This window comes from Pseudoalteromonas sp. T1lg21, from assembly GCF_002964625.1.
GTDB classification, from domain to species: domain Bacteria; phylum Pseudomonadota; class Gammaproteobacteria; order Enterobacterales; family Alteromonadaceae; genus Pseudoalteromonas; species Pseudoalteromonas gelatinilytica.
In genome coordinates, this window is sequence record NZ_PQBX01000061.1 from 1 (window position 1) to 57,671 (window position 57,671).

Here is a 57,671-nt window from a genome sequence, read left to right on the forward strand (position 1 = left end):
TTACAGTTTCCGTTTTAGGTAAAAAGGTTTCACCATGTATCAATGTTAACAGAAAAAAACACTAGAAAATCAGGCAAGTAATAAACTTAATCAGCATTTGAACTGCACATTTTTAGGGTAGGTTGGGTCGAGCGGAGCGATACCCAACATAATCCATGTAAACCTTTTAATTTAAAAGATAAACCAATCAATCAAACGCGATGTAAAATCACTGCTACAGACTCACACCTCGAATCTCGTACCTCGTACCTCATACCTCGCACCTCGAATCTCGTAACTTTACTCTTTCCCCATGAAGCTTGCTAACTTAAAACATTTCCCGGCTAAAGCCAATCCTACGGGGGAAAACATAGGCGCTGGGATCTAGGTTCTAGGACGCGATGTAAAATCGCTGCTACATGCTTGTAACTCGCCAACAATTAGACTGTTTTCTTTGGCTCTACAGCGAACCACATGATGAAGCCGCACTTTTTGCACGATAACAAAGATGCGCTGTCATTCGCCCAATCTAAATTCAAAAACGTCATGCCTGCGGTATTTAATTGCGCCTGACCTAGCTCGAAGTGATGATGCCCACAATGAATGCATTTTGCTTTTACGTTGTTTACTTGGTATTCGTCTGATTTTACTGCATTCACAGCACCTTTAAGGCCTTTGCCTAGCTTTGAAATAAATGACATCTGTAACCTATTTATTAATTGAGAAATTTAAGACAACCCATAAAAGAAAAAGAGAATGGTCCTTTTTGGGTGTACCTTTTTATCATACAATTGTGTTTGTAGCTAATCGAAACAAGTAGCCATACCGCGATGTAAAATAGCTGGCTTTTAATTGTTAGACGTCAGATGTTAGATTTCTGTCGAGCTGTGGGGTTGGTTAGGTCGAGTGTTCTTCTCAGCGATTTAAGCCTTGTAGGAGGTACTTTTGTGCCGAATCAAACATAAATGAGAGCGGTCAGCTTTCAGACGCGCGAAACAAGTTTCACGCCTACGGGGGAAAACATAGGCGCTAGGTTTTGGGTTCTAGGACGCGATGTAAAATCGCTGCTACCTCGTATCTCTTAACTTTACTCTTTCCCCTTGAGGCTCGCTAACTTAAAACATTTCCCGGCTAAAGCCAGTCCTACGGGAGAAACATTAGGCGCTAGGTTTTGGGTTCTAGGGCGCGATGTAAAATCGCTGCTACCTCGTATCTCGCACCTCGAATCTCGTATCTCTTAACTTTACTCTTTCCCCTTGAAACTCGCTAACTTAAAACATTTCCCGGCTAAAGCCAGTCCTACGGGAGAAACATTAGGCGCTAGGTTTTGGGTTCTAGGACGCGATGTAAAATCGCTGCTACCTCGAATCTCGTACCTCGTATCTCGTATCTCGTAGCTTTACTCTTTCCCCTTGAAACTCGCTAACTTATGGTTTCCCACTTCACACATTGGTCTTTCAGATATTATCAACCATACTTGAATAATATGATCTGTAAGTATTTAAACTAAGGTGGGTTAATGGGGTTAAAAGCGCTGTTTTTACTTGTTGTTGCTGTATTGAGTAACTCGGCTTTTAGCTGCGATAAAACCCTAAAAGTGGGGGTTAGTCAGCAGTGGGCACCTTATACATTTACGCAAAATGGTAAGCTCACCGGCATTGATATTGATGTGGTTAATTTAGTGCTAAAAGAGGCAGGGTTTTGCGCTAAATACGTTGTTATGCCTTCATCTAAACGGGGCTTTGCAGAGCTTAAGCACGGTAAAGTCGATTTACTACCCGCGGCAAGCTATAGCACCGAGCGTGACTCTTTTAGTTTCTTTTCAGAGCCATACCGTAATGAAGTAATGCGCTTGTTTTGGTACCCGCATGGCCGCTTAGAATCTTTAGACTTACAAGGATTGCTCGAACACCAGCAAGTTATTTTAACTAACAGCGGTAGTTACTTTGGCTCTGATTTTACCCATTTGAAAGAAGACGCTAAATATAAAGATCAGCTTGTTACTGTGTCATCTTTGCGTCAGCGCCTCGCTATGCTAGTTGCAAGGCGGGTCGATTTTTTTGTTGATGATGAACTAGCTGGTTTATATTTAATTCAAAAAAATAATCAGCAGGGTATCGAGCTGCATCCGTATATTGTCAATAATGACAGCGTTTATTTTATGCTCAGTGAAACAACCCTGTTAGCAGAAGACAGGGCTGCTATTAACTCAGCAATTTTAAACAACCAGCAAGCGATAACAGAGATCATCGCTCGCTATGTGAAGCACTAAACTATTCTAAACATTAAATCATCCTAAACGAGTCACGCGCAGTTTAATGCGCCCCGCATTCGCCCCATAAAAGCGGTTTAGGTCGTTGGCAAACGGGCAAAACTCACCTGATTTAGCAATACGAATATCAGCACCCTCAGCAATTTCAAACAAATGCTCGTCGTTGTTATCGATAGCGCCAATCAACGCAAACCATTGTGCGTGAGGTAAACGTCTAAACGGTTCAAGCACGGCCATTGGGATTTCTTTTACCCCAAGTTGGATATTGTCACGGTGCCATCCGGCAGGGCCGCAACTAATGCCGTCGTCATACCAAGTTTGCTCAGGATAAGGCGTAAATCGGTAAGTACCACCTTGCTCTAACATTAAGCCGGTGTGGTTGTACTTTTCGGCGCCATACACAAACACATCTTTACTTTCGTCTATGCTCAGCACCGTCATATTTTGCTTATCAAGCGCAATATGCGGGCTTAAGCCCTTAAAGCTTAAGCGAGTTTCGTCATTATACAGTACGTCGTAATGAAGGCTCTTCAACGACTCAGGGCGATAGCTTGTTAAGCGATTAATGCGCTCTGCGACTGTGTAATGAATGGTTGGCGCGAGCGTGCTTTGTTCGTTATCAACCAGTACACAGCATTCGCGATCTACCAGTTTAAACAACGGGTTAAACCAAAAATAGTTTTGCTGATGACTCAGTGCCAGCGGATCTGGGGTAACGGTTACATCATCTTGGGCAATGAGGTTACGATGCTCTGCTGGGAGCAGGGTGTTGTAATTGATATCCGCGCTGGTAAGTAAGTTTAATGCAACGGTTTGTTCTATCAGCCACTCAATCGCATAGCGCAGGCAAATGTCGGCTAAACCATCACGATAATAGCCACCACCCACATCTGAATGAGCGCCCGCAAACCAGATCTCTTGTACATGCGGTGCACTATTAATAAGTGTGGGTTCAAATGCACGGCGCTTTTCATCAAGTGCTACGCAATGAAGGGCTGCTTTTATATTGCTTGCAAGTGTGTAGTTTTCAAAAATAACGTGCTCAGCACCGCGGGTTGCTTTTGTTACTTTTGAAAAACCAATTGATGCAACGGTATCAAATACACATAAGTAAACATCATCACTAATAAGTGGCTCTAAACATTTGGCAAAGCGCCTAGCAAGAGCAGCACCTCGGCTAAAACCAGTCAGAAGTATTTTATCACCTACAGTGTAGTAGCTTTTAAAGTCGCTCATAGCACGATTTAAAATGCTGGCAACATCATCGCCTCTTGGTGCAAGGGCTTGATTGAATAAACGTCGAAAGCGGCTACCTTGGGTGCCTATACCCTGATAATAAAAGCTAAGTTGGGTTGGAAATGGTGTTTCGGGTTCGCTATTGAGTGCGCCACCAAAAAGTAAATGAAGTTTAAGAATATTAGAAATACTGGCGTCTTCTTTGAAGTGTGCAGCGCTGAATTGTTCAGCATCACGAGGTTCGCTGCCTGTGCCATCAAAGTTGAAAATCAGCGTTTTAGCGGTCATAGCGTCATTCCTTTAGTGGTTTGTATAAACATACTCCCACTTTATGAAAATTAGAAGACAAATATGCGGCGCTTTAATGAAAAATGGGCTTTGATTTTCAAAGCCCATTTATTTGCTCTTAATAAAATTAGCCGACCCTGGCTACGGTATGCTTTTGTAAAATTTCTAACAAAATCTCGTAGTCTTTTTCGATTTCGAGCAGCTTAAGTTGAATATCTTTTAGCGTATTACCTTTGCTTGCGGCCAGCACCTCTAGCTCAGTAAAGTGCTGGTGCAATTTGGCTGCGCCCACATCGCCACAGGTCCCTTTGAGTGCATGGCTGGTGGTTGCAATCGCATGGTAGTCTTTGTCTTTGATTGCTTGTGTTAGTAGCGTTATTTTTTTATGTGAGCTTTCTAAAAACATCTTACTTACTTTATTTAATAGCACTTCGTTATTCATTAAGCGGCCAAGGGCTGCTTCGCGATTCCAATGCTGTTTTTCTTCATCGATTAATTCTTCTTGATTTATAGTCGGCGACTGATTTACCTCAGGCACAGCAATCGTTTTTGGTACGGTATGATGTTTAGGGTACGTTGATGCAACCCATTTCGCTGTAGTGGTGATGAGCTTATCGGCACTGATTGGTTTTGTGATGTAGTCGTTCATACCTGCATTTAAGCACTTTTTACGCTCGCCAAGCATAGCATTGGCAGTCATGGCGATAATAGGAATGTCGCTATGGTGCTCTCCACCAGCCCCTTGACGTATTTGTGCCGCAGCATCATAGCCATTTAAAATTGGCATTTGGCAATCCATCAAAACACAATTGAATGGGTCGTCATCTGCTGCATTTGCTAATATTTCAATGGCTTGCTTACCATTAGATGCCATTTCAAAGCGCAGTGCCAAGCTCATTAACGTGCCTTTGGCGACTGCGGCATTAATATCATTATCATCAACAATGAGCACTTTTGCTCCAGCAATATCAACATCTATGTGAATTTGTGTATCAGTCTCGCGACGAAGTGGTGTTGTGTCTTGAGCTTGCAGCTCTTGGATGAGTCGTTCATCAGCCAGTTTGAGTAAAAACTCAGAGATAAGCACAGGTTTAGATAACCGCGTAAAGGCACAGTATTTAGCCTGTGGTGGTGGCTCAGTTGGGTTTATAAGCACTACTAATTTAAAGGGCAGATTATGGTCGTAAGTGTTTTCACTATAGCTATCAAGTTTTGCGAGTAACGGGTTGCCTGGCTCTAAAATCAGCGTATCAAAGGGCATGTTATCGTTAATTTCAAAGCTTTCTAGGTCAACATTCGTGAGCTGTCCACCGCAGTGAGAGATGAGTTTTGTTAGGCTTCGTTCAAGCTCTGGTTGTTTGACTGACACTGCAAACACGCTGTCTTTTAAGCGACTGCTTGGTTGGCGTTTTTCTACATGTTGGCTGTCTAATTGAATGGTAAATGTGAAGGTACTGCCTTTACCTTCGGTTGATTCAAAGGATATGTGTCCATTCAGTAAACTAGCTAGTTGCTTACATATCGATAAACCAAGCCCAGTGCCCCCATATTGTGCGGCCACACTGTTATCGGCTTGGGTAAAAGCACTAAACAATTTATTTTGGTTTTCAGGCGCAATACCAATGCCGGTATCTTGAATTGTGCAGCATAGCTCAACGTTATCATCGCTAAGTCGCTTACTCGCGGCGGTAAATTTTATAAAGCCCGTTTTAGTAAATTTGATCGCGTTATTTATTAAATTGGTAAGCACTTGTGAGTAGCGATGAGGGTCAGTAACAATCGAGCTGTACTCAACATCGGCAATATCTAAAATAAATTCAAGGTTTTTCTCTTGGGCTTTAACAGCCATACTGCCACTTAAGCTCTCAAAAAACTTGATGGGGTTAAAGGCTTTTTGGTCTAAGTCGAGTTTGCCAGCCTCAATTTTTGATAAATCAAGAATGTCATTAATGAGTACATTTAAGCTATTAACGCTTACCTCGGTCATTTCTAAATAATGTTGCTGTTGGTTACTTAATGACTCTCGTTTAATTAAATTGAGTGTGCCGATAATGCCGTTTAAGGGAGTACGCATTTCATGGCTGATATTGGATATAAAAGCGCTCTTAACTTGGCTGGCTTTTTCTAGCTGGGCAGTTCTTTGTGCAACTTTAATTTCGAGCTCGTTATTAATTTGCTTAATTTTGTCATTAGCAATTTTTTCTACGGTCGTGTCGCGAATGAGGATGGCTGTGCCGTTGTGCTGATGATGATCATTAAAAATAGCTGAAAAAGCGAGTGCTAAATGGGTCGTTTGTTGATTGGTTAACTGATAGTCGACTTCAATTTCATGTTGTTTTCTATTGGTTTTAAGGGAGCTGCAGATTTCTTTGATATTAATATTTGAAAATAGATTCAACTTGTTTATATCTGCCCCTAATACTTGCTCCCTCTGAAAACCAAACAATTCAGTGGCCGCTTTATTCCAACTAGACACAAGACCAATATCACTGACCGCAATAATGGCATCTTTTGAACCGCTAATAATGGCTGAAGACACCGCTCTTGCCTCGGCAAGCTCGCGGTTACGCTTTAAATTTCGATGCAAAAATCCAAGCACAAACACTAAAAAAGCAGAAACACCCAGCAAAAAAACATAGGTGCTGATCCTTTGCTCGCGCTCCATCGCATTAATTTCAGAGTGAGGTAGCATAATGTGGGCATCTATAAACCCGGTTTCTAAATCTCCAGTAAATGGAATGCGTTTACTTAATGCTTCGTATTGTTGCCCGCTTGCAAGGTTAGAGCTAATGCTGAGTATATTTTCTAGATAGGCGGGTTCAGATTTATACACTGAGTCCCAACGTTTGTTTGGCGCTAAGTCGCGACTAAAGCGAAAGTCTTCATTTGGGTGTACTAAAAAGTAGCCTTCGCTGTCTGTTAGGATCAATGAGTTTGGTGCTTGTACCATCGCATTAAGAGATGCAAATAGGTGAGAGGTGTTAATGTTTGCAATAATCAGCCCATAGCGCTGCATATTTTCATCAAAAATGGGTAAGGCAATACGTAGCATAGGTTTATAAGGATAGTCGAGCTTTCCATATTCTCGGTTGAGTGTTATTGCAGATAAATACATATCACCCTGTGGTAATTGCGAACTTTGCTGATAATAGTCACGGCCACTTTTATCCTGTAACTGACTATCGGCTTTTACAACTATGCCACCGGCAGCTCTGTCTACTCTGATCAGTTCTTGTCCTGCTTGTTGCGTACTGATGATACGTAATTGCTCGAACTCAGCGTTGGATTGTAAAAACGCGACAAATATCGTTTCTAAACGTTTTTTCCATTGCTTTGAGGTGGTGCTATCTAGCGGATCATTGCCATCGTTCGCAGCGGCTCTTGCAAGCCCTGCTATGGGTGGGGTGGAGTATAAAAACTGTAAATCGTTTTTGTATTTGTTAATACTCTCATGTATCTGCACATTTACGGTAGCGCTTGATTCTCTCAGTCGTTCAGCAACATTGTTATTAATATTTTTATGAAGTTGTAGCTCGAAAAAGAAGATTGCTGAGCACATAATGGCGCCGATAAAAGCAATCGCTAATGGCACTAAAAAGCGTCCTTCAGAGGTTGTCGCTTTTTTCTGGTGTAATACTTCGTAATCCATGGTTTAGCCCTCCATACCGAAAACGTGAGTCGGTAGTAAGGTTTGACTAAGCTTAAAAACTAAAACTGGGTTCAGCAAGTATGCAAACACAGCGGTTTCTCCCTTGATGCTTGGCTTGATAGAGCGCTTTGTCGGCACAGCGAATTAGCTCGTCAGTGTCGATGGCTTCATGCCCAGAAAATGTTGCGCTACCAATACTAATAGAGAGTACTCCAGAGGTTGCATGTGGGTGTTCAATGTTTAGTTCACGAATGTTTGCCAAAAGCTTATGGGCAATAAATTGTGCCCCTTGAATATCGGTGTCTGGCAATACACATAAAAATTCTTCACCGCCATAACGAATAGTAGTATCGGTTGGGCGGTTAACACTTTTTTTGATTTCATCAGCAACACGTTTTAGGCATTCGTCACCTTGTTGATGACCAAGAGAGTCGTTGTACTGTTTAAAGTAATCAATATCGAGCATTAATACCGAAAGGGCTTTATCGTTTCTGACGGCTAAACGAATGTTTTGATCAAGGGTGTTTTGTAAAAATCGTCGGTTGTTTAAACCTGTTAGGCTGTCGTGCTCACAAAGACTTTTGAGTAAATCGGCTTGTTTTTTTAAGGTCAAATGTGCTTTTACGCGATTAAGTAATGTGACGCCATAAACCGGTTTTGAGACAAAATCGACGGCGCCTGCTTGCCAGCACCTATTTTGGTCATCTTGATCCATAATAGCGGTAATAAAAATCACCGGTATATCGTTGTACTGGGTGTGTTTTTTTAATAGCTTGCAAACATCTAGGCCGCTCATAGAGCCAAGCATCACATCAAGCAGTATTAAATCTGGCTTAAGGGTTTCGCACAGGTGCAGCACGTTTTCACCGCAATCTGTGGTGTGAGTTTTATAGAAGGGCGCGAGCAAACTTTCTATTACGGTTGTATTAATTGGTTCATCATCAACAATCAAAATAACAGAATCATTAAGCTTTAAATCTGTGCTACTAGCTACCGGCTGCAAACTATTCCCTCCACGCGATGAATAAAGCATAGACCGGATTTTGGGATTTTCTACAACTTAAGAATTAAAAAATTATTTTTTATGTTGGCGTGTCTGCTGAGATAGGACTAGAGTTTTTTTAAGTACTATTTACAGAGGCGATGGGTATGCTTTTTTCTCATCATGATCATTCACACAGCAAAGTGCTTGTTGTTGATGATGAGCCGACTAGTTTGATGATAATGGCCGAGTCATTAAGTGACCTTGGTGAGATTGTTTGTTGCGATAATGGCACACAAGCAATTGAGAAAGCTGCTTTCTTTCAGCCCGATGTGATTTTGCTCGACATTGAAATGCCTGGTATGAATGGCTTTGAAGTATGTCAAAAGCTTAAAAACAACCCAAGAACCGCACAAAGTCATGTGATTTTTGTCACCTCGCATAATGAGCAAATTTTTGAATATCAGAGTTTTGCAAGCGGCGGAATTGATCTTATTCATAAACCCGTTGATTTGAACATTTGTCGCCTAAGAGTACAAAACCAGTTAAAGCTTAAACACCAAGAGGCGCAAATACTGGCTGCAAAAAATGATATTTCGACACTCGTTGCGCAAGTACCTGTGTATATATCTTACTGGTCAAATACTGAGGAAAACCTCTTTAGTAATGATGAAACCTGCCATTGGTTTTCAAAAACCAGCGAGCAAATGCTTGGTTGTTCCGCTAAAGATGTATTACCAGATGAATTGTATGAGGCTTTTCACCGCTGCTTAACTGAGGGCATAGAGCAAGAAGTTTTAAATATTCAGCTGCCTAGCCCTCGCAATAGAATTGAATATGTTCGAGCGCAAATAAATTTAAGAATAAAAGAGCAAGAGGTTGTTGGTGTCATTCTTACTCTTTCGGACATCACCTCAATTACCCATACAAAAAAACTGTTATCGAATGAGTCAGAACGTTTACGGGTTATGCTTAATTCTATTGGTGATGCCGTAATAGCTACAGATAATAATGCAATTATTAACTTTATGAACCCTATTGCTGAGCGATTAACGGGTTGGCACGCTGAAGAAGCAAAAGGACGCCATATTGAAGAGGTAATGCAACTCACTGATGCCACATCAAACAAAAAAATTATCAATCCAATTTCTGTTGCTTTAAAAGAGCAGCGCATTGTGGCGATGGCGTTAAATAGTCAATTAACCGGGCTTGATGGACGAGTTTATAGAGTCGAAGATTCAGCTGCGCCAATACGGGATATTGAAGGAAACATCATCGGCGGTATTATCGTGTTTCATGATGTCAGTGAATCAATCGCGATGGCCGTGAAAATGAGTCATTTAGCAAATCATGATTTACTAACGGATTTGCCTAATCGGGTGTTATTGCATGACAGGGTCACCCATGCATGTAAAGTTGCTCGCAGTATGAAGAAAAAAGTGGCCTTAATGCTGATTGATATCGACCACTTTAAATATTTAAACGACACCCTAGGTCATCATCAAGGCGATTTAATTATTAAGCATGTGGCTAAACGGCTTGAATCACTCATCGATTTGAATACCACGTTAGCTCGAATTGGCGGTGATGAATTTGTGATTTTATTACCTGACGTGCAGAGTACTACTGTGGTCGATGCCATTGCCAGCGATATTATTAACACCATGAATGAGCCGTTTCGTATTGATAGCCAAGAGTATATTTTATCAGTCAGTGTGGGGGTGAGTGTTAACCCTGCGGACTCTACTCAAGCAGAAGAGATGATGACTCATGCCGATGCAGCCATGTACCGTGCGAAAGAGCAGGGACGTAACCGTTTTTGCTATTACTCCGATGACTTAGAGTATCAATTTAAGCAGCGTCAAAGCGTTGAAAAGCTCTTAAGACATGCTATTGAGCAAGATAAGATTGAGGTGTTTTATCAGCCGAAACTAGCGCTCGCAACCCGGAAAATCATTGGTGTAGAAGCCTTAGTGCGACTAAGAGATAACGACAATAAACTTATTTCACCACTGGATTTTATACCCCTTGCTGAAGAAACAGGCTTGATTCATGCGCTAGGTAAGTCAGTGCTTAAGCAAAGCTGTATCGCTGCTAAAGAGTGGGCTGATAAAGGCCATAATATAAAAGTTGCCGTAAATATTGCTGCAAAACAGTTTACCGATGGTAATTTTTGTAATCTCGTTGCTGATACCATTGAACAAGCGGGGCTTGCCAGTGAACTGTTAGAGCTGGAAGTAACTGAAAGTGCGTTGATGCATGATTTTGAAGAAATAAAAATCATGCTTAATAAGCTCTCTGACTTGGGGTTAACCATTGCCATAGACGACTTTGGTACGGGCTATTCAAGTTTGTCGTATTTAAAACTCTTCCCCGTCGATGTACTCAAAATAGATCAATCTTTTGTGAGAGATATGCTCACTGATACCCAAAGTATGGACATTGTTAGAACCATCACTAGTTTAGCGCATACCTTGAATTTACAAATAGTGGCTGAAGGTATTGAAGAAAAGCAGCACTTAAATAGTTTAATCGATTTAGGCTGCGAGCTTGGGCAAGGGTACTATTTTCATAAGCCCATGCCCAAAGAAGAGTTTGATAAGCTATTAGGTTAAGCCATGGTGTGGCTGTATAGGATGCCACAGCCGATAAAGATAAGTGCAACACCGCCGATTGCTTCGGCCTTTTTGCCAACCCAGCCACTCATTACGTTACCAAGTAGTGCGCCGATGGTAACCATAATTGTGGTTGCTAGGCCTATCATAGCGGCTGCTAAGTAAATGTTTACTTTCATGAAAGCAAGGCTAATACCGACTGTCATGGCATCGATACTGGTGCCAACAGCGGTTAGTAATGTGGCAATGAAAGAGCGCTTGGTATTCGGTGCAAGTTCCTCTTCATCGTCGTCATCTTCTTTACGACTCTCAAGCAGCATATGAACACCCAAACCCACTAACAACACAAAGGCAATCCAGTGATCAAAGGCTTCAACGTAATCTGCACCGGCACTGCCAATTAGCCAGCCAACAATCGGTGCGATAGCTTCGATACAGCCAAACAATAAACCAAGCTTGATTGCACTCAGAACGCGAGGATTTTTAAGCGTACTGCCTTTGGTGATTGAAGCTGCAAAAGCATCAGTCGACATTGCAAGCGATAAAACGCTTAGAGTAATAATATTCAATTTTTGCGCCCCACAAAAAGTGGGCATTATACGCGGATGAGCTGTAAACAGGTAGGTTAATTTACGGCTCAAATAGCTAAGGAGCTTAATAAGCGCTGTACTGATAGTTATTCATTACAGTGCCATCTTTGGGTGCAAGTTTTGGCTCAAGTTTAATAAGCTCTTCATAAACATCAGGGACAAAAACTTTTATACGCTGGGCACGACGAAAGTGGTTAGGCTCATATTGGTCAACAAGTTTTAATGCGCTTGGCATATAGTCTGCAAGAGTTTGTGTGTTATAGCTTTGCTCCAGTGCTTGGTCGAGAATATCAAGCCCAGGTTTAGAAAAATCATGTGCAACTGCAAGGCTCATTAAAAACTTAACTGCTTCTTTTGAATGCATGCTTGCATAAAAATACATATCGTTGTTTTGCATGTCTTTTAATGAAAAATCAAAGCCACTATCGGCTAATGTTTGCCATTGTGCTAATGGTAACTTAGTAAATACAAAAAGATTTTCAGGTGCAGTTGGAGCGACTCTGTTTTGCCAAATAGACGTCAATTGTTGAGCGTTTTCTATTGTTGCTGCAAGCAACATATTTGTCTGGTGGGTACTGAGCTTTGCTGTTTGGGTAATCGTTGCAACAGTATTAAAGTCTTTTTCGACAAGTACTTCTTTGTAGGTTTGATACTGCGTTGAGGCTTGATATTTATAATCATTTAAATGCAAGAATTGCCAATTATGAACCTGCACAGGGTCGATTGCTTGAAGCGTATCGGGAGTTAGTAAGCCTTGTTGCGCTTCGAGCGCTTCTAATTCTTCGAGTGCTTGAGAGCGTGTTTTTATCGCTTCTAGTGAATTGATCCGCTGATCTATCGTTTCACACTCAGGAGTTATTTTTTTGGCTTGCTGTTTTTGTCTCTCATAGGCACTGAGTGCTTTTGATATTGCAGAGTTATCTTTTTCTTTACGTTTAAATGCTTGGTTATTTGGGATTAGCTTTAAATCTTTGAACTGAGAAAAAGCATCATTAGCAACTTGGTCGCCAACAAATAAAAGGCTACTCGGTAAAAATGAAGATTTAAGCATCAGTAGCCTATCGTTCTGTGTGTCGCGCACAAGCTCGCCGTGAGCTCGATAACCTTTATTTTTTAGATAACTTAGTGTTTCTAAGTGTTTGCTCTCTAGTGGCTGTACTTCGCTATTTGAGCTGCCCTTTAGGTTTACAATGGCTATATCCATCGCTGTAAATACATTTGGCTGATTAGTGGGCTCAATACCTCGTTCACTTAACAACTTTAAAATTGGTACGTTAAATTCACTCACAGCCACATCAGCAAGGTTTAAATACAGTTGTTCATCTATAAAGTCATCACTCATTGCTGTAGGCGAGCCGCCTAGCTGTGCTGTTTGAGAGATCAGTGCTGTTAAATAATCATTAGGTAAGTTGCTTTTTAAAGCCACAGCGATATCGTTAACAGTAAACTCTTTGCTGGATATTGCGTTTTCAAACTCAGTCAAACTAAGCGTATGAGCATTAGCAAGAAACAAAATAGATGGTGAAATGAGCCGTGATGGACCGATTTTAAATGGTGTTTTTAAATAGGTATTAAAATCATCGTTGTTATCTAATAGTTTGTACAATGCTGTTTTGTTTACTTGCTCAGGTAATGGAACATTAAACATCATTGAACCTGTATTTTGGCTAAGGGGTCCATTAATTGCCGTTAGTTGATTGATTGTATCTGCATCAAAATAATCAATGACCTCAAGCCCTTGCCAGCTTTTTAGTTTGCTAAAAGATGAGGCATATTGAAATTGCTGTTCTGCATTCTCTTTGATTGCGTTAATAACTAAGGTATTAAATGAACGGTAAGATATTTTCACAAGCTCTGAATAACTTAAAATATCTTCAAGAGAGTCGCCGTCTTTTAATGCTTGTTTAATCGCTGCCTCTATTTGACTGTGATCAGCTGCAGCTTGAGTGGCTTTTAAACTTTGTTGCTTACACTGGTGTTTGGCTAGCTTGAGCTTAGCCAGCTCTGATGCTTTACTATTTGGCTGGCTTGATGGTTCAAAGAAACTCGTAGCTTTCTTTTGTTCAGCGATATTAGCAGAAGATGTCGAGACTTTGTTGCTTATCGCTTCGATGGGAGTGGGTTTATCTAATATCAGGTAGGTCCCACAGGCACAAAGCCCTGCAAAAACGGTTAGTGAAATACCTTTTTTCATATTCAATCCATGGATTTATTTTGCCTGAAGTGTATGGCTTTATATTTTGATGTCAATGACATGGGGACGAAGTGCACAAATAGCCGACAAACAACTAATTTGCCGGCATTATGCTGTAGCTTAATGCAGTTTCATTTTTGGCCTAACAACGCGTAGTACTTTTTCGCTGATCCACAGTGCAAAGGTTTTTGCGCTGCCATGGATGGCACGTTGATGCATACGATAGAGCGAAATATACATAAATCGCGCTATTTTCCCCTCAATAAAAAAGCTATTACTGGTTAGGTTGCCCATTAAACTGCCTACCGTGCTGTAGCGTGACAAATTAACTAAAGAGCCATGATCACTGTAAGTAAAGGCACTGAGTGGTTGGTCTTTGAGTGTAGCTATTAGGTTTTTTTCAACACATTGTGCCATTTGATGGGCCGATTGCGCTCTGGGTGGCACTTGTGTGCCATCTTCTTGAGTAAATGCACAGCAATCACCAATCACAAATATATCGTTGTTTACGCTACTTTGCAGATATTGGTTCACCTTAATTTGGTTATTGCGGGTAAGCTCAAAGACACCAATGTCTTTAATGAAATCAGGGGCTTTTACACCCGCAGCCCAAACCATGATATCGGCTTTTATATGTTCATCGTTTTTGGTGATAAAGCTGTTTTCTGTGGCTTCTTTTACTTGCGTGCCTTCGCGTACTGTTACCCCTAATTTAACCAGTTCACGCTTAGCTGAGTTTGCAATACGCTCTGGTAACGCGGGTAAAATTCGCGGCCCTGCTTCAATTAAATCAATGTGTAAGCGTTTAGCGGTCATTTTATTCAGGCCATACATTTTCAGCATGTCTGATACATGATAAAGCTCTGCCGACAGCTCAACCCCGGTTGCACCACCCCCGACTATGGCAATGGTTAAAGAATGTTGTGGGTCGTCATCTTGATGTAAGCGGGTGAAGTTATCGAGTAGAGCATGCTGAAAGCGCTCAGCTTGTTGGTTTGAATCAAGGTAAAAACAGTGCTTGTTAACACCTGGGGTATTAAAGTCGTTACTAACACTGCCAATGGCAAGTACAAGGTAGTCATAACTGACTTGGCGCTCAGGTAAAATGCGGTGGCCAAGTTCGTCTTTTAACTCGCTTAAAGTAATGGTTTTGTTGGTTTGATCTAAGTGGCAAAAGCTGCCGAGTTGAAAATTATAATGATGTTTTGCTGCATGAGCTGAGTATACAACGCCGTCTAAATCGGCATCAATCGACCCTGTCGCTACTTCATGAAGTAACGGCTTCCAAATATGGCTGCGGTTTTTATCGATTAAAAGTATCTCTGCTTGGCGTTTTTTCCCGAGTTTGTGTCCTAATTGTGTTGCTAGCTCTAAGCCACCAGCGCCACCACCGACTATCACGATTTTAGGAGGTTGGTTAATCATTACGTTGCCCTCAAAAGTATAATACCTAAACACTCTTGCGAAAAAGCGCTTAGGTATTGCAAGTCCATCCTTCAATACCCCATGGCAACGTGCTCATTGTGCGCCTTTTTGATGATTTTGTCAGTACCAGTTAAGAACTATATAGTGCGCTAAGTTATATCAACGGCCTTGGGAGATTGAGTTAAACGGGTTAACATGGCTAATTCGCAGTAAGAGACCTATCATTACCTGAAAAGGGAAATGACAGTGAGGGATCAGGATGACTACACCACTACACACTTCTTTGAATCAATACTTTGGCTTTAATGAGTTCCGCCAAGGTCAGCAACAAACCATTGAGCAGTTATTAAATCAGCAATCGTCGTTGGCAATTTTTCCAACTGGCTCAGGTAAATCTTTGTGTTATCAATTAACCGCATTGCACTTACCCAACTTGACCTTAGTGGTATCGCCATTATTGGCGCTGATGAAAGATCAAATCAGCTTTTTAAATAGCAAAGGTATTTACGCGGCAAGCCTTGATTCAAGCCAAACCGGTGATCAAAGCCATACGGTAATGAGTGAAGTGCGATCAGGGAAGGTGAAAATTTTAATGGTCTCAGTTGAGCGTTTTAAGAATGAGCGCTTTCGTGAATTTATTAAACAAGTGCCTATTTCGATGCTGGTGGTTGATGAAGCGCACTGTATATCTGAATGGGGTCACAATTTTAGGCCTGATTATTTAAAACTGCCGCGCTATCGTGAAGAGCTTAATATACCCTTGGTATTGCTACTAACCGCCACCGCCACTAAAAAAGTAAAGCGCGATATGTGTGAGCGTTTTGCTATTGCCCCAGAATGTGTGGTGCAAACTGGCTTTTACCGAAGCAACCTCGATTTATCAGTGCTCAGTGTTGCAAGCCAAGAAAAACCTCAGCAATTAGCAAGTATCATAGCCAGCCAACAAGGGGCTGGGATTGTCTATGTCACCTTACAACATACCGCTGAGCAAGTGGCCGAAGGCTTGGCAAGAGCCGGCTTTAATGCGGTGGCTTATCATGCAGGCCTTGAGGATGATAAACGCTGGCAAATTCAAGATGATTTTATGGCGGGTAAAATCAATATCGTTGTGGCAACCATTGCTTTTGGGATGGGCGTTGATAAGTCTGATATTCGCTTTGTGATCCACTATGATTTGCCAAAATCGATTGAAAATTATAGCCAAGAGATTGGCCGCGCAGGGCGAGATGGTGCGCCATCAAACTGTTTTACCTTAGCAAACCTTGATGGCTTAAATACCGTTGAGAACTTCGTTTATGCCGACACTCCCGAGCAAAGTGGGATTGACTATGTCATCAATAACATTCGTAACGAGCAAACGAACAACCAGTGGGAAATGCAAGAGTATAGCTTATCGAGCGAAAGTAATATTCGTGCTTTAGCGTTAAAAACCTTACTGGTGCAGTTAGAAATGCAAGGGGCTATTACACCTTTATATGCCTATTACGCCGATTTTAAATATAAGTTTTTAACGGAGCAAAACGAGCTACTTAGCCAGTTTGATGCTGACCGACAAGCATTTTTACAACAGGTATTCAATCATACTGAGTTTAAGAAAATTTGGGGCACACTTAATTTTGATGCGTTAACCCGTGCCACTCAAGTTGATAGAAAGCGCGTGGTTGCAGCGCTCGATTATTTGGCCGAAAAAGGTCATATTGCCCTTGAAACTAAACGTATTACGCAAGTGTATGAGGTGAATAACTCGGTAATAAACCACGCTGATTTAGCACCGCAACTTCACCAATATTTTATCGAAAAAGAACAGGCCGAAATTAAACGTATCGCCACTTTAGTACGCTTTTTTGAGCTAGATAGCTGCTTAAGTTATAACTTAGCTCGCTATTTTGATGACCAAAATGCACCCCAGCAATGTGGCCATTGTTCAGTGTGTAGAGGCCAGCAGGTAAAACTTAGTTATTCATTAGTGCATCAAATGCCTGCGCAAAATGTGATTGCCAGCAAAGTTGCTGAGCTTAAACAGCACTTAGCCGCTAAAGGGGTGAGTGAAGTCAGCATCGATACTCAGTGCCGCTTTTTAGCGGGCATGAGCGTGCCTTTATTTACCCGCAACAAAGTCAGGCAGCTTTCAGGTTTTGGCCTTTGCGAGCAGCAGCGCTACAGTGACATTAAAGCCCTGCTACAGCAGTTGTAGCAGGGTTTTAGGTGTACAGTTTTAACACTAAAAAGTGTCAAAACTGTATACTTAACCAATTTGAATACTGGTAGTCGGGTAGGTCAAAGGTTGGCTGTGCTGGCGAGCAAAACAATAAGCAAAGGTTAATGGCCCAACCCGACCTATCAACATCAATAGTATGATGATGAGCTGACTAGGCGCACTTAAATCCCCAGTTATACCTCGCGAAAGGCCTACGGTACTGAGTGCCGAAATTGCCTCAAAGGTGATATCTAGTAACGACCCTTGTTCAAGCTTGGTGATGATCATAATGCTGGTAAAAGCGATAAATAAGTACAGTATCATGACGCTTAATGCCTTGATCACCAGCTTGTCGCTCAGTTGACGGTTAAACACGGTGACCGTGGTTTGCTGTTTTAAATAGCTTCGCATCGCTAAAATTAGGATCACAAAGGTGCCTAGTTTTATGCCGCTCGCCGTACTGACTGAACCACCGCCAATTACCATCAGCAGCATAGTCAAAAGCGTTGAATCTTGACTCAAACCATCAATTGGTAGGGTATTAAACCCTGCGGTACGAGGAGTCACCGCTTGAAACCAAGCCGTTAATGTTTGCTCAGACGTTGATAGCGGCGCTAATGTTGCAGGATTGGCGTGTTCAAAGAAAAAAATCAATATAAATGCGATGCAGTTGAGCACTAAGGTGGCAATTAACACCAGGCGGGTATTGGTTGATAGTAATGACCAGCGCTTTTGTTTGTAGATATCAATCAGTACGGTAAACCCTAAACCGCCGATGATAAACAAAGCGGTGATCACTACGTTTACGGTTATATCGCCCTTGAATGCCGATAAGCTATCGCCACTTAACGCAAAGCCCGCATTATTGAACGCCGAAATCGTATAAAACAGACTGTGATAGGCGCTTTTTAGTGCGCCATAGTCATCGAACCAACTAATAAAGAGTAAGCAAAATGCCACCGACTCAATCACTAATGAATACACTAAAACATACTTAGCGACCTTGATCACCGAGGTTAAATCGTTGGTGTCAAAAGCGCGGCTAGCGAGTAAGCGTTGCTGTAAGCCTAGGGTTTTTCCTAAACTTAAAATTGAAATCACCGCCACGGTCATAAAGCCAATGCCACCTATTTGAATCAGCAACATGACCACGCTTTGACCAAATACAGTCAGATCAGTACCGGTGTCGATGACCACTAGCCCTGTTACTGTAACCGCAGAGGTTGCCGTAAATAATGCATCGAGCCAGCTGATCGGTTGAGTGCTTGCCATTGGTAGCATAAGCAAGCCCGTGCCGAGCAAAATTAACACAATAAAGCCGATAGTGAGCACTAAAGGTGGGTTTATTTTTTGCCGCTTACGGCACTTTACACCGCTAAATTGTTTAGGGTAAACATTGGCTTGCCAGTTAATCATAATGCACGAAACCGTTTTGCTAATTTAGTTAAGTAAGTTTTAGAGCCCAGTAGCACCAAACTATCGCCGTGGCGCAGTTCGGTATCGTTAGTCAGCTCTGTATTGAAGTAATCATCACGTCGTAGTGTGAGTGGTTTAATATCGCTATTACGCTCTTTGAGTAGCCAGCCAATTTTGCGACCTGAAAGCTGCAGATCAATGCCTAGTTCAACAATAAATGTGGATTGGTTAAGCGGGAAATATTGATTAACCATTGGGTAGTTAAGCGCTTGTGCAACCCTCACGCCCATTTCTTCTTCAGGGTGAATGATGCGGTCAACGCCGAGTTTACTTAGTATTTGATGGTGACTTTTGGTACAGGCCTTTACCCAAATTTGCTTTACGCCTAAGTTTTTTAAATGCAATACACATAAAATACTGGCTTCAATATTCTCGCCTATGGCCACCAATACGGCTTGGCAACTAGGTAAATCGAGCCGTGCTAATTGTGTTTCATCACTGGCATCAACCACCACGGTAAAACTGAGTTGGTCGGCATAATGATTAACGGTGCTTTCGCTAATATCGGCAGCACACACTGTATGACCTTGTTTTGAAAGTTCTAAACAGGCGGTTACGCCAAAACGTCCTAATCCGATTACTGCAAACTGAGCCATTGTCTTTCTCGCTGTTGTGGGTACGCGCTAAATGCTAATGGCAAAAAAACAGAAGTCTTTAGAGAGGTTGAAAGCTTTATAAAGATTTTATGCCGAGATAAAAAAACTTTATAAAAACTTTATAGTGACAAAATTGAAAAGCCTTTAATCTAATAGGGACAAACAATAAGTGAAAAGATGATGCAGTCAGTATTCAAAATACAGTATTTAAAAGCCGCATTTTTAAGTGTGTTGATGCCACTTGTGGTGGTGCTTGCGATATTTCCGTTTCGAGAACTGTTTACAACCACCGATATTGTGATGCTACAGCTACTGTGGGTGACATGGGTTGCGGTGCGCAGTAATCGTCGTGTTGCAGCGCTTACCACCTTGGTGAGTGTTGCCTGCATGGACTGGTTTTATGTGGTGCCTTACTTTACTTTTCACATCGAAAATATTGAATATGTGGTCACCTTTTTGGTGATGTTGATTGTAGGTTTAGTGATAAGCCACCTTGCCGGAGAGCTCAATACCAAGGTTCGCGATGTGCAAGCCCATGCAAGTAATAGTCGCTTATTGTATGAGTTAGCAAAAAAGCTTAATGATCTCGATAGCCTTGAGGAGCAAAAGCAGCTGTTTTTAACAACCATGGCCGCGCATTTAAAGGTTGCATGTGACTGGCAGCTAACAGCGTCTAAGCAGTTTATTTATTTAAATGAACAACAAGCGGAATTTGGCGGCATCGCGTTTGCCAAATCACTTAATGCAGAGCAACAGGCTTTGGCGAATACAGCGTGCTCTTTACTGTATCAGGTTCAAGAAAAAACTTTACTACGCGAGCAATCTGCGGCGATAAAAGTACAGGCGGAGCTTGAGAGGTCAAAAAACACCTTATTACGGAGTTTATCCCATGACTTACGCACGCCATTAGCGACCATTATGGGCGCATCAAGCATGTTGGCTGATGATGATATTCAACTAAGCTCTGAGGTTATCAAAGAGCAAGCTGCTAATATTTATGAGCAAAGTAAAATTCTTAACCAGCACTTTGATAAAGTCATGGAGCTCAGTAAAGTGAATAAGTTAGCTGAGAATATTAAATGGCAAAAACTACCCATTTTGACCTTAATCAGCGAAGCTAAATCACGCCGTCAGCAACAACTACAAAACTTTAAACTGCATATCGAAGCTCAGCAACAAAGCATCTGTTTTGGCGATGAAACCCTACTGGAAATTGCCTTTGCCAATATGCTCGAGAACGCAGCCCGTTACGGAGATGGTTCGGCGAACATGCAATTTATTGAAACACGCAATGAATACCAAATTGTGTTAACCAATCCTTTTGCGAATAAGCATGAGACGAGTCAAGATGAAGGCGTTGGTTTGGGGAGTGTGATCTGCGATGTGGTTGCTAAATGTCATAAAGGGCGCTTTGAATTAACCCTCAATGAGAAGACAAAGCAGGCAACAGCTAAATTAATTTGGAGTAACAGCCGTGGCTAATATTTTGGTTTTAGAGGACTCACCGCCTCTGCAAAGTTTTTTAAAAACACTATTAAAAGCCAGTGATCATGAAGTCAGTGTGTGCGCCAAAGGGCTTGATGCGTTTGCACTTTTGAGCCAGCAGCAGTTTGATTTAGTGCTGCTTGATTTAGGCTTGCTCGATATGGATGGGCAAGATTGGCTGGTGGAGTTTAGGCAGTGGAGTCTGCTCCCGGTATTAGTACTTTCTGCACGCGATGGCGAAACAGAAAAAGTCACCGCGCTTGATAACGGCGCCAACGATTACCTAACCAAACCATTCAGCGCAAACGAATTATTAGCGCGTATTCGGGTGCTACTTCGCACACAAACAACACCAAGCCTAACGTTGCAATGTGGCGATATTCACATCGACCCGCATAAACATGTGGTCCGTAAAGGCGCTGAAGAAGTTAAACTAACTAAAAAAGAGTACGCTATTTTGCTGTTGTTATTTCAGCAAAAAGACAAGGTGTTAACGCATAACGCCATTTTATCTGAGGTGTGGGGAGAGCAGTATATTAATCGCCCTGAATATGTTCGTGTACATATTGGTCAGTTAAGACAAAAGCTTGAACAAAATGCGGCGAGTCCTAAACATATCTTAACCGAGCCTGCCGTAGGTTACCGCTTAGTTGAATAAACTATCGCTTAACAACGCTTTAAGTTGTGTTTGTCACAGACCTTAGGTACTGTTTTGGGAAATAAAATAATAAAGCGGAAATCTTTCATTGGCTATGCATCAAAACACTGGGCAAGGCATTAGTTCACTGTCGAATACCCAGCTTGAAGACGTGATTGCAGAAATTGAGCAAGCTATAGAGTGGCATCAGTCATGGTATAAAAATTTGTTAAGATGCTTAATTGCAGATACTCCCGCAAATGAACAAGACTTAGCAGATAATGCTCATAACCTCTGTCGCTTTGGGCAATGGTTTAATAAGCTTCCCGAGCAGACCCTAAACCTTCATCCATATTTTTCAGAAATCGCTTGTGCACATAAAAAAATGCATCAAGGTGCCACGGTCCTGTTATCGTTAAAAGAAACTAAGTCTGCTATTTCGGTCAATCTATTGGATCAGTTTCATGCCGATTTAGATAGGTTACGTGAGTTATTTGACACCCTTATTGATGAGTTCTCTGAACTGCTGCACACCCGAGACCCTTTAACGGGTGCATCAAACCGAACAAACTTAGTAGAAAACCTGCAAAAAGAGCATGAGCTGTGTAAACGTAAATCGCTCAGCTGCGCGCTGATAATGATCGACCTTGATCACTTTAAGCAAGTAAATGATGAGTTTGGCCATGCAGTGGGCGATAAGGTGTTAATCGCACTTGTTAAATGCATTAAATCTCATCTAAGAGAGTACGACCAATTGTATCGCTATGGCGGCGAAGAGTTTTTAGTCTGCTTACCGCAAACAGAGCTAGAAGGTGCCAAATCACTTTCTGAGCGATTAAGAGCTGGCGTTGAAGTTTTAAAAATTGAAATTGGCAAAGGTAAACACATTAATGTGACAGGCTCTTTTGGTGTTGCGTTAATAAATGCCGATGACGATATCGAAGCAGCAATCGAAAGGGCCGACCAAGCTATGTATCAAGCTAAAAAGTCAGGCCGCAATCGAGTGTCTGTGGCTTAGATTACGCTTTAACACCAGTGAATGCTTTTATTAGGCCTGCTTGATAAAAAGGGTAAACGCCCGTAAAGCCTGACTCGGCAATGATGTTTTCAATGACGTGAGTCTCTTTTAAAGCAACGTCATTTTCATAAGCTAGTTTTACTTTTTCAATTTGTTCAGGGCTGACTGCGGCTGATGACATAACACTTAACCAGTGATTAAGCTGCTCTGGGTAAGTGCTGGCACTTTGATTGGCACTTAAGTCTGCGCTGACAAGTAACCCGCCTGGTTTTAAACGTTTGTGAATATCTGCAAAAAATGCCACTCGTTTAGGTTCATCCACAATAAACTGCGACACTAACACGGCTGTCGCTGCATCAAAGGGCATCAAGTTTTTGAGTGAATCTACATAGCCATTATGAAACTGGCAGCGATGTGCAACCCCTGCTTGCGTTAAATTGTGTTTGCATACTTTGATCATTTCAGTCGAGGGTTCAACAGCGGTGAAGCGAAATGCGGGAAATGCCTGTGCTAAATGCAAAATTTCATTTCCGGTACCCGCTCCAACGCAGAGAATATGCGCATTGCTTGGCAGTTTGCTGAATAAAGGCGACATCATAAAATACAAGGCTTGGCTAATAGGCGCCATGTTTTGCCATTGTGAATCGTAATTAGCTGCTTGTTGATCAAATAAGGCGGTGACTTCGTGTTGTTGCATAATAAAAACTCATTAGGTAACTTTAAGTGTTACAGAAGTGGTTAGCTTACTTTATTTTAGATAACTTTAAAAGTTACTTAATGGGGCATTCATTTGTTAGGTTGATTTAAGCATATTAATTTGCTTAATTTTTAGGGTGAATGTGAGACTGAGCTATATCGCCAATAGTGTTTCGACTATGAAACGATAATAACTTTGCAAATTCAAAATCAGTAAGCTCAATGTCGTTATTCGATGTCCAGGTAACTTTGTAGCTGGTGTTACTTGGGTGTCCGTCTAGTGATAGCAAGATAGTTTTCTCGTTTGGTTGCGCTACGTGACTGATAGATATCAGTGTTTCAAAGTTTGTTGTGGCACCACAGTTTATGACTGAAACCACGGCTTGTTTGTCTTTATCTGGTGATAAGAACACTTCATATTGCTCATCACCACACCAATTTGGTGTGATAGCTGAAATACCCCAAATAAGTAACGCTAGGGTGCTAAACCCCCAAAAAATAGCAGCACCGCTATGCCAAAGTATTTTTAACGCTTTACTCATCCTCGTCCTTTAGTTTTTATTGTGAGGTTTTATTAATGAAAAGAGATGCGCATTAAAGAATTGCTGTTGCTTGAACATCGCGTTTTTTAAAATGGCATCTTGCTTGAAACCTAGCTTTTGTAATAACTTTATTGAGGCGGGGTTATCCTCACACACATACGCAAACACTCTGACGATATTCGTTTTAGTAAATACCGTTTCGAGTAGCATCGTCGCTGCCTTTGCAGTGATCCCTTGTTGCCAATACTCTTTTGCCAACCAGTAACCTAACTCGGCTGAGCGATTAAATTCAAACTCGCCTTGGATCACGCTCACGCAACCAACCAATTGATCATCCAACGTGATTGCTTTTACAAGCTCGCTCTTACTGCCTTCAGTGATCCACCAGTTTGCGTCGCTTGCGGTATATGGACTCGGGATTTTACTTGAAAGAAACTGAGTGACGCTTGTGTCGTTTAAAATTGAGATTAATTGTTCAGTATCTTGTTGTTGAAAGTCGCGAAGTGAAATCACAATTGCATCTGTACCTAAAATAGTTGTTTTTATGGTTTTGTTATTGATAGCAAAGAATGAGAATGGATACTAGCAAATGTTACTTTTAATCACCTTTAATAACGATTTATGCCGCTTCGCTTTATTGGCAGTCGTTTAGGAACGGTGTATGCTAAATCTAGTTTAAGCTTATCAAAAGGATTGATATGAAGCGTGTTTTTCTATTGATTGCAGCGGTTTTTGCAACCTCTCTGCAAGCCAATACTGATGTATTATCAGTGGATCCGGTCATGCTCTCTGGCAGTGCTTTTTCATTTGAGAATGATGCCAAGCGCTACCCTAAGCAAAGTCAATTTAACATTGTCCATAGTGTATTAATGAGCAGTGAAAGCGGTCGGCGTTTAGCGGTTGTGACGATTGAAAACAAAGCATCGGGATCGCGAATTATTCAGGCTGACCATATTATGGCGCTATTTGCCGATGGGCGTCGTGTGCATCCTCAGAGCTTTGACGAAGGTATTAAGTTAGATGATGGCGAAAAGCGTTCTTTGACCTTATCTTTTGGTGAAAACGAATACCCAATTTTAGCGGTATACACGAGTTTAAATGAGTAAAAGGAAGACCGATGAAACAACTTAAGCCACTGGCAATAACACTACTTTTAAGCTCACCGTTAAGCTTTGCGGTTGATAGCCAAGACTTTGTTAAAGATAACGTTTTCACTCAAGGCGTTGAAGGGCCAACCATGTATAACGGTGCCTTATACGCGGTGAACTATGCCCAGCAAGGAACCGTTGGCCGCGTTGATAACATGGGCAAAACATCGTTATTTGTGCGCTTACCGGATGACAGCGTTGGCAATGGCCTACAGTTTGACTCACAAGGCAATTTGTTTATTGCTGATTATGTTAACCACAATATTTTAAAAGTACCTGCTGGCAGTAATAAAGCAGAAGTGTTCGCCCATAATAGTAAAATGAATCAGCCCAATGACATTGCTATCACTAAAAGTGGGGCGCTGTTTGCAAGTGATCCTAACTGGGCGAACGAAACGGGTCAGCTATGGCGTATCAATGCAGATGGCAGCACCCATTTACTCGAAAAAAACATGGGGACTACCAATGGAGTAGCGGTTAATAACGACAACACCAAGCTCTATGTGAACGAGAGTGTGCAGCGAGTTGTTTGGCAATATGACTTAGATGAGAACTTAAACATTAGTAATAAGAAAGCTTTTATTAAGTTTACAGATCATGGCTTAGATGGCATGCGCGTTAATAATCAAGGGCATGTGTTTATTACTCGTTACGGCGCAGGGAAAGTGCTTGAAGTATCGCCTAACGGCAAGCTCTTAAATAGCTATCAATTAAAAGGCCAGCATCCAACGAATTTGGCTTTCAACGAAACGCAAAACAAAGTGTATGTCACCATGCAAAAGCGCGGTGCAATAGAAGTCATTGAGCTTTAGCCTTGTTTTGCTCGCGCAATCGCGGCAGTGATTGCCGCTTTTGCCTGCGGACTATTTTGCCAACAACTTGAATGCAACATCGACGCGACTCGCTCAGCAATGGTGTTGGCATCAAACCCGGCTAACTCCTCAAACGATTCAATACCAATTTCTTCAAACCGTTTTATCACCGTTGGTCCGACACCTTTGAGTGCTAATAAAGCGCTGCGCTCTTGCTCGTTAAATGGCATTTGTTCGTTCCTTGTTCATTGCGTTTATAAAATGATGAGGGTCATCTAGTCCCAGGAAAACAGTGTTGATATCACCCATAGGTTCAATGAGCTTAATTTTAATATTCGGGTAGCCAGAATAGTTGTAACGTTTGATTGAACGAGCGCGTGCAATAAAGTCGGTATTTAAATTAATGGATTTGATATTTTCTAAAGCAATATTGTAAGCAGGATAGAGCCCACAGCGAATAATGAGTTGCGATTTACTAATAGAAACAGGACGCTTTGCAACTGCTCGGTATTCTGCAATGAAAAATAAAAGACTAAATATAGTTAAACCAGTGATTATGTTTGCTGCTGTTGATGACCACACAAAGTGTATGAAGAAGTGCATCATGGGCAGTTCTAATAAGATTATAAAAATAAAGCCAAGTAAGTTAGCTTGTGCGCCGTCTTTATTATGATAACTAAAATGTTGTTCACCAGTGAAATAACTAGGTTTAATGTGTTTAGCGTAAAATAAGAAAGCCCACATCCGTGTTTCGAAACATAAAAAGTTTGCAATAGCACTTTGTTTGAAAAGCTTGTTAATTGGCCTTTCTATAGCTGTGTCTGGGTCGGTCTGCTGGCTTAAAGCGGATTTTATTGCCAGGTACACAGTAATAAGAGCGCTTAGCTCTAAAATGACAATCAAAGCTAAAATCCCGTAACGACCTTGCTCTAAGTAATGCATTAAAAACTTGTTTTGTTCAGGAATAATGTAACTCCCCACTAAAATAGCGAGTGAGCACAACATCAAGGCTTTTAAAGCTGCTTCTTTCTTATTTTTAATTAATATTAAGCAAAGTACAGGTAATACTATCAGTGCATCAAGTAGGTATAACCATTCAAAATTTGCTTTGCCAAAGTCATTTAGTGGATGCATTCCCTGGTAATAAATGCCCCAAAAAAGACTAATACTGATTAGGAAAATAAATGGAATTTTTGACTTTACTGATTTGAGCATTACATCTTCCTTGTCGCTTTATTGCTTATATCTTAAACAACAATCTATGCGCTGTCCCTTTTTATTCTGGATATATTCGTACTTTTTAAAATAAAAAAGCGCACCGGGCAGGGTGCGCTTGAAGACAATATTACAAGGCCAGCAAAATAACTATCTAGTTAGTGACCTTTAATGTTGGGAAGTCATAACTACCTTCTTGAACCTCTTTGCTAGGCCCGTATAAGCGCATAATGATATAAGCATCTTTTTCAGGGATCGGTAACCAGTTTGAGTCACTTTCCTTACCTTTTGCACTCAGCTTTATCGTGTACATGCCGTCAGCATCAGGTGTAAGTGTGCGGTCTCCACGGCTATGACGATTAATCTCATTGTGAGCCATTAAACGGTTATCAGAACCATAAACTGTAAACGACCAAAATTGACTTACATCAGGTGCTTTAAAACGCATAATGTATTCTTTGCCGTTAGCGCCATTGATGTTTTTACCGTCGCTACCTGTTTCAGCTTTTAAGTATACTGACTCATCAGGTGGTAAACCCCATTGACCTAAGTAGGTGCCTTCCGCGAATAAATCACGCTCTCCATCGCTAAGTTGCTCACGAGTACCAAGTAGTTTTCCTGCATTGGTCATTTCAGGGGCGAGTTTAACAAGGTGAGCCATGCCTAGCTCTTTGCCTTTTTTAGCGGCGGCTAGTTGGGCTTTACTAAAGTCATCTTTACAAGCTTCAAGACCGATAACATTATATTTATCAAGCCATTTCTTGTCAGCGGTTGCCATGTCTCCATCACATAACACGTAGTTAACTCGTTGCACCCAATTGGTGTTTTCAGGGTTTGGATAGCTGCGCTCTTTCGCTTTTGGCCCTGCTACACCTAAATAAGCTGAAAGCGTGCGAATATTCCACTTATCCATGTAATTTAATGCGGTTTTCTCATCTTCTTTGCCAACGGCCATGATACGGCCCATTAGTTTTAAAAGATTTGAATCAACACGAATAACTTCATCAACACTTGCTGGAACATCACCTTGCCAAGATCGAGAAGCAAACATAAAACTGCCACCTTCATTACCACGTAATCGTGAGCCGATCATTGACGTGGTGTAATGGCCCATGTCCATTGTGTGTAAAATCCAGTAACGTCCTTTATCCATATCTGGAATACTCACAATCACAGGTTCTGCGGCTACATCTAACCACCCCATTAGATGTAAGGTATCGTTATTGATAGTTACGTGTGCGGTATAAGTATCATCTGCTATATGGCGAATATTTTGAAAGCGATTAAGTGGGGTGTCTGTTTCAACAGCGGTTTCATAAAAAAACTTATATGCTTCATCAATTGAGTATGCATAGATGAATGCATCCTCGGCGAGTTTGTCTGGTATTGCATTTGCTAGGGCGGTTTGAGATGCAGCCAACAAAGTTAAACTGAGTAACGCTTTTTTCATTATTAACTCCTTTTATATGCTTCGGTGAGGAAAGTGAATAAGAAACACGAGTTCACAAAGAATAAAGTAGCGTAAATGTAAGTTTTTGGGAACGATTTTTATACAAAAATTGTATGAATTATCGCCGTGTTGATTCAGCTCAAATTATTCCGGCAATAAAAAAGCGCACCGGGCAGGGTGCGCTTGAGGGGATCAATCCTGTGTAGCTAAAACAGTAGGATTAATTAGAAGCTTGGGGCATATCTCAGTGAAACACCGACTGAGCGGCCAATCACACTATAATCACTCACGGTGTTAAAGTGGTTTGCGCCTACTTCAGGTGTTGGTGGTTCACGGTCTAATAAGTTATCGACACCAAAGTTAACAGCAAGTTCCTCATTAACTTGCCATGCAGCGGCAAAATCTAAGTAATTTTGTGCTGAGATTGTTTCTGAACGGTCGACAGCATACTCTACTTCACCGATTCTGCGCCAGCCAAGTTGGAAGTTCATGTTATCTAACTGCCAATCAATGCTTGCGCGGTGTTTGTAATCAGCTTGCAGGATACTCGCAAAGTCACCCGAACAGGCGCTGCCATAAGTTCCCTTACAGTCAATTTCAGCCACCGTACTGTTGTTTTGACGGGTTTGTTTAGTAACAAAGTTACCTTGGTACGAGAATCTAAAACGACCACCCATTTGCTCAGGTGCATCAATTACATAATTTGCTGCAACGTCGATACCTTCTTGCTCAATCGCGGCTAAGTTAAAGTCATTAACGATGGCTGTGCTAATAAAGCCAGTGTTTGGATCGCGAAGTACCGCACCACACAATGGGTTATTCGGATTCGGGTCATCAACATAACAGCTTTGTAGTGCAGCACCTGGTTGAATTTGGCTTACCGCATCTGTTACACGAATACTGTAGTAATCGAGTGATAAATCAAAGCCTTCTAAATAGCTAGGTGTATAAACAATGCCTAATGTATCTGATTCAGCTTGCTCAGGTTTAATATTCGGGTTACCACCATAGGTGTACTCTGCCGTGCTTGAATCAAACTCGGTGCCAACAGGTGGCGCACCAAACGCAGCACATTGAGTCGCATCACCGGTGCCCAGTAAACATGGATCGCCGTTATAACGCCCTGCTAGTCGTGGCACAAACTGGTCGCTATTTTGGTCAAATAACGATAACGATAGCGCTGTGATTGGGCTGGCAAACTCACCTAAGTTAGGTGCTCTAAACGCGGTTAAGCGGTTGGCGCGAATACGAATGTCGCTGTTTATTGCCCAGTTGATACCTAGTTTGTAAGTGTCTTCTGCTTCGGTATTTGAGTAATCAGAAATACGGTAGGCACCTTCAAAGCTAAGCTCTTCAGCAAAAGGTTTATCAACTAAGATAGGCACTAAAATTTCAGCGTAGAACTCTTCAGAGCTAAAGCTTGCATCCATATCAAATGCGCTGATAGACGCAAAGCTGGTGCCGTTTCTAAATGCATCGCCCGGTGTTTGTTTACCGGTTTCTTTACGGTATTCATAACCGATTGCAAAATCGATAGCACCGGCTGGTAATTCAAATAAGAACCCAGAATCACCCGATAGCGTTGCTGAGATCACACTTTGAGTACGGTCGCGAGTGGTATAAAGCAGCGGATCGCTAAAGTCGCTGAAATCAAGGTTGGGATCAAAAATATCCACTGAATTTGCAAGGGCAGCAAAGCGACTATTACCGCTGTTATCATTGCGGTATGCGTTGTTGTAAATGGTGGCCACTTCATCCGTTTTGCCGTACTGGCCATATACGTCATAACGTAAGTAGTCAGTAATATCACCTTTTAAACCCAGTTGAAATTGCATTGAATCACGCACCGCTTCGGTGTGTTGCACACCTAAACCCAGGTTACGTTCAACATTAACAAGGGCATTGCCTTCGCTATCAAACGTGAGTTGGTCACGTAGTTCATCAGGAATATAGGCGTTGTCTTGCGTGAGGGTCACTTGTTCGTTAACAAAAATCGGTGTTTGGCCACTGGCACCCGCACCATTTACGGTCACTTTAGAATACATTGCGCGGCCATAGGCAATGGCACTGTCGCTCACATCAACGTCAAATAATAAGCCCGCAGAAAAACGGTCCATCGGTTGAGTTAAATAACGGTCAGCTGTGAAATCAGTTGTTTGACGCTCACTTGTTACAGCACCTGAATCAGCAATACCGATGCTGTTGCCAGAGGCAACGTCAGTATAATAACCACCGCTGTTGATCATTGCCGTTGAGTTTTCAAGCGCATAGTCACGCTCGCCAGCTAACAGCTCTTTTCGTTCGGTGTAACCAATATAGCCTGTTACATGGCCGCGACCATCTGCGATGTCACCACCAAAAATTGCTTCAAAGTTAAGCTTTTCGTTACCACCGTCGGCACTTTCGTAACTGGTTGAGAATTCAGCGCCAGTAAAATCATCGTCTAAAACAAAGTTAACAACACCGGCTACCGCATCGGCGCCGTAAACCGCTGCTGCACCACCTGTTAATACATCAACGCGTTTAATTAACCCGGCAGGAATAGTATTCACGTCAACCGAGTTACGAAAACTAAATGGTACCGCGCGAGTGCCGTCAATAAGTACCAACGTACGGTTTTGACCTAGGCCGCGTAAATCAATCGTTGATGAGCCAAATGAGTCACCGACTGTGGCACCTGTGCTGTTTGCACCCGCCGCAGCTTGTGGCAGTTTTGCGGTAATATCTTCAACGTTCACTGCACGGTCTAGGTGAATTTGTGCTTCATCAACGCTCACCACTGGACTACTTGAGACCAGCTCGGTACGTTGAATTCGTGAACCTGTTACGGTGATCACTTCAGGTTTTTTTACTTCAGTAGTTTCTTCTGCGTGGGCATAACTAATTACTGAACTTACAGCGAGAGCTAGAGGTGATAGCAGCAATAGCGAGCGGTGCCCTGTTGATGTATTTGCTTTCATGATGATTCCCTTGCGTTTTATCATTTAAATCAACGCAGGTTGGTGTCTGACCTAGACCATTTAGTTAATTTAATGAGTCATACTTTTTGTTATGATGCTTGTGTGTTCTCCTTTTGGGGAGCTCACCGGTACAGTTTTAAAGCAATTTAAAAGTCTTTGCAATAATTATTCTTTAAATCTATTATTTTAAAATATAAACTATTCCAATTCGTCAACCCGCTTATTTACATCTAATAAGCTGATTTTAAGTGATTTATTTATGCATCAACATATTGAAAAACTGTATTTAAGCGCAAAAAAAGAAAGAAAATTAATAATTGGTCTAATGAGTGGCACCTCATTAGATGGTCTTGATATCGCGCTATGCGAAGTATCAGGGCAGGGCATGGATACTCATGTAGAAGTATTAAAGTTTACGACGGTAGACTACGACGATGATTATAAAATGCGTGTGAAACGAGTGTTCGCCAAACGCGAATGTGATCTTGAAGAAGTCACTTTACTCAATCCTTGGATTGGTCAATTACATGGTGAAATGGTTGCCAAAACGTTAGCCAGCTGGGGAGTAGCAAAAGAACTTGTTGATGTGATTGCCAGCCACGGACAAACTATTTATCACTGCCCTAAAAACCAACACAAGCGTGCAGAATATGGCAATGCAACACTACAAATTGGTGACAGCGATCATTTAGCGGTGACTGCAGGTATTACGACCATCGCTGATTTTAGACAAAAGCACATTGCAGCGGGTGGCGAAGGTGCACCGCTTGCGGTATATGGTGACTACTTGTATTTCACAAGTACCAGCGAAAACCGTATATTGCTAAATATGGGCGGCATTGCAAACTTAACCTACTTACCTAAATCTGCAGATGCACGAGCGGTTTTTAGCTCTGATATAGGCCCAGGTAATACCATTATGGATGCCTATATACAGCGTTATTTTGCTCCACTTCATTATGATAAAGATGCCACTATTGCAGCAAAAGGCACGGTAAGTGAAGATTTACTCGCAGCGCTATGTGATGATGCGTTTTTTGCTTTAGGTTTTCCAAAAACCACCGGGCCAGAAGTGTTTAATATAGACTATTTAGCAGCAGCACAAGCACGCTCGAATACGCATAACTTATCGCACTTTGATGTGATGGCAACTTTAGTGCAGTTTTCAGGGGTAATGATTGCTAAAGCAATTAACCAATGCAGCGAAGGCTTGACCGATGTGGCTGTTTACGCCAGTGGTGGTGGAGTTCATAACCCATTATTAATGGACATTATTTTGGCTAATTGCCCAGCGCTTCTGAGATAAATAACACCGATTCGTTGGGGATAAATCCAGATGCAAAAGAAGCCGTGTTATTTGCTATTTTAGCGAACGAATGTTTGTCGGGGGGGCAGCAACGCTTTGGTAATACCGAGCAAGGGATCCCCGATATTACCATGGGTAAAATTAGCTTTGCTGACTAGGCCCTAGAAAAAGGCTAAAAAGCTTGCGCCAATATTACTGATGTAATGGCGTAAGCCATGGTTTTTAGCTTGCTCAGAAGTTAACAGCTCTGGTGATGTGCTCGCTGCAATGCTGACATCAAACTGGGCGCTGTCTTTAAGTGTTGCATGCATGCCGTGCAGCATTAATTGCAATACAAATTCACCACTGTGAGTAACGTTTTCTAAGGTAAGCATAATAACGTGCTGCTCTAGATCGTGTTGCGTTAAAGTGTGTGCAGTAAAATACGCAGACTCACGTGCATCAGGGCGCGTTGCACTGATAGAGATCACATCACCTTCATGGGCATCATCTGGCAGCACACAACAAAATACAACACGCTTTTGCTCATTAGCCGCAAAATGCAATTGTTCATATTCCATAGTATGCGCAAGCGCAGCACATAAAGGATCTTCACTAGAGGGGAGTGCAAACGAAAGTTGCACCAAGGCACTGTCCATTACTTCTTCATTACGTTAACTGATTAAATTAGCGTCAATTATTGATCAGTTAGATGACAGAATTATGACTATTGTCATATTGCGGATTATTTATTTCAGAAACAGAGAAAAGTTGAATGTTTGATTCGTTAAATCGGATTTAAATCTGTCATTTTTAATTGTTGTTGAACTCCTACTTAAAGCTAAGAATAAACAGTATTTCGTCCCCCTCTTTTTGCCTTATAAAGGTGTAAGTCGACTCTTTTAGCTGCCTGTTCAGACGTTTCATTTGGTTCAATTTCTATAACACCTAAACTTATCGTTGCGCTTATAGACAATGATGTATGTTCCTTTTCGGCAACAGAAAGCCTAATACGCTCGGCAATATCTTTTGCATGCTCTAAAGATTGATCTTCAAGCACAATTAAAAACTCTTCGCCGCCGACACGACCTACCCGATCAGAACAACGGACTGTTTGCACAATCGTATTGGTTATGGAAATGATTAATTCATCACCAATATCGTGACAGTATTGATCATTGACCGCTTTAAAATGATCGATATCGATAGAAATTAATGAGCTGACTTGCTGATTGAGTTTGTTTTGCAGCATGACGCTTCGTTTTAAATTTAATATAGCTCTGCGATTCGCTATGCCTGTTAGTTCATCTTTTAAAGCGAGTATTTCAAAGTACTTTTTCTGGCGAACTTGTTTGAATGTATAAACGGCGAATAAGAGTAAACACAAGCAAGTTATCATCATAGTTAAGCCTTGCCAAAAAGACTTATCTTCGGCTACAGCTAAAAGTTTTTATTGTAGCTTTGATTCATGCTCTAAACGAGAAATCTCAAGGATCTGCTGTTCATAATTAAAGTTTAATCTGGCAGAAATAAGAGTGTTATTTGCGATAGCTTGTTGTTTATCTTTAATTAAAGCGATTAATTGTTGTTGAGATGCTATTTGTAAGGAAGTATCTCCTGTTGCAGCTGCAAGCTGAGAGGTTAAATTTAAATAACGCTCCTTTAAGCTCTTGGGCCAAGATTGTTGTTGCCCGGCGGTTATCTTCTCATGAAATGAAAGGGCGGCTTGCAACTGAGCTGTAGCCAAGTACCATTCTGATTTAGTGAAGTTGTAAAGAGTCAAAATCCAGCTGTCAGTAACCGAGAGCGTGTTCAACTCCGTTAGATATGACTCAGCCTGAGATAAACTATTAAGTTTTATATTGAGTTCTGTAAGTTTTATTAATATGTAAGCATAGCCGTTGTCGCTTTCGAAACGGCGAACATCTTGTTTAATCGACTCGTATAGCTCAACTGCCTTTATTAAGTCGCCTTTTTCTTCATAGGCATACGCGAGTTGATCCGTTACTTTGTACTGCTCTTGCTCATTGAATTTCGTTAACGCTAATTTGGCTCGCTGCAGCTGCTCAATTGCAAGTTCATAGTTGTACAGCGCTATGTGAATATCGGCAATTTCTTTTAATGCGAGTGCTTTTTCGTAGTCATTACCTGCTTTTTCAAATAACTGATAAGCAGTTTTAGCAGAGTCGAATGCCTCTTGATAGTTGCCTTTAGCTAACTGAATACGGTTAAGTACTATGTGGGCAAGCGCAATAATTGAGAGTTTTTTTGAAGAGGTTATTTCGTTTAATGACGGCGTGTTAATTATTGGTTTTAAGTGTTCTAGAGCTGTTTGATAATTACCTTGAGTATACTCTTGGTTTGCTTCACAGACAGCAAGATCCTGTATTAAGTTTAAATTATTTGCTTGATGAATAACTGGTTTGGCTGTTTCTAGAAACTGTTTATATTCACTAATCCCGTTAGGAGTTGAAGGATTGGAAAACCAACATTTAAACGCCATCACTTGCGCATCATCTAGCGCATTTTCATAAGGCATTTGCTTTTCTAATCTAGCTAAAATTTCGACAGATTCAGAATATGTTGTATAACCGTGAAGAGCACGGCTGATTTCACTCTGAACATCCTTTGCAGCCACATTGGTTGCAAAAAATAGCAACAAGCACAATATCCTTATCATTTGAGCATTACTCCATAAAGCTACTCTGATACCAATCAATGATATTTTCTTATAATTGCAGCTAGCTTAGCATAATGAAATTATTGTTTATAAGATTTTACGTTGAAAAAATATAAATAATTTAATGCTTTAAGCTATGCTTGGTTGCTTTTGGGATTTGAAAGTAGCTCAACACAAAGTAATGGAATTGTGTACCTAAAATGGTATGGTTACTTTAAATAGTTTTAATTAAAAGGATGTATTTTTCATGTTAAACAAAATATTACTTTGCAGTGCTTTTTTATTTTCTGTTACAGCACTGGCTGAAAGACCAGACTATTTTAATGATGAAATAGATAAAGAGTATCGCGCGGTATTAAAGCACATGGATGAAATGATGCCGCAAACCGATTTAGAGCTTGCCTACTTACCCTCTTTTTATCCGTTTAGCATCTTTGATATTCATGCAACTAAATTTACAAATGACAAAGATAAGCAAGCGTTCACTAACTTTAACTTAGGTGTGCTTGGTAGCCAGTTTTTAAATGTTAAAGAGCAAGTTGGAACAAAACTTCCAAATTTAGTTATTTGTAAAAAAGAAAAGTGTACTGAACAAAGACTTAAGTTAATTCGGTCATTTTTAGATGTATCGGAGGCTGAGGTTTTGGCATTTAAAAATAGCCAAACTTTAAAACTTGTACAGCAATCTGCGCCGCACGTGTACCGTGTTAACAATACTTTTTATTCTCCCACCCAATTAATAAGCTATACACCATCAAAATATGCTGGGTTTGTACCCTCTGCCGATTATAAAATTTTAAGCCCTGATGCAGAGCCAAACTTGATGGAGCTATCAGCTGATACACAAGAACTCAGAGATTTAATGGTTGAGTATAAGGTTGCAGCTATTACAAAAGATGAGTATGACAGCGTCAATGTGATCTTTGGTGGCCTTAGCGATAATCATTGGGGAGTAGTCCTTTTAGAGAAATACACTATACCTAAAAGCGGTGATAGAAATGCTTTTGGCCTAGAGTACGACATAATCAAACCGCTCTCCAAGACAAGTTTTTATTATCAAACTAATTAAACCAAGTTTTTCAACAAACATTTATCAATGGAGTAAACAATGGGGTTGTCTGAAAATAACAAATCAAAGACCCATAGTTTTGTGTTGAAAAGTTTTGGATTAATAACACTTTTTATATCTCTGACAGGAAATGCTGCCGAACAGCAAATACAGCAGCAAGTTGATGCGTTTATTCAGAGCCAATATAAAGACCACGTCCTAGAGTTAGTCTCTGATAATGAAATTGGCCAATTAAAGCGTTTTTATGAGCATAGTGATGGCAGAGTCTCTATATTTTGGATTTATCAAATAGGCAATGTTTGGTTAGAGAAGTTGACTCTAATTAAGGTTCGGGGTGATGGTTATAGCGAGTTGTCGTCTATTTCTTTTAACGGCGTAGTAGATAGTACGAAAAAGATTGGCGAAGAGCTTGCCATACAATTACGTACATATGATAAAAGTGATCCTCGTTGCTGCCCCAGCAAGAAAACCACTTTACGCTACCGTATTTATAATAGTGATTTAGTTAAGTTATAGCCTGATTGTTTTGCTTCAGGATATAAATCAAGAATCAGCAAATATGATATTCGCCATGTGGTTTGTTGCTGAACATAAAGGCTTGTAACTCAGATTTAAGTACTTCGACGATGTCGTTTGTAAATGGCGTTCTTATTTCACCAGAGTCTAAATATCTCAGTAAATCAATTTCATGTTTAAGTGCTGACTGAATCGAATAACTAATTGGGTAGGTTACTTTAAACTGTTTATGCGATATCACATTGTCGTGGTTTTCAATGTCGACATAGAAAGTTAATTGCTCGTCTTCTTCGCAAATGTCGCTACAGGTGCCTTGCTCACGAATACAATCCAAGACAATATTTCTGATGAAAATATCAAATTCGTTCATATTAATCCCTCAATTTTTGCCCATCCATTGGGTACAACTGAAATCTAGCAAAAAATAATTAATCTAGCCAATTCAATTTTGCAGCTTTTGGATTAACTCTTTCTGAACGTGTTGGTTTAAAAGCATTAGGGGGAGGGGAAGTAGTTAGTTAATAGTCGTTAGAGGATAGAATGCGCGAAACAAGTTTCACGCCTACGTTGTAGCAGCGGCTTTATGCCGCGTCATTGATAAATATTACGAGAAACGAAATACGAGAAACTAGAAACTAGAAACGAAATACGAGAGGCGAGATACGATGGGCGAGGTAAAAACGCGATGTGAAATCACTACTACACAATCAGGTCCATACCAAATATAAAATCTGACGGACTAAAGCCTGACCTACAAGGTCGTCATTTATGGCGACAAGGCTCGAGGGAGAAGCGCACCTCGCACCTCGATCCTCGCAACTTTCCCCTTTCCCCTAATAACTCGCTAACTACTCCTAAAGCCTAAAGCCTAAAGCCTAGAGCCCAGAGCCTAAATCCTAGCCCCTAAATCCTAGAACCTAAATCCTAGAACCTAAATCCTAAATCCTAGCCCCTAGCCCCTAGCCCCTAAAACCTCTCCCCTCACAATCTCTGCGCCTTTACTTAGCGCACTAAGCTTGGCGCTTGCTATGTGGCGAGGGAGGGGAGCCATACCGCAGTTTGTACATGGGTAAAGCTTGTCGGCATCAACATATTTCAGGGCTTCTCGTAATGTCTGTGCTACCTCATCAGGGGGTTCAATTTCATTGCTTGCTACATCAATGGCACCAACCATCACTTTTTTTCCACGTATGAGTGCTAATAGCTCAATGGGCACGCGAGAGTTGTGGCACTCAAGTGAAATAATATCGATATTCGATTTTTGAAGTTTTGGGAATACTTCTTCGTATTGACGCCATTCATTGCCTAGTGTTTGTTTCCAATCAGTGTTGGCTTTAATGCCATAGCCGTAGCAAATGTGCACGGCGGTTTCGCACTTTAAGCCTTCGATTGCTCTTTCTAGGCACTTAATGCCCCAGTCATTAACATCATCGAAGAACACATTAAACGCGGGCTCATCAAATTGAATAATATCAACACCCGCAGCTTCGAGTTCTTTCGCCTCTTGATTGAGGATTTTGGCAAATTCCCACGCCAGTTGTTCACGGCTTTGATAGTGGGCGTCATACAAGGTGTCAATCATGGTCATAGGGCCTGGCAGCGCCCATTTTATAGGTTGCTTGGTCTGCGAACGTAAAAACTTAGCATCTTCAACAAACACGGGTTTGCTGCGTGATACCGGGCCAATTACACTTGGTACACTGGCTTCGTAGCGATTACGAATGGTCACTGTTTTACGGTTTTCAAAATCAACGCCATTTAAGTGTTCGATAAAGGTCGTTACAAAGTGTTGGCGAGTTTGCTCGCCGTCGCTCACGATATCAACGCCAGCTTGTTGTTGCTCTTGTAAGGCAACACGCAGCGCGTCTTGTTTGCCGTCGATAAGCTCTGCGCCTTGCAATTTCCAAGGCGACCATAAGGTTTCAGGCTCAGCAAGCCAAGCAGGTTTTGGTAAGCTGCCAGCTGTCGATGTGGGTAATAACTTTCTCATTTTTACTCTCTTTAAATCGCGTAGTTGGCAGACCATTTCTCAAGTACTGATTGATAAGGCTTAATAAAGTGCTGCTCTGTAAATTTACCTTGGGCAATCGCCAGTTGGCTGCGCTCTTCACGGTCGTAGACAATTTGCGTGATCGAGTGATCGGCGTTTCTTAAGTTTGGTTGATAGCAACTACCCGCCACGGCATTGGCGTTATAAATTTCTGGACGGTAGATTTTCTGGAATGTTTCCATGGTGCTAATCGTGCTGATCAACTCTAAGTTGGTGTAATCGTTCAGCAGGTCACCAAAGAAATAAAACGCCAGCGGAGCAACTGCGTTTGGTGGCATAAAATAGCGCACCTGCAAGCCCATTTTTTTAAAGTATTGCTCGGTTAATGACGACTCATTTGGTTGGTACTCAGCACCTAAAATTGGGTGTTGGTTTTCTGTACGATGGTACGTTTTGTTATCAGACACGCTTAAACAAATAACTGGTGGATTTTTAAAGTGCTGTTTGTAAGTCTCTGAGTCAATAAAGTATTTAAAGAGTTTACCGTGTAAGTCACCAAAGTTTTCGGGAATGCTGAATTCGTTTTTCGCTTTGTTATGATCAAGCAGCAGTACGCTAAAATCATAATCACGCACGTAAGATGAAAAGTTATTACCAACAATACCTTCGATACGTTCATTAGTTTGGTGATCAATGATATTAGTTTTTAGCACTTCAATTGACGGGAATGCCTCTGCGCTTTGTGCAATTTCTAAATCAACAGAGATGATCTCAAGTTCTACAGAGTAGCGGTCACCTTGCGGGTTATCCCAGTTTGCTAGCGCATTAAAGCGGCTATCAATCATTTTTAATGCATTACGCAAATTCTGCTGGCGACTTTTACCGCGAGCTAGGTTTGCAAAGTTTGTGGTAAGTCGTGTGCTATTTGACGGATGATAATTTTCGTCGAGGCAAATACTTTTAATTGTAAATCTGAAATCGTTGTTCATGGCAATGTATCCTAAAGTCCTGAGATAAATGATTGCTGCTCACCTTCCTTAAATCGCTAGGTCATTAACCTTAGGTTGCTCTGCAGCGGTAATAAATTTATACGTGGTCATCACCATGAAGAAAAACGTTTTTATTTCAGGTAAAACATGAGGCAGATTCATGAATATTTGCTGTTTTAATAAAACATTTAGGAAGGGATAGTGAAAAAATGCTTCAAAGCTAATTCAGACGTCTGGATCTCTAAATTGGTTTGTTGGAGTTGCAGTAATTTCATATAAAACGTGAGTAATATTCACTACTTAACCCTACTTTTGAGAGCAACCCCGTACTTTATTGTTGTTATACTCGTCTCCCTAAACCAACAACACAGACAAATACAATGAATGAATTAATCGTGCTTATTATTGCTTGCGCCATACTTGGTAGCGGGGTGGGCTTTTTAGCGGGGCTCTTAGGGATTGGTGGAGGCCTAGTGATTGTGCCCATATTAAGCATGATCTTGCTGCACTTTCAGGTGTTACCTGCTGAGCAAGTTGTGCTGGTGGCGATTGCTACATCGCTTGCCTCAATTCTTTTTACTTCAACGTCATCAGCTATCGCTCACCATAAAAATGGTAATGTGCCTTGGCAATTGGCTCCGTGGGTTATGACAGGGGTTGCACTAGGCGCTCTTATCAGTGGCTTTTTGGCTTCGCTATTGCCTGCAAATGTGGTGCGAATTGTATTCGCTCTGAGTGTGGTGCTTATTGCATTAAAAATGATTTTCAGCAGTAAAAATGACAGCCAAACATTACGCTCGCTACCTAATAAAGGCCTTTTAACACTTTATACAAGCATCACAGGGGGGCTTTCTGCCATGATAGGTATTGGCGGTGGAGCGGTCCTTGTGCCGTTACTGACGTTTTTCTCGGTTGATATGAAAAAAGCCATTGGCTGTGCTTCGGCCTGCGGTATTGTCATTGCGCTATTTGGCTCAGTGGGTTACATCAGCTCGGGCAGTCAGTACTTTACATTAAAAGAGGGCTTTGCTGGTTTTGTTTATTTGCCTGCCTTGTTTGGCATTGTGTGTACTTCGTGGTTTACCGCACCATTAGGTGCAAAAGCAACGCATCATCTACCCGTCTCTACTATTAAAAAAATATTTGCTGGGCTGTTGGTTATTATGGCTGTAAATATGCTCGCTAAATAGTATTAACTTATTAATTCGACAACACGAAAGTCGTTTGTTAATGTCAGTTAAGCAGTTTTTAGGCTGCTTAACTGCCTTTTTCCGAAAGCTGTAGGCGCTATTTAAGGACTCTTTATTAAGGAACATGCTATGGATCGTCGGTGCTCTCAAACAAGTAAAAAAACACTAAGCTCTTTATTTGTTGCTTTATCAATGATGGCTTTGCCAGTGACTGCTGAGCCAACAAAATCTCTCGAGACTCACCATGCTTTAATGGGCCAAATTCTCAGTGCAAATTAACAAACACCCCTTACTGGTTTTGCACTTCATGTGATTGTTGATGATGGACATGCTTTTTCAACGGCAAAGCAAAGTAAAGAAAATGCGCCGCAAGTTATTAACCCAAATAGTTTATTTAGAATTGCCAGTGTGACCAAAACCTTCACCTCGGCAACGGTACTTCGTTTGCATGAAGAAGGAAAACTAAGCCTTGATACAACGCTTGATAAGTTAATTTCTGACGATTTTTTTGCGCTTCTTGAAAGCGATGGCTATGCCCTTGATAAAATGACGCTTAAGCAAGTACTGAGTCATACGGCAGGGTTATACGATCACGCCCAAAGCGATCAGTATTTAGCTGGCATAATGGCAAACCCGCAACAAGATATTACGATGCGCGAGCAAATTAAAGGGTGTGTAGAGTGGGGCGACCCAGTTGGTAAACCTGGTGAGCGTTTTTCATATTCAGATACCGGGTATGTGTTACTCGGCCACATTATTGAAAGAGTGACAGATTTACCGCTACCTGAAGCGGTTCGCCAATATTTAAGTTTCGATAAAAACCAGATTGAAAATGTGATCTGGGAACGGGGTGATACGGTTGCTGTGGATGAGTCTCGACGCGTACATCAATACTTGCATGGCACCGACACGTTTAATTGGAGCCCAACAGTCGATTTATATGGTGGCGGTGGGCTTGTGGCCAGCCCAATCGGTATGGCTAAATTTTATCAGGCTTTATTTTCAGGTAAGGTCTTTAAACACCCAGAAACACTTACACTCATGCTCTCGGATACAGGCTTACCTGCAGATAGCCCTTATCGTTTAGGTGTATTTGCCAAAGACTATAACGGCACCTTGGTTTATCAACATGGTGGCTTTTGGGGCACTTTGGTGATGTATGAACCAACAACGCAGGTGGTGGTAGCAGGGGCTGTTACTCAGCAAAAAGACTACGCCCAGCTTGAAAAAGTAATGAGTGGCTATTTAATTTTACAAGCAAAATCAGCACTCTAAACACGCCAAAATCTAAACTGGCGCACATATGCGCCAGATCCTTTCTTTAGTTCAATTCAAGCTAAGTCATTATAGAAGAGAAATGACTTGCGCACTTCATATAACAAAAATATTATATAACCAAATTGTTATGGAGTGAGTCGTGAAAGTTCTCTTTTTATGTACAGAAAATTCAGCCCGTTCAATTATGGCTGAGGCGTTGCTTAAACATCACGGTAAAGGTGAGTTTGAGGTGTTTAGTGCGGGTACTGAACCTTATGCGGTAGACCCTCGTACGCTTGCGGCGATTGAGCATTTTGGTTTAAAAACCGATGACTTACACTCAAAGCACTTAAACGATGTAACTAACCTCCATTTGGATTACGTCATAACTTTATGTGATGACGCTGCCAAAGAATGCGCCAATCGCGTCGATGGCAGCCATTGCCTTGCATGGGATTTTATCGATCCTAAAACGCGTCCTGAACCCCACGCCTTTGAAAAAACCTTGCAAGAGCTCAATGAGCGAATCAAACAGTTTGTGCAATCCCATAACAAAGAAAAACCAGCATCGATTTCGCCAACCACATTTTATAAAGCGCTTGCAGATGATATTCGTTTAAAAAGCTTATTACTAATCGCCGTTGAGCAAGAGGTTTGCGTATGCGAACTAATGACGGCACTTAATGAGCAGAGCCAGCCAAAGGTTTCAAGGCATTTAGCGCAACTTAAAAAACAGGGCATTTTGTCGGATAGAAAGCACCAGCAGTGGGTGTTTTACTCTTTAAACCCGACCTTACCAATGTGGATGAAACAAACAATTACCTCGACCGTGGTAAACGAACCTAATTTTATAGAAAACGAGTTAGCAAGGCTAAATGCGATGGGCGATGATCGCCCAACCCGTGTGACGCGCTGTTGCAATTAAACAAAACGGTTTGCTGTTAACTGTCGGCAAACCCGGTAAAACAAGTTAGACAATTTTAAAAAGTAGGAGCTTAACAATGGCAATTAAAGTAGGCATTAATGGTTTTGGCCGTATGGGTCGTTTATCGCTAAGAGCAGCGTTTACATGGGACGACGTTGAGTTTGTGCAAATTAATGACCCAGCGGGTGACGCAGCTACATTGGCTCACTTACTAAAGTATGATTCGGTGCACGGTATTTGGCCTCATGAGGTTGAAAGTAACGACAACGCTGTGATCATCGATGGTCAGATGATTAACGTTACACAAAATAAAGCGATTGCAGACACTGATTGGTCTGGTTGCGATATCGTTATTGAAGCCTCTGGCGTGATGAAAGAAAAGTCACTACTTCAGGCTTATCTTGATCAAGGTGTGAAGAAAGTTGTTGTCACTGCCCCGGTAAAAGAAGACGGTGTGCTGAATATAGTGATGGGTGTAAACGACGATTTATACGACGTAGATCAGCACGATATTGTGACTGCCGCATCATGCACGACCAACTGTTTAGCGCCTGTGGTTAAAGTTCTGCAAGAAAAAATTGGTATCAAACATGGTTCAATGACCACTATTCACGATATTACTAACACGCAAACTATCTTAGATGCGCCGCATAAAGACTTACGACGTGCTCGCGCATGTGGCATGAGCTTAATTCCAACTACAACCGGCTCTGCAACAGCGATTACACATATTTTCCCTGAACTTAAAGGTAAATTAAATGGCCACGCGGTTCGTGTGCCTTTAGCAAATGCATCAATCACTGACTGTGTGTTTGAAGTTGAAAAGCCCACTACTGCTGAGCAAATTAACCAGTGGATGCAAGAAGCCGCAGAGGGCCAGCTAAAAGGTATTTTGGGCTATGAAGAAAAGCCACTTGTTTCTATCGATTACAAAACTGATCCACGCTCAAGCATTGTTGATGCGCTATCAACCATGGTTGTCAACGAGACACAAGTTAAGCTGTATGTTTGGTACGATAACGAATGGGGTTACGCAAACCGCACCGCCGAACTTGCCCGTAAAGTTGCGCGATCACTACAAGGTTAAAAGCAATGACGCGTTTGGCTAATCTTCCCGCTGATATAAAGCAGTACTTAATTGTCACTGGGAATTACTGGGCATTTACGCTTACAGATGGCGCATTGAGAATGTTGGTGGTACTGCATTTTCATGCGCTTGGCTACTCGCCTTTGAGTATTGCCATGCTGTTTTTGTTTTATGAGATTTTTGGTGTTGTCACTAACTTAGTGGGCGGCTATTTAGGCGCAAGGCTTGGTTTAAACAAAACCATGAATATTGGCCTTGCCATACAGGTTGCAGCCTTGTTCATGTTGGCAGTCCCCCCTGAATGGCTAAGTGTTGCCTATGTGATGCTGGCGCAAGCGCTGTCGGGCATTGCCAAAGATCTCAATAAAATGAGTGCTAAAAGCTCAATTAAAATGCTGGTTGCCAGTGGCCAAGAAGGCACCTTGTTTAAATGGGTGGCGATACTTACGGGCTCTAAAAACGCCTTAAAAGGTGTGGGCTTCTTTTTAGGTGGTTTACTTCTCACATTAATGTCGTTTAAAGGCGCAATGCTAACCATGGCTGCTACTTTGCTGGTGGTGTGGTGTTTTAGTCTTTATGCACTTAAAAATGATTTAGGCAAAGCCAAAAACAAACCTAAGTTTAACGAGATATTTTCAAAAAGCAGTTCAATCAACATTTTGTCAGCAGCAAGATTGTTTTTGTTTGGTGCGCGTGATGTTTGGTTTGTAGTTGCACTTCCGGTGTTTTTATCACAAGCCTTTGGCTGGGATCACTGGACCGTGGGGGCTTTTATAGCTGCGTGGATCATTGGTTATGGAATAGTGCAATCTTTTGCACCTAAAATCATTAAGCTTAATAAGCAAACATCACCAAGCGCAGAAACAGTTAAGTGGGCATCCTTGCTTGCGGTAGTCACCTTAGCCATTGCTCTTGCCATTGGTTTTGACTGGGCAGTAAAACCAATGCTGATAGGCGGACTGATGTTGTTCGGCGTGGTCTTCGCGATTAACTCATCTTTGCACAGCTACTTAATTGTTAGCATGGCGGATGCCGATGGCGTATCACTCGATGTCGGGTTTTACTATATGGCTAATGCCATGGGACGCTTAATTGGTACTGTGTTGTCAGGCTTAGTGTTTCAGCTTTATGGCTTAGCAGCCTGTTTGGCTATATCACTGTTATTTATTGTTATTACCGCCGTTATTTCGACTAAATTACCAAAACAAATTTAGTTAAATCTAAACACGCCCTACAAAGGTAAGCATGCTTTCTTGCTTACCTTTATTCATGCATAGCATCAGAAATAATAAAATCATACCAATTCGCTTAATTAAGTAGTCTATTTTGAGGCAAAGAAACCTCGTTGATAGCAAGGCAAAAATTTCGTTATTTAGTTGTTCTAACTAAGAAATTTTTAACGCAGGTAGCGACAGGTTTAATCCCTCAAAATGATTAAGTATTATTGCTGATTGGTATCAGTCACCTTCAGGCTTGAAAAGCTCTTCGAGCATTGGCTGTGGGTTGTTTAGAAACGCCTTTGTAATTTGGTAATGCTCAGTATCCTCATAATTTATTTGTTCAATGCCTTGTGCTCCCACTTGGAAGATCCTCGCACCTGGGTATGCCATTAAAATCGGTGAGTGTGTGGCAATAATGAACTGAGAGTTTTGCTCAATTAGTTGAAACATGCGACTCAAAACAGCCAACTGCCTAGAAGGAGAAAGTGCGGCCTCAGGCTCATCTAAAATGTAAAGCCCATTGCCAATGAAGCGGTTTACCATAAGCGCTAAAAAAGATTCGCCATGTGATTGGTGATGAAGGGATGTACCTCCATAGGCATCTATCAGTTTAGGCTCCCCAGAAAATCCCAAATCTAAGTCATCAATATTTGATGCAACGTTATAGAAACTTTCAGCTCGTAAGAAAAAACCATCTTTGTATCTCTTAAACGATTTTGAGAGTAGCAAGTACTTATGAAGCTCTGAATGCGAGTGTTGAGTTTGAAAGTTAAAGTTTTTAGAGCCACCTTCGGCGTTAAAACCTAAGCCGATAGCAATTGCTTCTAAAAGAGTCGATTTCCCAGAACCATTTTCACCCACAAATATTGTGACATGTTTTGAAAAGTCTATTTCAAAGAGCTGATTAACCGCAGGAATAGAGAATGGATATGTATCGAAAGAGAAAACGTGCTCTCGTTTGAGAGTCACCTTTTGTAGATACGGTAATGCTTCCATACAAAATATTCCTATTAAAGACCAAAATTAGTAAAAAACTGACAGAAATGCTCTGCTTATTTTAAAACCTAACTTAAAGGAGTTAGGTAAATACAATCAAAACTCTAAGAAAACCAAACTTTAAAAGCAATATTAGTAGACTTTACTAACTCGCTACAAATTCATTTTTTAGCCATGCGATCAATTGTTGAATGCTGGTATGCTTTAATTTGTCAGCTTTGCAGGCATAGAAAAATGACTGCTGCGGGTGGATTACTGCACTGCCTAGCTGCACTAATTCGCCATATTCGAGCTTTTCTAAAACAAATTGCTTATGGGTAACCAGTAGGCCTAGTTCTCTTGTTACAGCTTGCAATGCTTGAGCTGTGGTTTCAAAAGAACGGTTTTTTTGTGCTTTAGGGCAGGCAATATGGTTATGCTCTGCCCAAATCTGCCAGTTATTGTTTCTGCGGGCATTGAGTACCTGAATGGCTGGAAAGCGGTTTAATAGTTCATTGATGTTGTTTGTAGTTTCTGACTTTAATAATGACGGGCTGCAAACTAAAACAAGTTCATCATCTGCTAATTTCTCACAGTGGTACTTTTGCCAGTTTTGCGGATCGCCCTGAAAAATAGCCATGTCGATGTTGCGTCTTTCGAGGTCAACATCACCAACAAAGTTTGATAAGCGAATATCTAATTCAGCATAACTATTTTGTAGCTTATCAACCCTTGGTATCCACCAATGTAATGCCAAAGAGTTCACCATGTTGAGTGAAATAGAATGATGATCTTTGTCTTTATTTTTAACTTCTTCGCTTGCCGAAATAATGGCCTGAACGGCGGGCGAAACGCGCTGATAATATAGTTTTCCAGCATCATTTAAATACACTTGTCTGCCAACCCTATCGAACAGTTTTACCTCAAGCTGTTGCTCAAGAGACTTGATAGCTTGGCTGATAGCCGAGTGACTAACGTGAATTGAACCTGCGGCTTTAACCATGCTGCCAGTCTCTGCAACGGCAATGAAACTGTATAAGGATTTGAGCGGGATATTGTGTTTCATATGTTAGTTTTTCTTACATATTAATGCGGTTTTATTCGCTTTTTATAATTTCAGCAGAGCGTATCGTGAGCGTCATCTACTCGCTTTATAAACAATGTAAATGAATATTAGTCACCGCTCTAGTGCCTTAATGCTGCTATCTACCCTCACTCTAGCACTGAATGGACTGGTTACCCAGTTGTTAACCCCCATGCTGCCAATAATTTTACTGTTATTTTTAAGGTTGCTCTTACCTGGTTGTTTAATGTTAGCAACAGCACGAGCACGGTTTTGGCATTATGTTAGTTTTTCTGCATTAAAAAATGTGATGCTACGGGCTGTTTTTATCACCTTGTGCCAAGGATTTTTTATTTTAGCGCTTTACAAACTTACGTTAATTGAGGCAGTTGTGTTGTTTAGCACCGGGCCTTTGTTTATCCCATTGCTTGAAAGTGTGGTGTATAAGCGAGAAATCGACTTATTTGTCGTGCCGACTTTGTTGTTAATGATGATAGGGCTGATCATTCAAAGTTTGACCGACCAAGGGATTACGTTACGTTGGGAGCTATTAATTGGTCTGGCGGCTGGCTTTTTTAATGCTTGTTCGCAACTGTGTTTATTTCAAATTAGTAAAGAGAAAACCCCGGTTCTGGTTGCCAATGGTTTTTGCTTTTTAATTGCAGCACTATTCAGTACGCTATTTTTCATTCTGCCGCTGTTCGTTGGTGGGCTAAATGCTGAGTTCGCAGCAGGTAGCTGGGTGGTTGATAATGCGTGGTTAATGTTAGGTTTATTAGTGCTATTAGCGGTATTTAGTAGTGCTACGCAATACTTTAGAAGCTCAGCATATAAACTAGTTGCCACCGGCTCAGAGCTGGCGCCGCTGATTTATACATCAGTGGTATTCTCATACCTTCTTCAGTTAACCATTCTAGATAGCTCAGTAAATGGGCAACAGTTGTTAGGGATTAGTTTTATTGTTATTGCTTGCTTAATGCAAACGAAGCGAAACCGCAGTTAAGTTTCGCTTTCATCACTGTTTTCTTGTAACTTACTTAGCAACAAAAATGATAAGTAGGTTGTTATGTCTGGGCATGCTTTTGTTAGGCAAGGAATAAAGCCATTTTTAATTGTGGTATTGTTGTTCGTTATTTATATATATTTTTCACGAGAAGCTGCAATCTTTGTAACCAATTCAGAGTCATCAAATGATACAAAAGCTACGCAACACATTGAGGCACAAGTAAGCATACCAGCCACAAAGCCTGCTGCGAGCTTGTTAGCTGAGGAATCAGCTGAGCAAGGGAGTGAAGTTAATGATAGCCATGAACTTATTATCAAAAATGCACCGAAATGGGGTTTTGATGGTGTGTTAATTGACCACTTAACTGAGCTAAAGCAACGCGCTGAGCAAGGTGATGCTGAGGCTAACTATCTTATCGCACAAAATCTTAAGTACTGTTTTAATGCTCCTTTAGATGCTGAGGCGCTTGAAGCAACATTAACCGAAAGCTATGAGTTTAGCGATGCTGGCGATACGCAAAACCGTGTTTTAGAAAAATACGAGTATTGCCAAGGGGTTGATTTAGCAACGCGGCGGTCTTTTTACCGTTATCTGGTAATGGCAGCAGAAAAGGGCTCTGCCTTTGCACAGCAAACGTTTGCTGGGCTAACTCCCGAATTTTACATGAAGTCGCAATTTCCTGAGAAGTTGTCACGTGCCGAGTTCATCAAAAATCGCGATAGTTTTAAAGAGCGTAAAACCGTATTTTTAGAGCAAGCAGCAAAGCAGGGCAGTGAACAAGCGCTGATGAGTTTAGCGAGCATGTATTACAGCGAACAAGTTGGTGAGCATAGTGCAGCAAAAGCCTACGCTATGAATCGACTCATTATGGAAATCACGCAAAATAACGATGTGTATAATCGTTACGCGTGGTTTGAGCAAAGACAATACCCGACACTTTCAGATGAAGAGCTAAGTATCGCGAACAATTTTTTTGAACAATGGCTTTTGCAAATAAAGCAAAATGGTACGCTATACCCAAAGATTTAATAACCCAAAGCAAGGATGGCAATGATGTTTGAACCAAATTATGCAAGTTACACTCTTGAAGAGTTGTTAGATTGCAAAGCGAATATAGACGCACAAGCATGGCCCGAACGCCTAAAAGACATCGAAAATGCACTCAGTGTTTATGCTAGTCAATCTGCTGAGCACGAAAAGCAGTACAAACAAGCTGTGTTTGATGCTTATTGCGAGACGCTCCGTCATGATCTGACACTGAGTATTGATGATAATATTCTCTGGTTGTTAAGGCCGTTTTCTAAGCAAGCTAAAGATATTACCCCCAGTACGTTTGCTGGCGAAGTCTGCCCGCTTTGCGCAGCAAAGCTAAGCGCAACAACTTGGGCTGCTGGCTGGCAGTTGAGCTGTGAAAATTGTCAAGTTACAGGGATTGTTGTAGAGCATTTGAGCTTCTAAAAAATAAACAAAAAAGGAACAAATAGAGCTTTAATTGTATGACTTTTAGCTATATAGTCTGTACCTAACCTTAGGGGAGTAGTCTCTTAGATTAAGATGAACGTCAACAGTCTCCGAACCAATGTTCGTGGCGTTCATGTCCGCAAGCCGGATTGACAAGACTTAAGGCATGTATCGGGTTCAATGGGCGACCACGATGTATGCCTTATTGTTCTTCGCCCTAAGGAATCGTCTCGTGCTTGTTACATTTCAAAACCATTTTTATGGTTATTTCAGTTCTCTTAAATCGCTTTATTTACCACATTTCGCTTTGTCACCCTTTTGCGGGAGAGCACGATGATCTTGTTTATTCTTGCCATTATCGTTGGCTTTGCATTGCTGATTTGGAGTGCAGATCGTTTTGTTGATGGCGCCGCTGTAAGCGCAAAATATGCAGGTATGCCAAGTTTGCTCATTGGAATGATAGTGGTTGGCTTTGGTACGTCGGCTCCTGAGATGTTGGTATCGGCTATGGCTGCTGCTGATGGCAGTCCTGAGCTTGCTTTAGGCAATGCTGTGGGGTCAAACATTGTCAACATTGGGCTTATATTAGGGATAACCGCGTTAATAGCCCCGATTACTGTTCACTCTTTGATTGTCAAAAAAGAGATCCCGCTACTGCTTGCAGTAAGTGCGCTATTTGCATTACTGATTGTTGATGGCGACTTATCACGTTTCGATGCGGGTATCTTGTTATTTGGTTTTTGCAGTTTTATTGGTTGGAGTATTTATTCTGGCCTTAAAAGCAAAAATGACAGCTTAGCAAAAGATGTTGAGCACGAACTTAACGTGCAAACTATGTCACTTAAAGCGGCTATTACCTGGCTTATCGTTGGGCTTGTGGTCCTCATTGCAAGTTCAAGATTATTGGTATGGGGGGCAGTCAATATTGCCGAACTCATGGGCATTAGCGACCTCATTATAGGTCTCACAATCGTGGCACTTGGCACCTCGCTCCCTGAGCTTGCAGCTTCAATTGCCGCTGCCAGAAAAGGTGAACACGACATTGCGATTGGTAATGTGATTGGCTCAAACATGTTTAATATTTTAGCTGTCACAGGTATTGCAGGGATGATAGCGCCTGCTGTTAACCTTTCACCGGATCTATTATCGCGAGACTGGCTGGCGATGATCTCTCTTTCAATATTTTTATTAATTTTTGCCTATGGGCACCGTGGTGTTGGCAGGGTAAATCGCGCTGAAGGCGTTGGTTTATTGCTGATTTTTATTGCCTATAACGCATGGCTTTTCCTTTCAATTTATAAATAAATGCAATTTAGAACTCAAAAAATCAAGGACCTTTATGAAGCAAACTATCAATGAGTTTTGGCTCAATAACTCAGAAACAATTATAGCGCTAGGCTATAAAGTGATACTCGCAATTGCTATTTTAATTGCCAGTGCAGTACTTGCTAAGTCAGTGAAAAAGGCTATCAAAAACTCCAATGCTACCCTTAAAAAACTTGATAATACCTTGCTGCCTATTTTGTCGTCTGTGGCAGGTTATGCCGTGTATATTATTGGCGGGGTGTTTATTTTAGATATCTTTGGCGTGAATACAGCAAGCCTTATTGCGCTAATGGGTGCTGCTGGTTTAGCGATAGGGTTAGCCCTTAAAGACACCTTAAGTAATATTGCAGCAGGCATGATGTTACTCATATTAAGGCCGTTTAAAGTCGGTGATTTTGTTGAGATAGGCTCGATGCAAGGTACTGTCTCTGAGGTAAACCTATTCACCAGTGTTTTTCAAACGATTGATGGTCTTTATATCGCATCACCTAATGGCATAGTGTGGGGTAACAATATTAAAAACTTCACGCGAAATGGCAAACGCCGAATGGATATTGTTGTGGGTATTTCATATGCCGATTCAATCGATGATGGCTTTGCGGTGCTAAAAGATATTGCCGCGAACGAAAGCCGTTTACTGAGTGAGCCAGCGGCGCAAGTGATGGTGACAGCCATGGCTGAGAGCTCGGTGAATATTCAGCTAAGAGCATGGGCTAAAAATGAAGACTATTGGCAAACCTATTGGGATTTAAACAAACGAGTTAAAGAGTCAATCGAGAATGCAGGCCTGACAATTCCTTTCCCACAACGTACTTTACATATACCTGAAGGCGTGGTGACAAAAAAGTAAAATAAAAAAGCCTAGCGCAGGCTAGGCTTTGAATGAAAAGGAAAGCTAGTTATTGTGATTTTTCTAAATTATTATTTAAACACGACTTCACCATAGTAATGAGGCTCTTTACCATTTTGTTTAAGCATGTAAGTGCACTTGACGCCTTTTTTACCAAATTGACCAACAGGTGCATGATCTTTGAGTACATTTATTTTTTGACCATTGAAGTCACAAATAAAGTCACGGATTGAACCTTTAGTCGACGTAAAATCCCCAAGCTTCACTTTATGATTCTTTTTGAAAACAAAAGCTTTATGAGAGTTACCATTACGGTAATCGAACATATCCAAACTTAGGGTTGTTTTATAGCTTTTCGTTACAGCACCTTGGCCATTAGCATCGTTAATAATGCCTGTCCATGTTACAACTTTATTTTTTCCTCGATAGTGTTTTGGCGACTTACCTGTGTCTCCACCTGGCATCAAAGTAAAAGTTATAATTTCGGCATTACTACCGGGGCGAGATTTCCATGAGCATTCAATGCCGTTTTTGAATTGATGGTAATTCAATCCTTTTAGACCTGGCCCTTTAATAGCAGGGCAGGTTACTTTGCCGCCAATGCTATCCGAATACATCATTTTGTATTCTTCAGGTTTTATATATGCTTTGTTATCACCATTACCATAACGAACTTCATCGTAAGGAATGGTCAAGAAAACTCCTTTCGTGCCGATTTCGCCTCGCAATGACTGTGCACCAAAATTCGGATCGTCTACTGCGTAAGCTGTTGATGTGAAAGCGACAGCAAGTAATGCTGTGCTAAAGATGTGATGTTTCATTGTTCTGGATTCCAAATTCCACAACCCGGCTATCTTCCCATTTCCTTACTTCTTTCAGAGAAGACCCGTGGCTTTCCGTCCCTACCTCACAGTAGGTTTGGCAGTATTAATACATTAGTTTTGTTAAAAACATATTTGTATGACTGCATGAACACCTATTTATAGTTCCTAAATAGTGTTCAAAATACCTGCTTTTTAAACGTGGTTTAAATCATATTCCGTATTCAAGAAATAATGATTGAAAAGAAGTGTAGGAGAATAATTATTTAATGCAAAATAATTAGTATAAATTTATTATTCCTGTACCTTAAAGTAAGTGTTCTGGATCTGTTTTGGGATCAGTGTATTGTTTTTGGGTATGTTCTTATTATTTTGATTTTAAATGGAATATATTTTCAGTGAAGTTCTATATCTTTGAATTAAAATGCTATTCTATTTGAAATGTTTTTTTGTTTCTTTAAAGTATACTAATTGAGCAGTGTTTTTATATTGGGCACTGCTCAATATGTTTATTAAGCTTTTTTAACAAACTTAGCAGTTACCATCATTTCACCGACGCCATCAACTTTACAGTCTAATTCGTGGTCTTTTTTATCTAACACTCGGCGGATAACGGCTTTGGTGCCAATTTTAATTACTTGTGAGCTGCCTTTAATTTTTAAATCTTTAGCAACGGTCACTTTATCGCCATCGACCAATAAGGTACCGTTAGCATCTCTTACATCGATTACATCAACGTTATTAACAGCATTTGGATCCCACTCATGAGCGCACTCTGGGCATACTAAGTTGTTTTGATCTTCATACACGTATTCAGAGTTACATTGTGGGCAAGGAGGTAAAGACATAAATGGCACCTTGGTTGATTTTAAAAGGGTATTTTAATTGCTAAGAGCAAACTATGCGAGTACAAGGCATATATTTTATGGCTCAGACGTGTCGAGTTCTTTGGTAATAGAGAATATTCCTCTTAAATCACCAAGCTGATAACCTGTCGCTAAATCATTTGGGTAATGCTCGCTAAGCGCTTGCTTTACTTCTGGCGCAATCGTTTGACCATGACAATTGAGGCACACTGGCGCGACTTTTATCGCTTTAGCAAAGCGAAATTGACCATCTTTGCTGGTTGAAAAAGTCACATTATCGATGCTTTCTGTGTTTCTGATCATATCGAGCAACTGAGCGATTTTTTCAGCTTCCCAGTCATCAGGTTTATTATTTGGATTACGGTTTTTAGTGCTTTTACGCGCTACAGTCCAACCATCGGTTGATAAGCTTTCAGCAATGGCTGGGGCTTGCATTTTGCACACGTTAATTCCTTCAACTAAACCGCCTTGTTTGATTGCAGCTGCCAATGCTGATTTGAGCGTCGTGGCAAATTCAGTTGCTCGCTCAGCTGCTTCGGTTTCTAGAGTCGCTGAGTTTGTTGCGGCATACAGACTAGGAGAAAGTAATGCAGTACATAGCACAATATTTCTTAAGGAAAGCATAGTAAAACCTTATATTAGATATATCTAATATAGTAGTTCGTTTTTACCAATTTAGCGAATATAATTGTTGAGTTTTTCAGTTCTATGACAATGCTAAAAAAGAGCGTTATTTGTATTTTTAGGTACACCTTTTTTATGGCATTTAAGTTAGAATGTGCAATGCTTATTATCAGATAACATATTGAGTTTGCACTTTGCCTAAACGCAGATACAAAATTAAAGCCATAACGCTTGCGAGTATTGGAATGATGCTTGTTTTTGCTATCGATTACCCAATGGAAGTCGCGGCAAAAAAGCAGGTTGCGCGAGAGCAAATACGGGCAGACTACCAATGGCTTAAATCAGATCTTGATAAGCAAACTAAGCAATTAAAAGATTTTTTTATTCAGTCAGATACGCTTGATCCGAGCTGCTCTAGCACGACGTTGCTAGCGCTTCGCCAAGCCCATTTTCATATCTCGAATGTTGCCGAATTTGGTGTTGTAAACCCAGATGGCTATTTAACCTGTACCAGTTGGGGGGCTCCACCTGAGCCAATAAAGACCATAGGCCCTAAGCCTGTTAAAAGCCAACAGCTGCGTTATTTTGGGCCAATTCATACCAATTACATTGGTGAAGCTGCTTTGGTTATAGCTAAAACCCGCAGTGATGGCTTTGAGATTAATGCTTTATTGCCGCAGCCATTATTGAGCCGAAAAATAAATGAGCTTGATAGACCCTATGATTTTGTTGCTTTAGTCGATGCAAAATTGGGTATGCCTATCACGATTGTGGGTGGTTATACCTTGCCACTTGATTATGATTTGTTTCCTTTAACGAAAACGACTGAGCTTAATGATCATCGGTTTGATGATACACATCAGCACTATTTACTAGCTGAGCCTGTCAAAGATATCCCGAGTCTTGCTTTGGTCGTCGCTGTCAATGTGGATACTTTATACCGAGGTGTTTATACCCCGCCTTTGGCAAGTATTTCATTGTATGTGTTTGTATTTGTTTTATTGTTCTTCTTTTCTAAAGCGTACCATCAAAATTACCGTAGCCGTAAAAATGAGCTGATTAACCATTTAAACTCTGGTGATTTTATTAACTTTTATCAGCTTATTTGGAATGCAAACACAAAACAGTTTGCAGGGGTTGAAGTGTTAGTAAGGTTAAATCATCCACTAGAGGGAGTCTTAACGCCGAATCGCTTTTTACCGGATATTGAAAGCAATAGCCTTAACTTAGCACTGACCTATGCTGTGATTGAAAATATCACCGAAGATTTAGTAAAGCTCACCCAGTGGCATCCAACATTAAAGGTGAATATCAACATTACAGGTGAACACCTCAAAGATGACAAATTTAAGCAGCTTGCTCTTGAGTTGAACACCCAGATCCCACATTTGGTACTCGAAATAACCGAAAACGAACTGATTGAATCTGACGATACTGAAGTGATAGAGACCATTACGCTATTTAGAGAGCAGGGGGTCAGAGTGGCTATTGATGACTTTGGAACGGGTTATGCTGGCCTGCAATATTTAAAATCATTGCCTTTTGATATTTTAAAAATCGATCAAAGTTACACCGCAGCCATTGGCACTAATTCACAGCTGGCTATTTTACTTGATGCGTTAATCGAACTGGCTAAAAAACTTGAGATTGATATTGTTGCTGAAGGGGTGGAAACCCAAGCTCAGGCTGATTACTTGTTGGCAAAAGAAGTCTATTTCCATCAAGGTTGGCTGTATCATAAAGCGCAAGGCATCGAACAGCTAATAAGCAAAAAACTGTGACTTTATTTTTCACTTAGTTATAGTGGTGAAAAAGGAGACTCAATGAAAAAACTAATTTATATCGCCGCTTTGTTATTTTCTGCCCTAACATTTGCAGACACCGCTCCATACAGTGGAGAGATAAGTCGAGATGATTTACTTAAAGACTACGCTGCATTTAGTGAACAGTACAATGAATACACACCGAGTGAAGCAGAGTTAACCACGATAAAAACACTACAAGGTAAGCAAGTTTTGGTGTTTTTAGGCACTTGGTGTCATGACTCAAAACGAGAAGTACCTCGATTTTTAAAACTTCTCGATACAGCGAAAGTACAGTTAGGCTCACTTAAATTAGTGGCTGTTGGCTACGATAAACTTGACCCTGCAGGGTTAGCAAAACAGCACGACTTACTGTATACGCCAACCATTATTGTCCTTGATGGAGAAAAAGAGCTTACCCGTATGATCGAAAAGCCAAAACAAAGCTTGGCAGTGGATCTTACGCAACTGGGTCAAACGCTATAAAATCATCAATAGATAAGGGCATTGAGATTAAGTAACCTTGAATATAATCAATGCCTTTGTCACTCACCAATTGCCACTGCTCTGAGCTTTCGACCCCTTCTGCGGTAATCGTTAAATCAAGTTGATGGGCTAAATCACTCATCGTTTGTAAAAATAAACCATCTCGTGGGTTATCCACGCAGTTACAGATAAAAGCACGATCAATCTTAACGTTATCTAGCGGAAACTGCTGAATTGACGACAGTGATGAATAACCTGTTCCAAAGTCATCGAGTGATAAGTTAAAACCCGCTAATTTAAGTTCATGCATTAGGTTTATAGCGTACTGGGTATTTTGAAATAGGGCAGATTCGGTGATCTCAAGATTAATTTTTTGATTAGCTGGGAATAGCTTGGCTTTTTCTTTACTCAGTCGTTTCACTAAATGCACATCAGAGAACTGCTTACGTGAGAGGTTGATCGACACTTTAATATGAATGTTGTTATCAACCATGCGATGGCAATCTTCAGCAACTTTAGCAACAATCCAACGAGACAATAAATTAATGAGCTCAGATTGCTCAGCGATGGCTATAAACTCCACAGGTGACACAAAGCCTCGAACAGGGTGTTGCCAGCGAACCAATGCTTCACAGCCAATCAGTGTACCATCTAGAGTGTTAACGATTGGCTGATACACCATACTTAGCTGCTCGTTAGTCGAAAGCGCATGGCGTAAGTC

The 57,671-nt window shown here is 41.1% G+C and carries 50 protein-coding genes, 2 pseudogenes and 1 riboswitch (1 of these 53 running past the window's edge); of the genes and pseudogenes, 24 read left to right on the plus strand and 28 right to left on the minus strand.

The window, feature by feature from the left end; all coding sequences use genetic code 11:
* Positions 1-419: 419 nt before the first annotated feature.
* The gene (locus C2M25_RS16725; protein WP_063704025.1) at positions 420-680 is read right to left on the minus strand and encodes a zinc ribbon domain-containing protein; all 261 of its coding nucleotides are present in this window, start codon (positions 678-680) and stop codon (positions 420-422) included.
* An 818-nt stretch (positions 681-1,498) separates the two neighbouring features.
* Here C2M25_RS16725 and C2M25_RS16730 point away from each other — a divergent pair.
* Complete coding sequence (locus tag C2M25_RS16730) at positions 1,499-2,251, plus strand: substrate-binding periplasmic protein (RefSeq protein ID WP_105181627.1); 753 nt, start codon at positions 1,499-1,501, stop codon at positions 2,249-2,251.
* Between the two features lie 18 nt (positions 2,252-2,269).
* Here the strand turns inward: C2M25_RS16730 and C2M25_RS16735 are convergent, their stop codons facing one another.
* From C2M25_RS16735 to C2M25_RS16745, 3 genes are all read right to left on the minus strand, one after another.
* Positions 2,270-3,775 (minus strand): phospholipase effector Tle1 domain-containing protein, encoded by a 1,506-nt coding sequence (locus tag C2M25_RS16735; RefSeq protein WP_105173732.1) that lies wholly within the window; start codon positions 3,773-3,775, stop codon positions 2,270-2,272.
* Between the two features lie 127 nt (positions 3,776-3,902).
* Positions 3,903-7,424 (minus strand): ATP-binding protein, encoded by a 3,522-nt coding sequence (locus C2M25_RS16740; protein WP_105181628.1) that lies wholly within the window; start codon positions 7,422-7,424, stop codon positions 3,903-3,905.
* Between the two features lie 52 nt (positions 7,425-7,476).
* Positions 7,477-8,427, minus strand: a complete 951-nt coding sequence (locus tag C2M25_RS16745) for a GGDEF domain-containing response regulator (RefSeq protein ID WP_233999090.1) — start codon at positions 8,425-8,427, stop codon at positions 7,477-7,479.
* 146 nt (positions 8,428-8,573) lie between these two features.
* On the opposite strand from C2M25_RS16745, the gene C2M25_RS16750 reads away from it, so the two are divergent.
* Positions 8,574-11,021: a two-component system response regulator gene (locus tag C2M25_RS16750; RefSeq protein WP_063704035.1), complete on the plus strand. Its 2,448-nt coding sequence runs from the start codon at positions 8,574-8,576 to the stop codon at positions 11,019-11,021.
* Here the strand turns inward: C2M25_RS16750 and C2M25_RS16755 are convergent.
* The 3 genes from C2M25_RS16755 to C2M25_RS16765 all read right to left on the minus strand — a co-directional run bounded on the left by C2M25_RS16755 (position 11,018) and on the right by C2M25_RS16765 (position 15,230).
* The gene (locus C2M25_RS16755) at positions 11,018-11,590 is read right to left on the minus strand and encodes a manganese efflux pump MntP (protein ID WP_062564755.1); all 573 of its coding nucleotides are present in this window, start codon (positions 11,588-11,590) and stop codon (positions 11,018-11,020) included. The genes C2M25_RS16750 and C2M25_RS16755 overlap by 4 nt on opposite strands.
* 85 nt (positions 11,591-11,675) lie before the next feature.
* Positions 11,676-13,805 (minus strand): hypothetical protein, encoded by a 2,130-nt coding sequence (locus C2M25_RS16760; RefSeq protein ID WP_105181629.1) that lies wholly within the window; start codon positions 13,803-13,805, stop codon positions 11,676-11,678.
* A 120-nt stretch (positions 13,806-13,925) separates the two neighbouring features.
* Complete coding sequence (locus tag C2M25_RS16765) at positions 13,926-15,230, minus strand: NAD(P)/FAD-dependent oxidoreductase (protein ID WP_105181630.1); 1,305 nt, start codon at positions 15,228-15,230, stop codon at positions 13,926-13,928.
* Between the two features lie 259 nt (positions 15,231-15,489).
* Between C2M25_RS16765 and C2M25_RS16770 the strand changes: the two genes are divergently transcribed.
* Positions 15,490-17,424, plus strand: a complete 1,935-nt coding sequence (locus tag C2M25_RS16770; RefSeq protein ID WP_105181631.1) for a RecQ family ATP-dependent DNA helicase — start codon at positions 15,490-15,492, stop codon at positions 17,422-17,424.
* Between the two features lie 51 nt (positions 17,425-17,475).
* Here the strand turns inward: C2M25_RS16770 and C2M25_RS16775 are convergent, their stop codons facing one another.
* Complete coding sequence (locus C2M25_RS16775; protein ID WP_105181632.1) at positions 17,476-18,843, minus strand: TrkH family potassium uptake protein; 1,368 nt, start codon at positions 18,841-18,843, stop codon at positions 17,476-17,478.
* Positions 18,840-19,499 carry a potassium channel family protein gene (locus C2M25_RS16780; protein ID WP_054553462.1) on the minus strand — a complete coding sequence of 220 codons (660 nt, stop codon included), beginning with the start codon at positions 19,497-19,499 and terminating at the stop codon, positions 18,840-18,842. The genes C2M25_RS16775 and C2M25_RS16780 overlap by 4 nt, the downstream gene beginning before the upstream one ends.
* Positions 19,500-19,676: 177 nt before the next feature.
* Here C2M25_RS16780 and C2M25_RS16785 point away from each other — a divergent pair, with 177 nt between their 5' ends.
* The 3 genes from C2M25_RS16785 to C2M25_RS16795 all read left to right on the plus strand — a co-directional run bounded on the left by C2M25_RS16785 (position 19,677) and on the right by C2M25_RS16795 (position 22,639).
* Positions 19,677-20,981, plus strand: a complete 1,305-nt coding sequence (locus tag C2M25_RS16785) for a DUF4118 domain-containing protein (RefSeq protein ID WP_234003599.1) — start codon at positions 19,677-19,679, stop codon at positions 20,979-20,981.
* The gene (locus tag C2M25_RS16790; protein ID WP_054553464.1) at positions 20,974-21,642 is read left to right on the plus strand and encodes a response regulator; all 669 of its coding nucleotides are present in this window, start codon (positions 20,974-20,976) and stop codon (positions 21,640-21,642) included. The genes C2M25_RS16785 and C2M25_RS16790 overlap by 8 nt, the downstream gene beginning before the upstream one ends.
* Positions 21,643-21,736: 94 nt before the next feature.
* Positions 21,737-22,639 (plus strand): diguanylate cyclase, encoded by a 903-nt coding sequence (locus C2M25_RS16795; RefSeq protein ID WP_105181633.1) that lies wholly within the window; start codon positions 21,737-21,739, stop codon positions 22,637-22,639.
* A gap of 1 nt (position 22,640) precedes the next feature.
* Here C2M25_RS16795 and C2M25_RS16800 read toward each other — a convergent pair whose 3' ends face one another.
* The 3 genes from C2M25_RS16800 to C2M25_RS16810 form a co-directional block, all read right to left on the minus strand.
* A complete protein-coding gene (locus C2M25_RS16800; protein ID WP_105181634.1) occupies positions 22,641-23,336 on the minus strand; it encodes a class I SAM-dependent methyltransferase in 696 nt (231 codons plus the stop codon).
* Positions 23,337-23,460: 124 nt separating this feature from the next.
* Positions 23,461-23,877, minus strand: coding sequence for a hypothetical protein (locus tag C2M25_RS16805; protein ID WP_105181635.1), 417 nt, complete (start codon positions 23,875-23,877; stop codon positions 23,461-23,463).
* A 9-nt stretch (positions 23,878-23,886) separates the two neighbouring features.
* Positions 23,887-24,390 carry a GNAT family N-acetyltransferase gene (locus C2M25_RS16810; protein ID WP_105181636.1) on the minus strand — a complete coding sequence of 168 codons (504 nt, stop codon included), beginning with the start codon at positions 24,388-24,390 and terminating at the stop codon, positions 23,887-23,889.
* Between the two features lie 185 nt (positions 24,391-24,575).
* Here C2M25_RS16810 and C2M25_RS16815 point away from each other — a divergent pair, with 185 nt between their 5' ends.
* Positions 24,576-24,983: a hypothetical protein gene (locus C2M25_RS16815; protein ID WP_105181637.1), complete on the plus strand. Its 408-nt coding sequence runs from the start codon at positions 24,576-24,578 to the stop codon at positions 24,981-24,983.
* An 11-nt stretch (positions 24,984-24,994) separates the two neighbouring features.
* Positions 24,995-25,837, plus strand: a complete 843-nt coding sequence (locus tag C2M25_RS16820; protein ID WP_105181638.1) for an SMP-30/gluconolactonase/LRE family protein — start codon at positions 24,995-24,997, stop codon at positions 25,835-25,837.
* On the opposite strand, the gene C2M25_RS16825 is transcribed toward C2M25_RS16820, so the two are convergent.
* From C2M25_RS16825 to C2M25_RS16840, 4 genes are all read right to left on the minus strand, one after another.
* The gene (locus C2M25_RS16825; protein ID WP_063704060.1) at positions 25,834-26,067 is read right to left on the minus strand and encodes a helix-hairpin-helix domain-containing protein; all 234 of its coding nucleotides are present in this window, start codon (positions 26,065-26,067) and stop codon (positions 25,834-25,836) included. The genes C2M25_RS16820 and C2M25_RS16825 overlap by 4 nt on opposite strands.
* On the minus strand, positions 26,057-27,052 hold the full coding sequence (locus tag C2M25_RS16830; protein ID WP_105181639.1) for a hypothetical protein: 996 nt from the start codon (positions 27,050-27,052) through the stop codon (positions 26,057-26,059). Before C2M25_RS16830 ends, C2M25_RS16825 begins: the two co-directional genes overlap by 11 nt.
* 154 nt (positions 27,053-27,206) lie before the next feature.
* The gene (locus C2M25_RS16835) at positions 27,207-28,502 is read right to left on the minus strand and encodes a DUF1254 domain-containing protein (protein ID WP_105181640.1); all 1,296 of its coding nucleotides are present in this window, start codon (positions 28,500-28,502) and stop codon (positions 27,207-27,209) included.
* 224 nt (positions 28,503-28,726) lie between these two features.
* Positions 28,727-31,462 (minus strand): TonB-dependent receptor domain-containing protein, encoded by a 2,736-nt coding sequence (locus C2M25_RS16840; RefSeq protein ID WP_063704064.1) that lies wholly within the window; start codon positions 31,460-31,462, stop codon positions 28,727-28,729.
* 259 nt (positions 31,463-31,721) lie between these two features.
* Between C2M25_RS16840 and C2M25_RS16845 the strand changes: the two are divergent.
* Positions 31,722-32,926: pseudogene (locus C2M25_RS16845) on the plus strand (anhydro-N-acetylmuramic acid kinase).
* 3 nt (positions 32,927-32,929) lie between these two features.
* On the opposite strand, the gene C2M25_RS16850 reads toward C2M25_RS16845, so the two are convergent.
* From C2M25_RS16850 to C2M25_RS16860, 3 genes are all read right to left on the minus strand, one after another.
* Complete coding sequence (locus C2M25_RS16850) at positions 32,930-33,406, minus strand: hypothetical protein (protein WP_105181641.1); 477 nt, start codon at positions 33,404-33,406, stop codon at positions 32,930-32,932.
* Between the two features lie 182 nt (positions 33,407-33,588).
* Positions 33,589-34,149 carry a GGDEF domain-containing protein gene (locus tag C2M25_RS16855; RefSeq protein WP_105181642.1) on the minus strand — a complete coding sequence of 187 codons (561 nt, stop codon included), beginning with the start codon at positions 34,147-34,149 and terminating at the stop codon, positions 33,589-33,591.
* A gap of 48 nt (positions 34,150-34,197) precedes the next feature.
* Positions 34,198-35,466, minus strand: a complete 1,269-nt coding sequence (locus C2M25_RS16860; protein WP_158679737.1) for a hypothetical protein — start codon at positions 35,464-35,466, stop codon at positions 34,198-34,200.
* Between the two features lie 208 nt (positions 35,467-35,674).
* On the opposite strand from C2M25_RS16860, the gene C2M25_RS16865 reads away from it, so the two are divergent.
* Together C2M25_RS16865 and C2M25_RS16870 are read left to right on the plus strand one after the other, a co-directional pair.
* On the plus strand, positions 35,675-36,496 hold the full coding sequence (locus C2M25_RS16865) for a hypothetical protein (protein WP_234003600.1): 822 nt from the start codon (positions 35,675-35,677) through the stop codon (positions 36,494-36,496).
* A gap of 39 nt (positions 36,497-36,535) precedes the next feature.
* Positions 36,536-37,012 (plus strand): hypothetical protein, encoded by a 477-nt coding sequence (locus tag C2M25_RS16870; protein ID WP_105181644.1) that lies wholly within the window; start codon positions 36,536-36,538, stop codon positions 37,010-37,012.
* Positions 37,013-37,046: 34 nt separating this feature from the next.
* On the opposite strand, the gene C2M25_RS16875 is transcribed toward C2M25_RS16870, so the two are convergent.
* The 3 genes from C2M25_RS16875 to C2M25_RS16885 all read right to left on the minus strand — a co-directional run bounded on the left by C2M25_RS16875 (position 37,047) and on the right by C2M25_RS16885 (position 39,991).
* Positions 37,047-37,382, minus strand: a complete 336-nt coding sequence (locus C2M25_RS16875) for a hypothetical protein (RefSeq protein WP_105181645.1) — start codon at positions 37,380-37,382, stop codon at positions 37,047-37,049.
* A gap of 582 nt (positions 37,383-37,964) precedes the next feature.
* Complete coding sequence (locus C2M25_RS16880; protein ID WP_105181646.1) at positions 37,965-39,002, minus strand: methionine synthase; 1,038 nt, start codon at positions 39,000-39,002, stop codon at positions 37,965-37,967.
* A gap of 11 nt (positions 39,003-39,013) precedes the next feature.
* Positions 39,014-39,991: a DUF1852 domain-containing protein gene (locus C2M25_RS16885; protein ID WP_105181647.1), complete on the minus strand. Its 978-nt coding sequence runs from the start codon at positions 39,989-39,991 to the stop codon at positions 39,014-39,016.
* A gap of 380 nt (positions 39,992-40,371) precedes the next feature.
* Here C2M25_RS16885 and C2M25_RS16890 point away from each other — a divergent pair, with 380 nt between their 5' ends.
* From C2M25_RS16890 to arsJ, 6 genes and pseudogenes are all read left to right on the plus strand, one after another.
* Positions 40,372-41,181: a sulfite exporter TauE/SafE family protein gene (locus C2M25_RS16890; RefSeq protein WP_105181648.1), complete on the plus strand. Its 810-nt coding sequence runs from the start codon at positions 40,372-40,374 to the stop codon at positions 41,179-41,181.
* A gap of 129 nt (positions 41,182-41,310) precedes the next feature.
* Positions 41,311-41,460 (plus strand): hypothetical protein, encoded by a 150-nt coding sequence (locus tag C2M25_RS21755; RefSeq protein ID WP_158679738.1) that lies wholly within the window; start codon positions 41,311-41,313, stop codon positions 41,458-41,460.
* A gap of 27 nt (positions 41,461-41,487) precedes the next feature.
* Positions 41,488-42,456 (plus strand): annotated as a pseudogene (locus C2M25_RS16895) (serine hydrolase domain-containing protein); the annotation flags it as partial.
* A 142-nt stretch (positions 42,457-42,598) separates the two neighbouring features.
* A complete protein-coding gene (locus tag C2M25_RS16900; RefSeq protein ID WP_105181650.1) occupies positions 42,599-43,363 on the plus strand; it encodes a metalloregulator ArsR/SmtB family transcription factor in 765 nt (254 codons plus the stop codon).
* Positions 43,364-43,439: 76 nt separating this feature from the next.
* Positions 43,440-44,450, plus strand: a complete 1,011-nt coding sequence (locus C2M25_RS16905) for an ArsJ-associated glyceraldehyde-3-phosphate dehydrogenase (protein WP_105181651.1) — start codon at positions 43,440-43,442, stop codon at positions 44,448-44,450.
* A gap of 5 nt (positions 44,451-44,455) precedes the next feature.
* On the plus strand, positions 44,456-45,664 hold the full coding sequence (arsJ, locus tag C2M25_RS16910; RefSeq protein WP_063704136.1) for an organoarsenical effux MFS transporter ArsJ: 1,209 nt from the start codon (positions 44,456-44,458) through the stop codon (positions 45,662-45,664).
* A gap of 243 nt (positions 45,665-45,907) precedes the next feature.
* Here arsJ and C2M25_RS16915 read toward each other — a convergent pair whose 3' ends face one another.
* Both C2M25_RS16915 and C2M25_RS16920 read right to left on the minus strand, forming a co-directional pair.
* Positions 45,908-46,666 (minus strand): AAA family ATPase, encoded by a 759-nt coding sequence (locus tag C2M25_RS16915; protein ID WP_063704139.1) that lies wholly within the window; start codon positions 46,664-46,666, stop codon positions 45,908-45,910.
* A 145-nt stretch (positions 46,667-46,811) separates the two neighbouring features.
* Positions 46,812-47,711, minus strand: a complete 900-nt coding sequence (locus C2M25_RS16920) for a LysR substrate-binding domain-containing protein (RefSeq protein WP_105173708.1) — start codon at positions 47,709-47,711, stop codon at positions 46,812-46,814.
* 130 nt (positions 47,712-47,841) lie between these two features.
* On the opposite strand from C2M25_RS16920, the gene C2M25_RS16925 reads away from it, so the two are divergent.
* The 5 genes from C2M25_RS16925 (at position 47,842) to C2M25_RS16945 (ending at position 52,351) form a co-directional block, all read left to right on the plus strand.
* Positions 47,842-48,711, plus strand: coding sequence for an EamA family transporter (locus tag C2M25_RS16925; protein ID WP_442793037.1), 870 nt, complete (start codon positions 47,842-47,844; stop codon positions 48,709-48,711).
* Positions 48,712-48,774: 63 nt separating this feature from the next.
* Entirely contained in the window at positions 48,775-49,743 is a 969-nt protein-coding gene (locus C2M25_RS16930) for a hypothetical protein (protein WP_105181652.1), read from the plus strand.
* 21 nt (positions 49,744-49,764) lie between these two features.
* Positions 49,765-50,172 (plus strand): hypothetical protein, encoded by a 408-nt coding sequence (locus tag C2M25_RS16935; protein WP_158679739.1) that lies wholly within the window; start codon positions 49,765-49,767, stop codon positions 50,170-50,172.
* Between the two features lie 336 nt (positions 50,173-50,508).
* Entirely contained in the window at positions 50,509-51,480 is a 972-nt protein-coding gene (locus C2M25_RS16940) for a calcium/sodium antiporter (protein ID WP_063704150.1), read from the plus strand.
* A 34-nt stretch (positions 51,481-51,514) separates the two neighbouring features.
* The gene (locus C2M25_RS16945) at positions 51,515-52,351 is read left to right on the plus strand and encodes a mechanosensitive ion channel family protein (RefSeq protein WP_105173703.1); all 837 of its coding nucleotides are present in this window, start codon (positions 51,515-51,517) and stop codon (positions 52,349-52,351) included.
* A gap of 71 nt (positions 52,352-52,422) precedes the next feature.
* Here C2M25_RS16945 and C2M25_RS16950 read toward each other — a convergent pair whose 3' ends face one another.
* From C2M25_RS16950 to C2M25_RS16960, 3 genes are all read right to left on the minus strand, one after another.
* The gene (locus C2M25_RS16950; protein WP_063704154.1) at positions 52,423-53,172 is read right to left on the minus strand and encodes a hypothetical protein; all 750 of its coding nucleotides are present in this window, start codon (positions 53,170-53,172) and stop codon (positions 52,423-52,425) included.
* 16 nt (positions 53,173-53,188) lie between these two features.
* A riboswitch (cyclic di-GMP riboswitch) is annotated at positions 53,189-53,284 on the minus strand.
* Positions 53,285-53,684: 400 nt separating this feature from the next.
* Positions 53,685-54,020, minus strand: a complete 336-nt coding sequence (locus C2M25_RS16955; protein WP_063704157.1) for a zinc ribbon domain-containing protein YjdM — start codon at positions 54,018-54,020, stop codon at positions 53,685-53,687.
* Positions 54,021-54,095: 75 nt separating this feature from the next.
* Positions 54,096-54,662 carry a Tll0287-like domain-containing protein gene (locus C2M25_RS16960; protein WP_063704160.1) on the minus strand — a complete coding sequence of 189 codons (567 nt, stop codon included), beginning with the start codon at positions 54,660-54,662 and terminating at the stop codon, positions 54,096-54,098.
* Between the two features lie 245 nt (positions 54,663-54,907).
* Between C2M25_RS16960 and C2M25_RS16965 the strand changes: the two genes are divergently transcribed.
* Complete coding sequence (locus tag C2M25_RS16965; RefSeq protein WP_105181654.1) at positions 54,908-56,443, plus strand: EAL domain-containing protein; 1,536 nt, start codon at positions 54,908-54,910, stop codon at positions 56,441-56,443.
* Between the two features lie 42 nt (positions 56,444-56,485).
* Positions 56,486-56,950: a TlpA family protein disulfide reductase gene (locus C2M25_RS16970; RefSeq protein WP_105181655.1), complete on the plus strand. Its 465-nt coding sequence runs from the start codon at positions 56,486-56,488 to the stop codon at positions 56,948-56,950.
* Here C2M25_RS16970 and C2M25_RS16975 read toward each other — a convergent pair.
* On the minus strand, positions 56,925-57,671 hold the 3' portion of the coding sequence (locus C2M25_RS16975; protein WP_158679740.1) for a bifunctional diguanylate cyclase/phosphodiesterase. Its footprint extends 1,683 nt past the window's final position; the window shows 747 of its 2,430 coding nt (coding positions 1,684-2,430); the start codon falls outside the window, past its right edge — the gene reads right to left on this strand; the stop codon is at positions 56,925-56,927. The genes C2M25_RS16970 and C2M25_RS16975 overlap by 26 nt on opposite strands.

Excerpts from the sequence above, each read along its gene's own strand:
- C2M25_RS16725 (WP_063704025.1), bottom strand. The coding sequence starts at position 680 with ATGTCATTTATTTCAAAGCTAGGCAAAGGCCTTAAAGGTGCTGTGAAT.
- C2M25_RS16730 (WP_105181627.1), top strand. The coding sequence starts at position 1,499 with ATGGGGTTAAAAGCGCTGTTTTTACTTGTTGTTGCTGTATTGAGTAAC.
- C2M25_RS16735 (WP_105173732.1), bottom strand. The coding sequence starts at position 3,775 with ATGACCGCTAAAACGCTGATTTTCAACTTTGATGGCACAGGCAGCGAA.
- C2M25_RS16740 (WP_105181628.1), bottom strand. The coding sequence starts at position 7,424 with ATGGATTACGAAGTATTACACCAGAAAAAAGCGACAACCTCTGAAGGA.
- C2M25_RS16750 (WP_063704035.1), top strand. The coding sequence starts at position 8,574 with ATGCTTTTTTCTCATCATGATCATTCACACAGCAAAGTGCTTGTTGTT.
- C2M25_RS16760 (WP_105181629.1), bottom strand. The coding sequence starts at position 13,805 with ATGAAAAAAGGTATTTCACTAACCGTTTTTGCAGGGCTTTGTGCCTGT.
- C2M25_RS16765 (WP_105181630.1), bottom strand. The coding sequence starts at position 15,230 with ATGATTAACCAACCTCCTAAAATCGTGATAGTCGGTGGTGGCGCTGGT.
- C2M25_RS16770 (WP_105181631.1), top strand. The coding sequence starts at position 15,490 with ATGACTACACCACTACACACTTCTTTGAATCAATACTTTGGCTTTAAT.
- C2M25_RS16775 (WP_105181632.1), bottom strand. The coding sequence starts at position 18,843 with ATGATTAACTGGCAAGCCAATGTTTACCCTAAACAATTTAGCGGTGTA.
- C2M25_RS16780 (WP_054553462.1), bottom strand. The coding sequence starts at position 19,499 with ATGGCTCAGTTTGCAGTAATCGGATTAGGACGTTTTGGCGTAACCGCC.
- C2M25_RS16785 (WP_234003599.1), top strand. The coding sequence starts at position 19,677 with ATGATGCAGTCAGTATTCAAAATACAGTATTTAAAAGCCGCATTTTTA.
- C2M25_RS16795 (WP_105181633.1), top strand. The coding sequence starts at position 21,737 with ATGCATCAAAACACTGGGCAAGGCATTAGTTCACTGTCGAATACCCAG.
- C2M25_RS16800 (WP_105181634.1), bottom strand. The coding sequence starts at position 23,336 with ATGCAACAACACGAAGTCACCGCCTTATTTGATCAACAAGCAGCTAAT.
- C2M25_RS16805 (WP_105181635.1), bottom strand. The coding sequence starts at position 23,877 with ATGAGTAAAGCGTTAAAAATACTTTGGCATAGCGGTGCTGCTATTTTT.
- C2M25_RS16815 (WP_105181637.1), top strand. The coding sequence starts at position 24,576 with ATGAAGCGTGTTTTTCTATTGATTGCAGCGGTTTTTGCAACCTCTCTG.
- C2M25_RS16820 (WP_105181638.1), top strand. The coding sequence starts at position 24,995 with ATGAAACAACTTAAGCCACTGGCAATAACACTACTTTTAAGCTCACCG.
- C2M25_RS16825 (WP_063704060.1), bottom strand. The coding sequence starts at position 26,067 with ATGCCATTTAACGAGCAAGAGCGCAGCGCTTTATTAGCACTCAAAGGT.
- C2M25_RS16830 (WP_105181639.1), bottom strand. The coding sequence starts at position 27,052 with ATGCTCAAATCAGTAAAGTCAAAAATTCCATTTATTTTCCTAATCAGT.
- C2M25_RS16835 (WP_105181640.1), bottom strand. The coding sequence starts at position 28,502 with ATGAAAAAAGCGTTACTCAGTTTAACTTTGTTGGCTGCATCTCAAACC.
- C2M25_RS16840 (WP_063704064.1), bottom strand. The coding sequence starts at position 31,462 with ATGAAAGCAAATACATCAACAGGGCACCGCTCGCTATTGCTGCTATCA.
- C2M25_RS16850 (WP_105181641.1), bottom strand. The coding sequence starts at position 33,406 with ATGGACAGTGCCTTGGTGCAACTTTCGTTTGCACTCCCCTCTAGTGAA.
- C2M25_RS16855 (WP_105181642.1), bottom strand. The coding sequence starts at position 34,149 with ATGATGATAACTTGCTTGTGTTTACTCTTATTCGCCGTTTATACATTC.
- C2M25_RS16865 (WP_234003600.1), top strand. The coding sequence starts at position 35,675 with ATGTTAAACAAAATATTACTTTGCAGTGCTTTTTTATTTTCTGTTACA.
- C2M25_RS16870 (WP_105181644.1), top strand. The coding sequence starts at position 36,536 with ATGGGGTTGTCTGAAAATAACAAATCAAAGACCCATAGTTTTGTGTTG.
- C2M25_RS16875 (WP_105181645.1), bottom strand. The coding sequence starts at position 37,382 with ATGAACGAATTTGATATTTTCATCAGAAATATTGTCTTGGATTGTATT.
- C2M25_RS16880 (WP_105181646.1), bottom strand. The coding sequence starts at position 39,002 with ATGAGAAAGTTATTACCCACATCGACAGCTGGCAGCTTACCAAAACCT.
- C2M25_RS16885 (WP_105181647.1), bottom strand. The coding sequence starts at position 39,991 with ATGAACAACGATTTCAGATTTACAATTAAAAGTATTTGCCTCGACGAA.
- C2M25_RS16890 (WP_105181648.1), top strand. The coding sequence starts at position 40,372 with ATGAATGAATTAATCGTGCTTATTATTGCTTGCGCCATACTTGGTAGC.
- C2M25_RS21755 (WP_158679738.1), top strand. The coding sequence starts at position 41,311 with ATGGATCGTCGGTGCTCTCAAACAAGTAAAAAAACACTAAGCTCTTTA.
- C2M25_RS16905 (WP_105181651.1), top strand. The coding sequence starts at position 43,440 with ATGGCAATTAAAGTAGGCATTAATGGTTTTGGCCGTATGGGTCGTTTA.
- arsJ (WP_063704136.1), top strand. The coding sequence starts at position 44,456 with ATGACGCGTTTGGCTAATCTTCCCGCTGATATAAAGCAGTACTTAATT.
- C2M25_RS16915 (WP_063704139.1), bottom strand. The coding sequence starts at position 46,666 with ATGGAAGCATTACCGTATCTACAAAAGGTGACTCTCAAACGAGAGCAC.
- C2M25_RS16920 (WP_105173708.1), bottom strand. The coding sequence starts at position 47,711 with ATGAAACACAATATCCCGCTCAAATCCTTATACAGTTTCATTGCCGTT.
- C2M25_RS16925 (WP_442793037.1), top strand. The coding sequence starts at position 47,842 with ATGCTGCTATCTACCCTCACTCTAGCACTGAATGGACTGGTTACCCAG.
- C2M25_RS16930 (WP_105181652.1), top strand. The coding sequence starts at position 48,775 with ATGTCTGGGCATGCTTTTGTTAGGCAAGGAATAAAGCCATTTTTAATT.
- C2M25_RS16935 (WP_158679739.1), top strand. The coding sequence starts at position 49,765 with ATGATGTTTGAACCAAATTATGCAAGTTACACTCTTGAAGAGTTGTTA.
- C2M25_RS16940 (WP_063704150.1), top strand. The coding sequence starts at position 50,509 with ATGATCTTGTTTATTCTTGCCATTATCGTTGGCTTTGCATTGCTGATT.
- C2M25_RS16945 (WP_105173703.1), top strand. The coding sequence starts at position 51,515 with ATGAAGCAAACTATCAATGAGTTTTGGCTCAATAACTCAGAAACAATT.
- C2M25_RS16950 (WP_063704154.1), bottom strand. The coding sequence starts at position 53,172 with ATGAAACATCACATCTTTAGCACAGCATTACTTGCTGTCGCTTTCACA.
- C2M25_RS16955 (WP_063704157.1), bottom strand. The coding sequence starts at position 54,020 with ATGTCTTTACCTCCTTGCCCACAATGTAACTCTGAATACGTGTATGAA.
- C2M25_RS16960 (WP_063704160.1), bottom strand. The coding sequence starts at position 54,662 with ATGCTTTCCTTAAGAAATATTGTGCTATGTACTGCATTACTTTCTCCT.
- C2M25_RS16965 (WP_105181654.1), top strand. The coding sequence starts at position 54,908 with ATGATGCTTGTTTTTGCTATCGATTACCCAATGGAAGTCGCGGCAAAA.
- C2M25_RS16970 (WP_105181655.1), top strand. The coding sequence starts at position 56,486 with ATGAAAAAACTAATTTATATCGCCGCTTTGTTATTTTCTGCCCTAACA.